At 74.4% G+C, this 56,742-nt stretch carries 49 protein-coding genes and 1 pseudogene (1 of these 50 only partly in view); 32 read left to right on the top strand and 18 right to left on the bottom strand.

What is annotated here, in order from left to right; translation table 11 throughout:
* The 6 genes from ACZ514_RS14900 to ACZ514_RS14875 all read left to right on the top strand — a co-directional run.
* Window positions 1-746 carry the 3' portion of an MFS transporter gene (locus ACZ514_RS14900; protein WP_469124871.1) on the top strand. It extends 499 nt beyond the left edge of the window, so only the last 746 of its 1,245 coding nucleotides appear in the window; its start codon lies beyond the left edge, outside the window; its stop codon occupies window positions 744-746.
* Window positions 747-1,263: 517 nt separating this feature from the next.
* Window positions 1,264-2,619, top strand: coding sequence for an MFS transporter (locus ACZ514_RS14895; RefSeq protein WP_469124870.1), 1,356 nt, complete (start codon window positions 1,264-1,266; stop codon window positions 2,617-2,619).
* A 17-nt stretch (window positions 2,620-2,636) separates the two neighbouring features.
* Window positions 2,637-4,538, top strand: coding sequence for a helix-turn-helix domain-containing protein (locus ACZ514_RS14890; RefSeq protein ID WP_468696703.1), 1,902 nt, complete (start codon window positions 2,637-2,639; stop codon window positions 4,536-4,538).
* A gap of 119 nt (window positions 4,539-4,657) precedes the next feature.
* On the top strand, window positions 4,658-5,602 hold the full coding sequence (locus tag ACZ514_RS14885; protein ID WP_469124869.1) for an ABC transporter ATP-binding protein: 945 nt from the start codon (window positions 4,658-4,660) through the stop codon (window positions 5,600-5,602).
* A complete protein-coding gene (locus ACZ514_RS14880) occupies window positions 5,599-6,585 on the top strand; it encodes an ABC transporter permease (RefSeq protein WP_469124868.1) in 987 nt (328 codons plus the stop codon). The genes ACZ514_RS14885 and ACZ514_RS14880 overlap by 4 nt, the downstream gene beginning before the upstream one ends.
* 147 nt (window positions 6,586-6,732) lie before the next feature.
* Window positions 6,733-7,122: a GntR family transcriptional regulator gene (locus tag ACZ514_RS14875; RefSeq protein WP_468696697.1), complete on the top strand. Its 390-nt coding sequence runs from the start codon at window positions 6,733-6,735 to the stop codon at window positions 7,120-7,122.
* Here ACZ514_RS14875 and ACZ514_RS14870 read toward each other — a convergent pair.
* Complete coding sequence (locus ACZ514_RS14870; RefSeq protein ID WP_468168088.1) at window positions 7,104-8,198, bottom strand: MFS transporter; 1,095 nt, start codon at window positions 8,196-8,198, stop codon at window positions 7,104-7,106. The two genes, ACZ514_RS14875 and ACZ514_RS14870, sit on opposite strands and share 19 nt — an antisense overlap.
* Before the next feature lie 216 nt (window positions 8,199-8,414).
* Between ACZ514_RS14870 and ACZ514_RS14865 the strand changes: the two genes are divergently transcribed.
* Both ACZ514_RS14865 and ACZ514_RS14860 read left to right on the top strand, forming a co-directional pair.
* Entirely contained in the window at window positions 8,415-9,170 is a 756-nt protein-coding gene (locus ACZ514_RS14865; RefSeq protein ID WP_468168086.1) for a DeoR/GlpR family DNA-binding transcription regulator, read from the top strand.
* A gap of 5 nt (window positions 9,171-9,175) precedes the next feature.
* Window positions 9,176-9,808, top strand: a complete 633-nt coding sequence (locus tag ACZ514_RS14860) for an HAD family hydrolase (RefSeq protein WP_469124867.1) — start codon at window positions 9,176-9,178, stop codon at window positions 9,806-9,808.
* Window positions 9,809-9,831: 23 nt separating this feature from the next.
* Here ACZ514_RS14860 and ACZ514_RS14855 read toward each other — a convergent pair whose 3' ends face one another.
* Window positions 9,832-10,569 carry an SOS response-associated peptidase gene (locus tag ACZ514_RS14855; RefSeq protein WP_468696691.1) on the bottom strand — a complete coding sequence of 246 codons (738 nt, stop codon included), beginning with the start codon at window positions 10,567-10,569 and terminating at the stop codon, window positions 9,832-9,834.
* A 156-nt stretch (window positions 10,570-10,725) separates the two neighbouring features.
* Here ACZ514_RS14855 and ACZ514_RS14850 point away from each other — a divergent pair, with 156 nt between their 5' ends.
* The 3 genes from ACZ514_RS14850 to ACZ514_RS14840 all read left to right on the top strand — a co-directional run bounded on the left by ACZ514_RS14850 (window position 10,726) and on the right by ACZ514_RS14840 (window position 13,908).
* The gene (locus tag ACZ514_RS14850) at window positions 10,726-10,977 is read left to right on the top strand and encodes a hypothetical protein (protein ID WP_468168080.1); all 252 of its coding nucleotides are present in this window, start codon (window positions 10,726-10,728) and stop codon (window positions 10,975-10,977) included.
* Between the two features lie 181 nt (window positions 10,978-11,158).
* A complete protein-coding gene (locus ACZ514_RS14845) occupies window positions 11,159-11,656 on the top strand; it encodes a hypothetical protein (RefSeq protein WP_469124866.1) in 498 nt (165 codons plus the stop codon).
* A 176-nt stretch (window positions 11,657-11,832) separates the two neighbouring features.
* Window positions 11,833-13,908 (top strand): SpoIIE family protein phosphatase, encoded by a 2,076-nt coding sequence (locus ACZ514_RS14840; RefSeq protein ID WP_468696686.1) that lies wholly within the window; start codon window positions 11,833-11,835, stop codon window positions 13,906-13,908.
* A gap of 57 nt (window positions 13,909-13,965) precedes the next feature.
* Here ACZ514_RS14840 and ACZ514_RS14835 read toward each other — a convergent pair whose 3' ends face one another.
* The 3 genes from ACZ514_RS14835 to ACZ514_RS14825 all read right to left on the bottom strand — a co-directional run bounded on the left by ACZ514_RS14835 (window position 13,966) and on the right by ACZ514_RS14825 (window position 17,434).
* Window positions 13,966-16,023, bottom strand: a complete 2,058-nt coding sequence (locus ACZ514_RS14835) for a prolyl oligopeptidase family serine peptidase (protein ID WP_469124865.1) — start codon at window positions 16,021-16,023, stop codon at window positions 13,966-13,968.
* Between the two features lie 49 nt (window positions 16,024-16,072).
* Window positions 16,073-16,990 (bottom strand): aldo/keto reductase, encoded by a 918-nt coding sequence (locus tag ACZ514_RS14830; RefSeq protein WP_469124864.1) that lies wholly within the window; start codon window positions 16,988-16,990, stop codon window positions 16,073-16,075.
* 90 nt (window positions 16,991-17,080) lie between these two features.
* Window positions 17,081-17,434 carry a PRC-barrel domain-containing protein gene (locus ACZ514_RS14825; RefSeq protein WP_468168066.1) on the bottom strand — a complete coding sequence of 118 codons (354 nt, stop codon included), beginning with the start codon at window positions 17,432-17,434 and terminating at the stop codon, window positions 17,081-17,083.
* A 111-nt stretch (window positions 17,435-17,545) separates the two neighbouring features.
* Here ACZ514_RS14825 and ACZ514_RS14820 point away from each other — a divergent pair, with 111 nt between their 5' ends.
* Entirely contained in the window at window positions 17,546-18,169 is a 624-nt protein-coding gene (locus ACZ514_RS14820) for a TetR/AcrR family transcriptional regulator (RefSeq protein ID WP_468168063.1), read from the top strand.
* On the top strand, window positions 18,166-19,518 hold the full coding sequence (locus ACZ514_RS14815) for an MFS transporter (RefSeq protein ID WP_469124863.1): 1,353 nt from the start codon (window positions 18,166-18,168) through the stop codon (window positions 19,516-19,518). Before ACZ514_RS14820 ends, ACZ514_RS14815 begins: the two co-directional genes overlap by 4 nt.
* Before the next feature lie 46 nt (window positions 19,519-19,564).
* On the opposite strand, the gene ACZ514_RS14810 is transcribed toward ACZ514_RS14815, so the two are convergent.
* From ACZ514_RS14810 to ACZ514_RS14795, 4 genes are all read right to left on the bottom strand, one after another.
* Window positions 19,565-22,789, bottom strand: coding sequence for a TIM-barrel domain-containing protein (locus tag ACZ514_RS14810; protein ID WP_469124862.1), 3,225 nt, complete (start codon window positions 22,787-22,789; stop codon window positions 19,565-19,567).
* 294 nt (window positions 22,790-23,083) lie between these two features.
* Window positions 23,084-24,037 carry a transporter gene (locus tag ACZ514_RS14805; protein WP_469124861.1) on the bottom strand — a complete coding sequence of 318 codons (954 nt, stop codon included), beginning with the start codon at window positions 24,035-24,037 and terminating at the stop codon, window positions 23,084-23,086.
* Window positions 24,034-24,966, bottom strand: a complete 933-nt coding sequence (locus ACZ514_RS14800) for an ABC transporter ATP-binding protein (RefSeq protein ID WP_469124860.1) — start codon at window positions 24,964-24,966, stop codon at window positions 24,034-24,036. Before ACZ514_RS14800 ends, ACZ514_RS14805 begins: the two co-directional genes overlap by 4 nt.
* The gene (locus tag ACZ514_RS14795; RefSeq protein ID WP_468168049.1) at window positions 24,963-25,385 is read right to left on the bottom strand and encodes a GntR family transcriptional regulator; all 423 of its coding nucleotides are present in this window, start codon (window positions 25,383-25,385) and stop codon (window positions 24,963-24,965) included. Before ACZ514_RS14795 ends, ACZ514_RS14800 begins: the two co-directional genes overlap by 4 nt.
* 215 nt (window positions 25,386-25,600) lie before the next feature.
* On the opposite strand from ACZ514_RS14795, the gene ACZ514_RS14790 reads away from it, so the two are divergent.
* Together ACZ514_RS14790 and ACZ514_RS14785 are read left to right on the top strand one after the other, a co-directional pair.
* A complete protein-coding gene (locus ACZ514_RS14790) occupies window positions 25,601-28,246 on the top strand; it encodes a D-alanyl-D-alanine carboxypeptidase (protein ID WP_469124859.1) in 2,646 nt (881 codons plus the stop codon).
* A 29-nt stretch (window positions 28,247-28,275) separates the two neighbouring features.
* On the top strand, window positions 28,276-28,779 hold the full coding sequence (locus tag ACZ514_RS14785; RefSeq protein WP_469124858.1) for a GNAT family N-acetyltransferase: 504 nt from the start codon (window positions 28,276-28,278) through the stop codon (window positions 28,777-28,779).
* 5 nt (window positions 28,780-28,784) lie between these two features.
* Here ACZ514_RS14785 and ACZ514_RS14780 read toward each other — a convergent pair whose 3' ends face one another.
* Window positions 28,785-29,357 (bottom strand): helix-turn-helix domain-containing protein, encoded by a 573-nt coding sequence (locus tag ACZ514_RS14780; protein ID WP_468168040.1) that lies wholly within the window; start codon window positions 29,355-29,357, stop codon window positions 28,785-28,787.
* A 191-nt stretch (window positions 29,358-29,548) separates the two neighbouring features.
* Between ACZ514_RS14780 and ACZ514_RS14775 the strand changes: the two genes are divergently transcribed.
* The 5 genes from ACZ514_RS14775 (at window position 29,549) to ACZ514_RS14755 (ending at window position 35,189) form a co-directional block, all read left to right on the top strand.
* Complete coding sequence (locus ACZ514_RS14775; protein WP_468168037.1) at window positions 29,549-30,331, top strand: ABC transporter permease; 783 nt, start codon at window positions 29,549-29,551, stop codon at window positions 30,329-30,331.
* Window positions 30,328-31,044, top strand: coding sequence for an ABC transporter ATP-binding protein (locus ACZ514_RS14770; protein ID WP_469124857.1), 717 nt, complete (start codon window positions 30,328-30,330; stop codon window positions 31,042-31,044). The genes ACZ514_RS14775 and ACZ514_RS14770 overlap by 4 nt, the downstream gene beginning before the upstream one ends.
* Window positions 31,045-31,205: 161 nt before the next feature.
* Window positions 31,206-32,204 carry an ABC transporter substrate-binding protein gene (locus tag ACZ514_RS14765; RefSeq protein WP_468168031.1) on the top strand — a complete coding sequence of 333 codons (999 nt, stop codon included), beginning with the start codon at window positions 31,206-31,208 and terminating at the stop codon, window positions 32,202-32,204.
* Window positions 32,205-32,257: 53 nt separating this feature from the next.
* A complete protein-coding gene (locus tag ACZ514_RS14760; protein ID WP_468168028.1) occupies window positions 32,258-33,367 on the top strand; it encodes an aryl-sulfate sulfotransferase in 1,110 nt (369 codons plus the stop codon).
* A gap of 235 nt (window positions 33,368-33,602) precedes the next feature.
* Window positions 33,603-35,189, top strand: coding sequence for a phospholipase D-like domain-containing protein (locus tag ACZ514_RS14755; protein WP_469124856.1), 1,587 nt, complete (start codon window positions 33,603-33,605; stop codon window positions 35,187-35,189).
* Between the two features lie 37 nt (window positions 35,190-35,226).
* On the opposite strand, the gene ACZ514_RS14750 is transcribed toward ACZ514_RS14755, so the two are convergent.
* The 6 genes from ACZ514_RS14750 to ACZ514_RS14725 all read right to left on the bottom strand — a co-directional run bounded on the left by ACZ514_RS14750 (window position 35,227) and on the right by ACZ514_RS14725 (window position 42,811).
* Window positions 35,227-35,616: a hypothetical protein gene (locus ACZ514_RS14750; RefSeq protein ID WP_468168683.1), complete on the bottom strand. Its 390-nt coding sequence runs from the start codon at window positions 35,614-35,616 to the stop codon at window positions 35,227-35,229.
* A 388-nt stretch (window positions 35,617-36,004) separates the two neighbouring features.
* Window positions 36,005-36,922, bottom strand: a complete 918-nt coding sequence (locus ACZ514_RS14745) for a MurR/RpiR family transcriptional regulator (RefSeq protein ID WP_468168022.1) — start codon at window positions 36,920-36,922, stop codon at window positions 36,005-36,007.
* A 109-nt stretch (window positions 36,923-37,031) separates the two neighbouring features.
* A complete protein-coding gene (locus ACZ514_RS14740) occupies window positions 37,032-37,844 on the bottom strand; it encodes a hypothetical protein (RefSeq protein WP_468168019.1) in 813 nt (270 codons plus the stop codon).
* Entirely contained in the window at window positions 37,844-39,118 is a 1,275-nt protein-coding gene (locus ACZ514_RS14735; protein ID WP_468168017.1) for a VWA domain-containing protein, read from the bottom strand. The genes ACZ514_RS14740 and ACZ514_RS14735 overlap by 1 nt, the downstream gene beginning before the upstream one ends.
* A gap of 111 nt (window positions 39,119-39,229) precedes the next feature.
* The gene (locus ACZ514_RS14730; protein ID WP_468168014.1) at window positions 39,230-40,423 is read right to left on the bottom strand and encodes a cytochrome P450 family protein; all 1,194 of its coding nucleotides are present in this window, start codon (window positions 40,421-40,423) and stop codon (window positions 39,230-39,232) included.
* A 126-nt stretch (window positions 40,424-40,549) separates the two neighbouring features.
* Complete coding sequence (locus ACZ514_RS14725) at window positions 40,550-42,811, bottom strand: HelD family protein (protein WP_469124855.1); 2,262 nt, start codon at window positions 42,809-42,811, stop codon at window positions 40,550-40,552.
* A gap of 364 nt (window positions 42,812-43,175) precedes the next feature.
* Here ACZ514_RS14725 and ACZ514_RS14720 point away from each other — a divergent pair, with 364 nt between their 5' ends.
* Both ACZ514_RS14720 and ACZ514_RS14715 read left to right on the top strand, forming a co-directional pair.
* Window positions 43,176-44,999 carry a galactose oxidase-like domain-containing protein gene (locus ACZ514_RS14720; protein ID WP_469124854.1) on the top strand — a complete coding sequence of 608 codons (1,824 nt, stop codon included), beginning with the start codon at window positions 43,176-43,178 and terminating at the stop codon, window positions 44,997-44,999.
* 175 nt (window positions 45,000-45,174) lie between these two features.
* Complete coding sequence (locus ACZ514_RS14715; protein ID WP_468168005.1) at window positions 45,175-45,408, top strand: acyl-CoA carboxylase subunit epsilon; 234 nt, start codon at window positions 45,175-45,177, stop codon at window positions 45,406-45,408.
* A 14-nt stretch (window positions 45,409-45,422) separates the two neighbouring features.
* Here the strand turns inward: ACZ514_RS14715 and ACZ514_RS14710 are convergent, their stop codons facing one another.
* Window positions 45,423-47,054, bottom strand: coding sequence for an FAD-dependent oxidoreductase (locus tag ACZ514_RS14710; protein WP_468168002.1), 1,632 nt, complete (start codon window positions 47,052-47,054; stop codon window positions 45,423-45,425).
* 280 nt (window positions 47,055-47,334) lie between these two features.
* On the opposite strand from ACZ514_RS14710, the gene ACZ514_RS14705 reads away from it, so the two are divergent.
* From ACZ514_RS14705 to ACZ514_RS14660, 10 genes are all read left to right on the top strand, one after another.
* Complete coding sequence (locus ACZ514_RS14705) at window positions 47,335-48,432, top strand: SchA/CurD-like domain-containing protein (protein WP_468167999.1); 1,098 nt, start codon at window positions 47,335-47,337, stop codon at window positions 48,430-48,432.
* A gap of 116 nt (window positions 48,433-48,548) precedes the next feature.
* Window positions 48,549-48,995 (top strand): cupin domain-containing protein, encoded by a 447-nt coding sequence (locus ACZ514_RS14700; RefSeq protein ID WP_388937544.1) that lies wholly within the window; start codon window positions 48,549-48,551, stop codon window positions 48,993-48,995.
* The gene (locus tag ACZ514_RS14695; RefSeq protein WP_468167996.1) at window positions 48,992-50,263 is read left to right on the top strand and encodes a beta-ketoacyl-[acyl-carrier-protein] synthase family protein; all 1,272 of its coding nucleotides are present in this window, start codon (window positions 48,992-48,994) and stop codon (window positions 50,261-50,263) included. Before ACZ514_RS14700 ends, ACZ514_RS14695 begins: the two co-directional genes overlap by 4 nt.
* On the top strand, window positions 50,260-51,513 hold the full coding sequence (locus tag ACZ514_RS14690) for a beta-ketoacyl synthase N-terminal-like domain-containing protein (RefSeq protein ID WP_468167993.1): 1,254 nt from the start codon (window positions 50,260-50,262) through the stop codon (window positions 51,511-51,513). The genes ACZ514_RS14695 and ACZ514_RS14690 overlap by 4 nt, the downstream gene beginning before the upstream one ends.
* A gap of 76 nt (window positions 51,514-51,589) precedes the next feature.
* Window positions 51,590-51,844, top strand: a complete 255-nt coding sequence (locus ACZ514_RS14685; RefSeq protein WP_468167991.1) for an acyl carrier protein — start codon at window positions 51,590-51,592, stop codon at window positions 51,842-51,844.
* Window position 51,845: 1 nt separating this feature from the next.
* Window positions 51,846-52,325: an SRPBCC family protein gene (locus tag ACZ514_RS14680; RefSeq protein ID WP_468167988.1), complete on the top strand. Its 480-nt coding sequence runs from the start codon at window positions 51,846-51,848 to the stop codon at window positions 52,323-52,325.
* Between the two features lie 68 nt (window positions 52,326-52,393).
* Entirely contained in the window at window positions 52,394-52,726 is a 333-nt protein-coding gene (locus tag ACZ514_RS14675; RefSeq protein WP_388937537.1) for a TcmI family type II polyketide cyclase, read from the top strand.
* 382 nt (window positions 52,727-53,108) lie between these two features.
* Entirely contained in the window at window positions 53,109-55,175 is a 2,067-nt protein-coding gene (locus ACZ514_RS14670; RefSeq protein ID WP_468167985.1) for an RICIN domain-containing protein, read from the top strand.
* 169 nt (window positions 55,176-55,344) lie between these two features.
* Window positions 55,345-55,989, top strand: coding sequence for a hypothetical protein (locus ACZ514_RS14665; protein WP_468167982.1), 645 nt, complete (start codon window positions 55,345-55,347; stop codon window positions 55,987-55,989).
* A gap of 96 nt (window positions 55,990-56,085) precedes the next feature.
* The gene (locus tag ACZ514_RS14660) at window positions 56,086-56,601 is read left to right on the top strand and encodes a mycothiol transferase (protein WP_468168680.1); all 516 of its coding nucleotides are present in this window, start codon (window positions 56,086-56,088) and stop codon (window positions 56,599-56,601) included.
* Between the two features lie 15 nt (window positions 56,602-56,616).
* On the opposite strand, the pseudogene ACZ514_RS14655 reads toward ACZ514_RS14660, so the two are convergent.
* A pseudogene (locus tag ACZ514_RS14655) lies at window positions 56,617-56,742 on the bottom strand (IS5/IS1182 family transposase); the annotation flags it as partial.

Here is a 56,742-nt window from a genome sequence, read left to right as displayed (position 1 = left end):
GTGCCCCGCTGATCGCCGGCGCCGCGATCGTACTGTTCGGCTGGCTGGGCGGTGTGACGGCGATGGCCGGCGGCTGCGCCGTACTGGCCCTCCTGCTGGCCTTCTCCCGTACAGCGGCACGCCCTGCCCCGAAGAACCCGCCCGAGGGTGACCAGGGCGGGGACGAGGCATCCGAGAAGCAGCGCGAACCGCTGTGGAACCTGGGATTCATCGCCTGGGTGGCGGTGGGCGTCGCGTTCAGCCACACCCTTGGCGCCATCGAAACGGCGGCTCTTCCGCTGGCTCAGAGCCTGGGATCCGGTACCTTCGGCGGCGGAGCGATCATCACGGTCCTCGCCGGCAGCAGCGCCCTCGCGGGCATCGCCTACACCGTGATGACGGACCGGCTGCCCGGCGGCCCAGGGGCGCAGGCGGGAGCTCTTTTGGCGGTGGTGGCCGTGGCGGCCGTCGGGGTGGGGCAGGCAGGCAGCTGGACCGCCCTGCTCACCGTCGTGATCGTCGCGGGCCTGTGCACCGCTCCCCTGAACGCGATCCGCTCCTACGCGGTCGAGAGCACCATTCCGGAACACCGGCGCTCCGAGGGCTTCGGCTGGCTCTACACCACGGGAGCCTGCGGGTTCGCGGCCAGCGGTCTGGGCCTCACCGTCCTGCCGTTGAACCTCGCCCTCACCGCGCCCGCCGTGAGCTGCCTCGTGGCCGTGGCCCTCCTCACCGCTGCCACGGTGCGGCGCCGCCAGGCGGCCTGACCTGTCGGTACCGCGCACCGGGCGCGCTCCCACGAGGGGAGACCCTCGCGCGCCGGGCCCGGCCCGCGCCCCCTCCACCCCACCCGTTACACCCGATCGATTCGCCAGAAGGGTTCCCCCAGCATGTCGACGTCCTTGGCCATCGCCGTCAGCGTGCCTCATGGGCGCGCATGCCGGCGCAGTCGGAACACCTCCCCTGGCGCACCTGTCGGTTGCCTTCAAGCTGCAAGGCTGGGACCCGATCCGCGCCAAATGTCGGAGTTCGACGCTGCGTAACCAGCACCGAACCAGCGCGGGAGTCAGCACCGCTCCTCTAAAACGTACGGAATTCTGCAAATCCGGCACTATGCGGAGGGGCTTCCTCCGGGGGCGAGAATGAGTCAGCTGCGGTGGTGTGGTGATGCGGCACACAACCGGGCCGCTGATTGTGATGGTCTGCCACATATGACGCTGCCCTGGGGACTTCTACGTTGTGGCCACACCCGACGTCCCCGCAGACACTCTGGAAGTGGTGCACATGGTCTCCCCCGCAGCGAGCAGAACGAGCCCGTCCGGCATACGCAGGATCGTCGCCGCCAGTCTCATCGGGACCACCATCGAGTGGTACGACTTCTTCCTCTACGGCTCCGCCGCCGCCCTCGTGTTCAACACCCTGTTCTTTCCCGCCAGCGATCCCCTGGTCGGCACCCTCCTCGCGTTCCTCACCTATGCCGTCGGCTTCGCCGCGAGGCCGCTCGGCGGGGTGGTGTTCGGGCACTACGGCGACCGGATCGGGCGCAAGCGGCTGCTCGTGGTGAGCCTGTTGCTGATGGGCGGGGCCACCTTCGCCATCGGGCTGCTGCCGACGCACGCCACGGTGGGCGGCGCCGCCCCCGTGCTGCTCACGCTGCTGCGGCTGGTGCAGGGCTTCGCGCTCGGGGGTGAGTGGGGCGGGGCGGTGCTGCTCGTCGCCGAGCACGGGGACGACCGGAACCGGGGGTTCTGGGCGTCCTGGCCGCAGGCCGGCGCGCCCGGCGGGAACCTGCTCGCCACGGGGGTGCTGGCGCTGCTGGCCGCCGTCCAGTCGGACGAGGCGTTCCTCGCCTGGGGGTGGCGGGTCCCGTTCCTGCTGTCGGGGGTGCTGGTGCTCGTCGGGCTGTGGATACGGGTCTCGGTGTCGGAGTCGCCGGCGTTCCTGGAGGCGCGGGCCAGGGCCGAGGCCGAGGAGGCGGCGGGGGCCCGGCACGCGGCGCCGGTGGTCGAGGTGCTGCGTTCGGGCCGGCGCGGGGTGCTCACGGCGATCGGGGTGCGGCTGGGGGAGAACGTCTCGTACTACGTGCTGACGGCCTTTCTGCTGGTCTACGTCACCGTCCACCTGCACCTCCCCAAGGGCGACGCCCTGAACGCCGTGCTCATCGGCTCGGCGGTGCACTTCGTGGCCATCCCGCTCTGGGGCGCGCTGTCGGACCGGGTCGGCCGCCGCGCCGTGACCCTCGTGGGCTCGGTCGGCATGGCGGGCTGGGCGTTCGCGTTCTTCGCCCTGCTGGACTCCCGGTCCTTCCCGGTGATCGCCGTCGCGGTCACCGCCGGACTGCTGCTGCACGGCGCGATGTACGGGCCGCAGGCGGCGTTCATCTCGGAGATGTTCGACACCCGCGTGCGCTACTCGGGGGCCTCCATGGGCTCCCAGGTGGCCTCGATCATCGGCGGTGCGCTGGCGCCGGTGATCGCCGTGGAGCTCCTCAAGGAGTACGGGTCGTCCGTGCCGGTGTCCCTCTACCTCTGCGCGGCCGCGCTGATCACCACGGTGACCGCGCTCGTCGCCCGCGAGACCCGCGGCCGCAGCCTCGACCGGCCCGCCGGGGCGGTCCCGCCCGTCCCCGTCAAGGGCTGACGGGGACGGGCGCCCGTATGCTCACCACCGTGACGGAAGGCATACGGGAGCTGCTCGGCCTGCTGGCCCAGGGGGCGCCGGCGGAGGAGTTCGCGCGGCCCTCGGCGGCGGCGCGGGCCGCCGGTGCCTCCGAGGCGGAACTGGCCGCCCTCGAGGAGGCGACGGAGGTGGCGCTGGAGGTCCACCGGACCCTCGGCCGGCACCGCACCCGGGAGGCGGAGCTGACCGCGCTGTTCGACACCGCCGGGGACCTGGCCGCGCTGCGCGACCTGGACGCGGTGCTGCGGGCCATCACGCACCGGGCCAAGCAGTTGCTGCACACCGACGTCACGTACCTGTCGCTGATCGACGAGGCGGCGGGCGACACGTTCATGCGGGTGACGGACGGTTCGGTGTCGGCGGCGTTCCAGCAGCTGCGCCTCGGGATGGGCGAGGGGCTCGGCGGTCTCGTCGCCCAGACGGCCCGCCCGTACGCCACCGGGGACTACCAGCGCGACCCCCGTTTCCGGCACACCGGGCCCATCGACGGCGCCGTCGGCGAGGAGGACCTGCACGCCATCCTCGGTGTCCCGCTGCGTCTGGGCCCGACGGTGATCGGGGTGCTCTTCGCCGCCGACCGCAGCCCGCGCGAGTTCGGTCCGCGCGAGGTGGCGCTGCTGTCCTCGCTCGCCGATCACGCCGCCGTCGCCATCGACGGGGCGCGGCTGCTGGAGGAGACGCGCCGGGCCCTGGCCGAGCTGGGCGCCGCGTCCCGCACCATCCAGGAGAACAGCGACGCGCTGCGCCGGGCCGAGCAGGCGCACGACCGGCTCACCGGTCTGGTGCTGCGCGGCGGGGACGTCGCCGAGGTGGCGGCCGCGATCGGTGCGCTGCTGGAGGGCGGCACCCTGGTCCACGCCCCCGACGGTACGGAGCTGGCCCGCGCGGGGACCGGGCCCTGTCCCCCGCCGGCCGGGGCGGTGGCCGCCTCGCGGTCGGGCGGCCGGGCCGTCGCGGAGGGCGGTACCTGGGTGTGTGCCGTGCTGGCGGGTCCCGAACTGCTGGGCAGCATCACCCTGACCGGCCGCCCCGGCCTGGACGAGGCGGGGCGGCGCCTGTTCGAGCGGGCGGCGACGGTCACGGCCCTGCTGCTGCTCCTGAGCCGGTCGGTGGCGCAGACCGAGGACCGGATACGCGGGGAGCTGCTCGGGGACCTGCTGAGCCCCTCGGCCGATCCGGTGGGCCTGGCGGTGCGCGCCCGCCGTCTGGGCGTGGAACTGGCCCGGCCGCACGCCCTGTTCGTGCTGCACAGTGAGAGCGCTCCCCGGCCCCGGCTGCTCGCGGCCGCCGCGCACCACGCGCGGGAGCGCGGGGGCCTGGCCGGGGTGCACCACGACCACGCGGTGCTGCTGGCCCCTTCGGAGGTCACCGGGGCGGACGCCGCCCGGCTCGCCGCGGCCCTGGGCCGGAGCGTGGGGGCGCCCGTCACGGTGGGTGCGGCGCGGGCGGACGGCGGTCCGGCGGGGCTGCCCGCCGCGCACGCGGAGGCGCTGCGCTGTCTGTCGACGCTGCGCGCGCTGGGGCGTGCCGGGGACGGGAGCACGCTGGCCGACCTGGGGTTCCTGGGCGTGCTGCTGGGTGACCGTCCCGACCTGTCGGGCTTCGTACGGACCGTGCTGGGGCCGGTGCTGGAGTACGACGCCCAGCGCGGCAGCGAGCTCGTGCACACGCTGCGGGTCTACTTCGCGTCGGGCATGAGCCAGGCGAGGGCGAAGGAGGTCCTGCACGTCCACGTGAACACCGTGGTGCAGCGCCTGGACCGGATCGGCCGTCTCCTCGGCCCCGACTGGCAGTCCCCGGACCGCTGTCTGGAGCTGCAGCTGGCCCTGCGCCTGCACCAGGTGTCGGCGCCGACGCCTCCCGGGCCGGCTGCCTCCTGACCGCCGACGCCTCCCGGGCCGGCTGCCTCCTGATCGCCGTGGCCTCCGTTTGACAGGGTCCCACCCCCACTCCATGATTCCATTACTCATCTAGTGGATTCATTGACAAGGGGGAGCCCGTGCGGAGCACGACCACTTCCGGCGCGGTCGGCGGCCGATGGGCCCTGGAGGCGCGCGGGCTGGGCAAGAAGTACCGGCGGGGCTGGGCGCTGCGGGACTGCTCCTTCCGGATACCAGCGGGCCGCGTCACGGCCCTGGTGGGCCCCAACGGCGCGGGCAAGAGCACCCTGCTGAGCCTGGCGGCCGGCCTGGCGCAGCCGTCGGCCGGTGACCTGAGGATCTTCGGAAGGCCGGCGGGCTCCCCCGCGTCCATGCCCCTGTGGGCCTATCTCGCGCAGGACAAGCCGCTGTTCAAACGGTTCACGGTGGCACAGACCCTGCGGCTGGGCCAGGAGCTCAATCCGGCCTGGGACCAGGCGCTGGCCGAGCGCATCGTCCGCGCGGGAATGGTCCCGCCGGACGCCCGGGTGGGGGACCTGTCGGGCGGCCAGCGCACCCGGGTCGCCTTCGCGCTCGCCTTCGGGAAGCGGCCCGAAATCCTGCTGCTCGACGAGCCGATGGCCGATCTGGATCCGGTGGCCCGGGACGAGATGGCCGCCCTGCTGCTGTCGGAGGCGGCCGAGCACGGGACCACCGTACTGATGTCGTCCCACCTGCTGAGCGAGATCGAGCCGATGTGCGACTACGTCCTCGTACTCGCCGAGGGCCGCGTCCGGATGGCCGGGGAGACCGACGAACTGGTCCCCATGCACACCCTGGTCACCGGAGTGAGCACGGACGCGGGGCTGCCCGCCTCCCTGAACGACCACACCGTCATCGAAGCACGCACCTCCGGGCGGCACTTCACCGCGCTGGTGCGGCGCGAGGGCCCGCTGGACGACGCGTGGCAGCGGGCGGAGCCCAGCATGGAGGAAGTGCTGCTCGCCTACCTCCGCTCGCCCGGGGCCCCGGCGCTGCTCTCCCCCACGGCCGCCCCCCTGCACCGAGAGGGGTCCGCCGCATGAGCGCTCCCGCCGAGGGCCTCGCCCGCCCGGACACCGCACCCGCCCGCCCCCGCCGGCTGCGCGGGCTCGCCTGGCTCCTGGCGCGCCAGCACCGCACCGCCCTGATCACCTGCGCCGCCCTGACGGTCCTCGGGGCCGCCTGGATCCTGTACCAGCGCGCCGCCATGCTGGACGCCCTGCACGCCACCGGCTGGCCCGTCACGTCCCCCCACGCCCTCGACAGCGCCGTCCAGAACCGGGCCGCGAACGAACTCGACTCCTTCGGCAGCACGCTCGGGTTCCTGCCCGTGCTGTTCGGCGTCCTCCTCGGCGCCCCGCTGATCTCCGCCGACCGGGAGCACGGAACGGCGCGGCTGGTGGCCACCCAGTCCGTGCCGCGCAGCCACTGGCTGGTGTGGAAGCTGTGCGCGGCCCTGGTGCTGGCGGCGGTCCCGACGGGGATCCTGAGCCTCCTCTACGCGTGGTGGTGGCATTCCGCCGGGCCGCTCGCCCCCGAGGACTGGCTGAACGGGCCGGTGTTCGGCGCCACCGGCCCCGTCCTGGTGTCCTCGGCCCTGTTCTGCACCTCGCTCGGCATCACGATCGGGGCGCTGTCCCGCCGGTCCCTGCCGGCCATGGTGGTGACGTTCTTCGCCTCGTCCGTCGCCCTGTTCGCGGCCGGGCTGCTCAGGGAGCGGCTCGCCACGCCGCGGACGCTCGCCTATCCGCTGGGCTCCGCCCAGCCGGCCGCGCTCGACCACGTGGTGCAGGTGGACCAGTGGATCGGCACCGCCTCCGGCAGGCTCTACGGCTGGGGCACCTGCGTGCACGACAGTTCGCCCGAGGGCTGCCGCGCCTCCCTCGGCATCGTCAACTCGGTCTGGGAGTACTTCGGCACCGACCAGATGGCGGGCATGCAGTGGACCGCGGCGGGGATCTTCCTGGGGCTGAGCGCCCTCCTCGTGGGCGCGTTCCTGCGGCAGGCCCGGCACTCGGCGCTCTGACCCCGGCCCGCCACCGCCGGACACCCCCTGGCCGTCCCTTCCGGCTCTTGCCGGACACCGCGGACTCGACCGGCGAGACCCGGAACAGACGACCTAGGCTGGAACGTCACCCGTGAAGGATCGAGAAGCAGCAAGGAGGCGGGCACGGTGGTCGTGTTTCGCATCGAACGCCGCAGCGGCCTGCCCGCCTACCTCCAGATCGTCCAGCAGGTGGAACAGGCCCTGCGGATGGGGGCGCTGAGCGAGGGCGACAAGCTGCCCACGGCCGCCCAGGTGGCGGCCTCCACGAAGGTCAACCCCAACACCACGCTCAAGGCCTACCGCGAGCTGGAGCGGTCCGGCCTGGTCGAGGTGCGCCAGGGCTCCGGCACCTTCATCACCCGCTCGCTGGCCACCCCGCAGACGGCCCCGGAGTCCCCGCTGCGCACCGGTCTCGGGGAGTGGATGCGCGAGGCGCGCGAGCAGGGCATGAGCGCCCGCGACGTGTCGACGCTCTTCGCCGCGGTGCTCGGCGAGCACTACCCGCCCGCCCCCTGACCCTCCGGCCGGAGGGCGCCGGCGGCGAGGGCCGCGAAGGCGCAGCAGGCCACCGGCAGCAGCAGGGCCGGCCCGAGCGGTACGAGCCGGGTCAGCGGACCGATCACCGCGGGGCCGGCGAGCATCCCCAGGTAGCCGAGGCCCGCGACGCGGGAGACGTTGGCCCCGGCCGCCTCCGGGTCGGCGCGGCCCGCGGCGCTGAAGAGCTGTGGGACGCAGCCCGAGAGGCCGGCGCCGAAGAGGGTCCAGCCGGCCAGGGCCGCCGGGACGCCTGGCGCGACGACGGCCAGGGCCAGACCGGCGCCCGCGAGGGCGGCCCCGTGGCGCAGGACCGCGACGGGACCGGCGCGGGCCGTCAGGCGGTCGGCGAGGAACCGCCCGGTGGTCATGGCGGTGGCGAAGGCCCCGTAGGCCAGCGCGGCGGTGGCGGGGGACGCTCCGAGGGAGTCCTCGAGGTGGAGGGCGCTCCAGTCGTTGGCGACGCCCTCGCAGAGCATCAGCAGGAAGGCGAGCACGGCGAGCATGCGCACGCGCGGGGAGGTCCGGCCGGCGGGGCGCGGCCGCGGACGCCCGGCCCGCCCGGAGCCGCGCCCCAGCAGGGCGGGGGCGGCCGGCAGCGCGAGGGCGACACCGAGGAGGGCGGTGGCCCCGAGGGTCGCGGCGGCCGGGACCCCGAGGTCCAGGGCGAGGGCGCCGGCCAGGGCGGCGAGGGCTCCGCCGACGGAGAAGACCGCGTGGAAGGCCGCCATGACGGGGCGTCCGTAGCCGCGTTCGACCTGGACGGCGTGGGCGTTCATGGCGACGTCGAGGCACCCGTTGCCGAAGCCGAGCAGCAGCAGCGCCGCGCCGAGGGTCCGGGCGTCGCCGGCCAGCGCGGGCGGCACCAGCGCGGCGGCGCACAGGGCCGCGCCGGCGGGGACGACCGTACGGGCGCCGAAGCGGTCGGCGAGCGGCCCGGCCACCCGCATGCCGGCGAAGGCGCCGGCGCCGAGGAGGAGCAGGAGCCAGCCCAGGAGGGCGTGGTCGACGCCGGTGCGCCGCTGCACCACCGGGATGTGCACGATCCACATGCCCATGACGAAGCCGTTGAGGGCGAAGTAGGCGAACGTGACCCGCCGCGCCCTGCGCAGGCGTACGGAAGGGGGCGGCGCGTGGGGTCCTCGGAATCCCCGGAGGGCCGGGAGCCCTCGGAATCCTCGAGACCGTAGGAGTGGCTGCATGTGATCGAACATAACAAACATCATTCATGTGCGGAACTTGCGTTTCGAACACTCATGTTGTTCTATTCGGGTATGAGTGCAGATCGTCTGAGACAGATCACCGACGCCGTCCGCGCGAGCGGCAGCCGCACCGTCACGGAACTCGCGGAGCTCACCGGCGCCTCCGAGATGACCATCCGCCGCGACCTGGAGGTCCTCGCCGGGCAAGGTCTGCTCGAGCGCTACCGGGGCGGGGCGCGGAGCCTGCTGCTGCGCGGGGAGGAGCCCCCGTTCCCGCTGCGCGCCCGGGACGGGCTGGAGGTCAAGCGGCGCATCGCCGCCGAGGTGTCGGCGCTGCTGGCGGACGGGGAGTCGGTCGTCCTGGACAGCGGCACCACCTGCCTGGAGGTGGCCCGCGCCCTGCACCACCGCCGGCTCACCGTCATGCCGCTGTCCCTGCACGCCGCCAACGCCCTCACCGACGCGCCCCGCATGACGCTGCTGCTGCCCGGCGGGGCGCCGCGCAAGGGCGAACTCGCCCTCACCGGGCCGCTGACCGAGGCCTCCCTGGCCGCCCTGCGCTTCGACACCGCGGTCATCGGATGCTGCGGCCTGAGCGCACAGCACGGCCTGACCGCCTACGACCTGGCGGACGCGGCCGTCAAGCGCGCCGCGATCGGCTCCGCGCGCCGCGTGATCGCCGTCACCGAGTCGGCGAAGCTGTCGCGCACCGCGCTCGCGCACGTGCTGCCCGCCTCCGCGCTGCACGCCGTGGTCACCGACCAGGAGGCACCGCGGGACGAGACCGACGCGCTGGCCGCGGCCGGCGTCACCGTACGGAAGGTGTGAGGGCCGTGGACGAGATCCTGCTGTTCGACATGTTCGGCGTCATCGCCCGTCACCAGTCACCGGTGGGCAGGGAACGCCTGGTCGCGACGGCCGGTGTGCCCGGGGACGCGTTCTGGGAGGCCTACTGGGCGCTGCGGCCGCCCTACGACAGCGGAGGGGTGAGCGGACCGCGGTACTGGCACCTGGTGGCCGAAGCCCTCGGCACCCGCTTCGGTCCCGAACGGGTCACCGCGCTCGTGGAGGCCGACGTCGCGAGCTGGAGCGCCGTGGACGCGGAGATGGTGGAGCTGATCGGGGAACTGGCCGCCGCCGGGCGGCGGATCGCGCTCCTGTCGAACATCCCGGAGGAACTGGCCGCCCACTACGAGCGCCGCCACCCCTGGCTCTCCCACTTCGAGGCGCTGGGCCTGTCCTGCCGGATCGGCCACGCCAAGCCGGCGGCCGGCGCGTACGCCTGGTGCCTGCGGGCGCTGGACGCGGCCCCGGACCGGATCCTGTTCGTCGACGACCGGCAGGAGAACGTCGACGCCGCCCTCGCCCTCGGCATGCGGGGCCACCGCTTCACCTCCGCGGCCGCGCTGCGCCGGGCACTCGGGCCGGCCGGGGGCTCCCTCGGCGGACGGGGCGCGGGCGGGTGACCCGCCCCGGGGGCGCCGCCGGTTCAGGAGACCGGGGCGTCCTCGAGGAGTTCGGGGCCGTTGTTGCGCACGTCGTTGACCGCCGTGGACACCGCGCGGACCTCCAGGCGCCCCTCGGCGGGGGTGGCGAGGAGGGCGCGCAGGGCGTCGGGGTCCTCGTGCGCGGGGTCGAGCCAGGCGTCGTAGTCGGCGGGCGCCAGGGCCAGCGGCATCCGGGGGTGGACGCGGCCCGCGGCGTCGGTGGCCTCGGTGGTGATGACGGTGCAGGTCGCCCACCACGCGGCCGGGTCGTCCCGGTCGGTGACGGACGGGTCGCGCCAGAACTCGTACAGACCGGCCATCGCCATCACCGTGCCGTCCTGCGGGCTGATGAAGTACGGCTGTTTGTACGCCTTCGCGGACCCGGCGGCCGGGACGGACCGCCATTCGTAGAAGCCGTCGGCGGGCAGCAGGCAGCGGCGCTTGACGAAGGCCCGGCGGTAGGCCGGCTTCTCGGCGACCGTCTCCACCCGGGCGTTGATCATCTTGGCCGCGCCGCCCGGGTCCTTCGACCAGGACGGCACCAGCCCCCACCGCAGCGCCCTGAGCTGCCGTTCGAGGACCCCGCTCTCCCGGTCGGCGCGCTCCAGCACCGCCCACACCGCATCCGTCGGGGCGACGTTCCAGCTGGGCGGCGCCTCGGGCCCGGCGGGGGGTCCGGGGACGTGGAAGAGGCCCGACAGGTCCTCGGGACCGCGCGTGGAGACGTATCGGCCGCACATGTCCCCCAGCCTGCCACGCGCCGCTCCGGTCCGCGCCGAGGCGTCCGCCCCTACGTGTCCGCACCGGGACGAGACGAGGACGAGCCCGGACGCGCCCCGGATGCGCCCCGGACGCGCCCGGATGCGCCGGCGGCGGTCCGGCTCCAGGGTGGAGGCATGGAGCACGCGCCGATCGTCGTCCACCGGATCTCCCCCTCGGGCGGCCGCCGGGTCACCCTGCGCGTCCAGGGCCGCGACGCGCCCCTCGGCACCGCCCACACCGACGCCGACGTGATCGAGTTCCTGCGCCGCGCGGAGGTCCCGGACCCCGACGAGGTGGTGCTCGGCGGCGCGCCCTCGCTGATCGAGTGGCAGGGGGACGCCCCGCACGTCTACGAGGCCGAGCCGACGGACACGGACGTCCCCTGACGCTCCTCCCTCCCGGGCGCCCGCCCGGCCCTGCCCGCGTCACTCCCCGCCCGGGGCCGCATTCCGGCCAATTGATGAAGTGCACATGACATTTCAGGACCGCTGTGACACATTCCGTGGCGCACTCCGCACCGCCCTCGCACCACACCCCCACAAGGACGTGTCACAGAGGAGCGACATGATGCACCGTGCGAAACTCGCCGTGGCCGCACTGGCCCTCGCGGCCACGGCCGGCAGTGTCACGAGCGCCGCCGCCTTCGGCACCACCGCCGAGCAGAAGGTCGACGGCGTCATCGTCGTCGCGGGCAACACCTGCACCTGGACCAACGCCCGCACCAGCGCCAATCCCCCCAACGCCCTGACCGTCGACCGCACCACCATCAACAGGCCCGGCGGGAACCTGGCCTGCGACGGCGGCATCACCGCCACCCTGAACAACAACCCGGCCTTCACCTTCGACGCCGCCGGGACCACCGCCCGCACCGACCTGATCGACATCACCGGGCAGCAGAGTTTCGTGTCCTGCCGCTACAAGGCCGCGAACATCCTGTGGGGCCTGGACGCGGCGACCGGGAAGTACCTCAACCAGGCCTTCACCGCCACCAAGGTCTCCGGCAGCTTCCTGTGCCCGGGATCCGTGACCACCGCGGCCGGCGGCGCGTCCATGCTCTTCCACTGACCGGAGCCGGACCACCGGCGCGGCCCCGCCGTCCCCACCGGGCGGCGGGACCCCGCCGCGCCCCGGCCCCGCTCGGACGGCGGGGAGACCACCACCGATAGCCCCGACCGGGTCGCCGGGACCGGGACGGGGCATCAGCATGGTGGGGAGTCCGCGCCCGGGTGAGGAGGCCGGCGATGGCCGATGCGCAGCCCGAACCGCCGGCCGGCGGCCCCGGAGCGGGATCTCCGGCGCCGGGCGGTCTGCTCGACGTGCTCGGCGTGGCCGCCGTGGTCCTGGACTCCGAGGGCCGGATCAGCCTGTGGAGCCCGCAGGCCGAGACCCTCTTCGGGTACCCGGCCGAGGAGGCGCTCGGGCAGTACGCCGCCGCGCTGCTGGTGGAGGAACGGCACCGCGACGAGGTCCTGGACCTGTTCGCCCGGGTGATGTCGGGCAAGGGCGCGTGGGCGGGTTCCTTCCCGGTGCGCCACCGGGACGGCCACAGCGTGCTCGTCGAGTTCCGCAACATGCGCCTCCAGGCCTCCAACGGCAGGCTCTACGCACTGGGCCTGGCCTCCGAGCAGGCGACGCTGCGCCGCGTCGAACGGGACCTCGCCCTGTCGCTGCGCATGGTCGACCAGTCCCCCATCGGCCTGGCCGTCCTCGATCCCGCGCTGCGGTACGTCCTGGTGAACCCGGCTCTGGAGCGCATCAACGGGGTGCCCGCCGAGCGACACCTCGGGCAGCGGGTCTCCGACGTCCTGCCCTTCCTGGACGCGGAGGCCGTCGAGGCCCGGATGCGCGAGGTGATGGCGACCGGCGTACCGGTGCTGGACCAGTTCACCACCGGCCGGCTCTCCGGGGAGTCCGGTGAACGGGCCTGGCTGGTGTCGATCTACCGGCTGGAGGACCAGGCGGCCCGGGTGATCGGCGTGGCGGTGTCGGTGGTCGACGTGACCGAACAGCACCGGGCCGCCGTGTCCGCCGCGCACGCCCGCCGGCGGCTGGCCATGATCGCGGACGCCTCGGTGCGCATCGGCACCACCCTCGACCTGGACATCACCGCCCGGGAGCTGGCCGACGTCGCCGTCCCGGAGATCGCCGACATCGCGGCCGTGGACGTCCTCGACACCATCCTGACGGGCCCCCGGCCCGGCGAGACCGCCGCCGACGACGACCGGGGCGTACGGTTCCGCGCGCTCGCGGTGAAGGCGGCCTACCGCACCCCCGCCGAGGCGGCGGCCGACCCCGTCGGCGACGTGGCCTCGTACCGCCCCGAGCGGCTGGTGGCCCGCTGCGCCCGCACCGCCCGGCCCGAACTGCTGCCGCACGTCCGGCCCGAGGACCTGCCCCGCATCGCCCGCGACGGGGACGCCGCGCGGCTGCTGGCCGAGGCGGGGGTCCACTCGTACCTGGCCGTGCCGCTGATCGCCCGCGGCCAGGTCCTCGGGACCCTCGACCTCAAGCGCGCCCGCAACCCCGTGCCGTTCGGCCCCGACGACGTACTGCTCGCCTCGGAACTCGCCGCCCACGCGGCCGTCTCCATCGACAACGCCCGCTGGTACCAGCGCCAGCGCCACGCCGCCCTCGCGCTCCAGCGGCACCTGCTGCCCCAGCACCCGCCGGCGACCCCCGGACTGGGCATCGCCTACCGGTACCAGCCCGCCGGGGCGGCCGACGAGACCGGCGGCGACTGGTTCGACGTCATCCCGCTCACCGGGGACCGGACGGCGCTGGTCGTCGGCGACGTGATGGGCAGCGGCATCAACGCGGCGGCGACCATGGGCCAGCTGCGGGCCACCGCCCGCGCCCTGGGGCGCCTCGGCCTGGACCCGGCGACGGTCCTGACCCACCTCGACGCCGCGACCGGCGACCTCGGCGACGCCATGGCCACCTGTGTCTACGCCGTCTACGACCCGCACAGCCGGCTGTGCCACATCTCCACCGCCGGCCACCTGCCGCCCGTCCACCTGCGCAGCGGCCGGCCGCCCCGGCTGCTGCGGCTGCCGACGGCCGTGCCCCTGGGCGTGGGCGGCGTGCCCTTCGGCAACACGGCCGTGGCGCTCGGGGAGGGCGACGAGCTGGTGCTCTACACCGACGGGCTGGTCGAGACCCGCGACCAGGACATCGACGCCCGCCTGCTGACCCTGACCGACCTCCTGGCCGGCCCCCACCGCCCCCTCGAGGAGACCTGCGACCTGCTGCTCTCGGCGCTGCGCCGGCCCGACACGCACGACGACGTCGCCCTCCTGATCGCCCGCGCCCTCGCCTGAGCCGGGCCGGCCGGACCGGCCGGCCGGCGGAGTGCGCCGGCGGAGTGCGCCGTACCGTCACCTCGGCGGGGTGAGGTGCTCCCAGAGGAAGGTGGCGACGAGCGCCTCGTTGAAGGCCGTCTGCTGGTGGTCGGTGGCGCCGGAGTGGCCGCCGCCGATGTGCTCGTGGAAGAGGACGGGGTGGCCCAGTTCGCGCAGCCGGGCCGCCGCCTTGCGGGCATGGCCGGGGTGGACGCGGTCGTCCCGGGTGGAGGTGAGCAGGAGCAGGGGCGGGTACGCGGGTCCGTCGGCCCGCATCCGGTGGTAGGGGGAGATGCGCTCCAGGTGGGGCCGGTCGGCGGGGTCGTCGGGGTTGCCGTACTCGGCGGTCCAGCTGGCTCCGGCGAGGAGCTTGTGGAAGCGGAGCATGTCCAGCAGCGGGACGTGGGCGACGACGGCGCCGAAGAGCCCGGGGTCGCGGGTGAGCATCGCGCCCATCAGGAGGCCGCCGTTGCTGCCGCCCTCGATGCCGAGCTGGGCGGGGGTGGTGATGCCGCGCGCGGTGAGGTCCCGGGCGACGGCGGCGAAGTCCTCGAAGGCCCGGACGCGGTGGGCGCCGAGGGCCGCCTGGTGCCAGGCGGGCCCGTACTCGCGGCCGCCCCGGATGCCGGCGACGACGTACGTGCCCCCGCGCGCGAGCCAGGTCCGGCCGGTGACCGCGCTGTAGTGGGGGACCATCGAGATCTCGAAGCCGCCGTAGCCGTAGAGCAGGGCGGGGCCCGGGCCGGGCCGGTCCTCGGGCCCGATGACGAAGTAGGGGACCCGGGTGCCGTCGGGGGAGGTGGCGAAGTACTGGCTCACCCGCAGCCCGGAGGTGTCGAAGAGGGCGGGCGCCTGCTTGAGGACCTCCGCGCCCTCGGTTCCGGCCTCGCCGCGGAAGAGGGTGGAGGGCTGGAGGAAGCCGGTGACGTCGAGGAAGTACTCGTCGCTCTCGTCCGGGTCGGTGCACACCACCGAGGCCGTGGACAGCGGCGGTACCGCGTCGAGCGGGGCGCGGCTCCAGCCGTCCGGGCCGGGGGTGAGCAGTTCCAGGCGGGAGGAGACGTCGGCGCGGGTGCGCAGCAGGAGGTGGTTGCGGGTCCAGCTGTAGCCGGCGAGGGCGGTGCGCTCGTCCGGGGTGAACAGGACCGCGGCCTCGCGCCCGCCGGCCCGGAAGTCGTCGAAGACGAAGGCGAGCAGGCTGCCGGCGGGGTGGCCGAGCCACGGGGAGCGCGGCTGGACGACCAGCCACTGGCGGTGGACCCCGGCGACGGCGTCGTCCGGTACGTCGATCTTCTCGGGCGGTCCGGCGGGGTCGTCGGGGAGCAGGAAGAGTTCCCCGTTCCAGAAGTCGATCTGCCGGGACAGGAAGTCGCGTGCGAAGCCGGGGGTGTCGTCGTGCCAGCCGGTGGCGGACAGGTCGTCGGGGCGGCCCTCGTAGACCTTCTCGGCTTCCGCGAGGGGGGTGCCCCGGCGCCAGCGGCGGACCTGGAGGGGGTAGCCGGACGGGGACATGGAGCCGGGGCCGAAGTCGGTGCCGATCCAGAGGTGGTCGGCGTCGATCCAGTCCACCCGGGTCTTGGCCTCCTCGACGGTGAAGCCGTCCTGGACGAACTCCCCCGTCCGCAGGTCGAACTCGCGCACCACGCAGGCGTCGGCGCCGTCGCGGGAGAGCATGACCAGGGCGTGGTGGTGGTCGGGGCCGAGTACGGCGCTGCCGGCCCAGGCCCACTTCTCCCCCTCGGCAGCGGCGAGCGCGTCGAGGTCCAGGAGGGTCTCCCAGGCCGGGTTCCCGGTGCGGTACTCCTCGAGGGTGGTGCGCCGCCAGACGCCGCGGAGCCGGGCGGCGTCCTGCCAGAAGTTGTAGAGGTGGCGGCCGCGCCGGACGACGTAGGGGATGCGCCCGTCGTCGTCGAGGACCTCGCGCACCTCGCGCTCCAGTTCCTTGAACGCGGGCCGGGTCGCCAGCGCGGCGACGGTTTCCGCGTTGCGCTCCCGGACCCAGGAGAGCGCTTCCTCGCCCTCCACGTCCTCCAGCCAGAGGTAGGGGTCCTGGTCGTGCGGGCCGCCGGAGCCGACGGGGGTCTCTTCGCTCATCCGCCGATTGTGCCGGACGCGGCGGGGGCGGCGGGGGCCAGCCGGCCGGCTACGGCGCCGCCGTGCGGTGGAGGCCGTCGAGCAGGGCGAGGTCCTCCCCGGTGAGGCGCAGGGCGCCGGCGGCCACGTTCTCGGCCAGGTGGTCGGGGTTGCCGGTGCCGGGGATGGCCAGGACGTGGGGTCCCTGCCGGAGGGTCCAGGCGATGCGGACCTGGGCGGGGGTCGCGCCGTGGGCGCGGGCGACGGACCGCAGTTCCTCGCTCTCGGTGCCGGCGGCGCCGCTCGGGCCGCCGGCGGCGGCTATCGCGTAGAAGGGCACGAAGGCGATGCCCTGCTCCCCGCAGGAGCGTACGAAGTCGTCGTACTCGGGGCGTACGCCGATGCCGTACATGTTCTGCACGCAGACGACCGGTGCGATGGTCTGCGCCTGGGCGAGCTGTTCGGGGGTGACGTTGGAGACGCCGAGGTGGCGGATGAGCCCGGCCTCGCGCAGCTCCGCGAGGGCTGCGAAGCGTTCGGCGAAGTGGGGCTGGGCGGGCAGGACGCGGAGGTTGACCACGTCGAGGTGGTCGCGGCCCAGCTGGCGCAGGTTCTCCTCGACCTGGCCGCGCAGCTGTCCCGGGCCGGCGTGGTCGGCCCACTCCCCTGAGGCGTCGCGGGCGGGGCCGACCTTGGTGGCGATGACGAGGTCGTCGGGGTAGGACCCGCCGAAGGCGCTGTTGATCAGTTCGTTGGCGGAGCGGAGCGGGGAGAAGTAGAAGGCGGCGGTGTCGATGTGGTTCACGCCGAGTTCCACCGCGCGGCGCAGGACGGCGATCGCCCGGGCGCGGTCGCCGGAGGCGGCGTCGGCCCGGAGAGCGGGGCCGTTCTGCGGCAGGCGCATGGTGCCGAAGCCGATGCGGTTGACCCGGAGGTCGCCGAGGGTCCAGGTGCCCGAGGCCGAGGCGGTGATCGTGTCGGTGGTCATCCGGAGATGATCACTTGCGGGGCTGCCGTCCACCAGGGGTTTTCCCCGCGGGCCCGGGGCGTGTCCGGCGGCGGCCGTCCCGGGTCCTCCTCACATGTGGGGGTCGGAGTAGTGGGTCTCGACGAGCCGGACGAAGGCGGGCTCGTCCTCGTGCCGCCCGTTCTTCTCGTAGTCGGGCGAGTCCTTGACCTGGTCGCGGGTGCAGCCGAGGTGGACGGTCCTCTCCCCGGCGTCGACGCGGGAGACGACGCCGGCCGGGATGACGACCTTGCGGCCGAAGATCCAGGGGCCGGTGTCGACGACGAGGTAGGAGCGGCTGACGTCGTCGGTGTGCCGGTCGACCTTGCCGATGGGTCCGTCGGCCGCCTCGACCGTGAAGCCGATGAGGTCCGTGCCGGGCGCGTGGCCCGATCCGCTCGCGTAGCCCCAGATTCCGCTTCCCATGTCGGCCTCCCGGTGTGCGGTCGCTGCTGCCCGGCGCCTACCCGGCGGGTGCGGGGGGAACCTGCGGAACCTGCCAGTAGACACTGTCTACGCCTCGTGTTAGACAGGGGCATGGAATCGGAAGCGCCGCTGCGTGAGCGGCTGATCGACGTCGGGGTGGAGCTGGTCACCAGCGAGGGGACCGGCTCGCTCGGGCTGCGGGAGATCGCCCGCCGCGCCGGGGTGTCGCACGGGGCGCCCCGGCGGTACTTCCCCACGCACCAGTCGCTGCTGTCGGCCATCGCCGGGCGCGGGTTCGCCGATCTCGGCGCCCGGTTCGCCGCGGCCGGCGCCGGGGAACCCGCGCCCCGCGCGCACGTCCGGGCACTGGGACGGGTCTACGTGGGCTACGCGCTCGAGCAGCGCGGGATGTTCGAGCTGATGTTCCGGCACGACCTGCTGGACAGCACCGGCCGGGAACCCTCCGGCGCCCCGCGCCTGCGGGAGCGGACCCTGCCCCTGTTCGCGCTGCTGACCCGGCTCGTCGCCGGGTGCGGGGCGGAGCGGCCCGAGGTGACGGCGGCCGCCCTGTGGGCGGGGCTGCACGGAGCGGCCCAGCTGTGGGGCTACGGCAGTCTGCCGCTGGTGCTGGGCGTCCACCCGGCCGGGGCGGACCCGGCCGGGAACGGCCGCCCGCTCCTGGACGCGGTGGTGGACGCCGTGGTCGACGCGCACCTCGGGGCGGAGGGCACGTGAGGGCCCGGCTCGCGCTCCTGGTCAGCGTGGCCGGGGCGATGCTCGTCGCCCTCGACGGCACGGTGCTCGTCGTGGTGCAGCCGGCCCTGCGCCGCGATCTGGGGGCGGGGGTGGCCGAGGTGCAGTGGACGAGCACCGCCTACCTGCTCGCCGTCGCCGCCTTCCTCGTCCTCGCCGGGCGCCTCGGGGACCGTTACGGGCACTCCCGGCTGCTGCTGACGGGCGTGCTCGGCTTCGCCGCCGCCTCGGCGGGGATCGCCCTTGCGCCCGGCGTCGGCTGGGTGATCGCGCTGCGCGCCGTGCAGGGGGTGTTCGGGGCGCTGCTGCAGCCCGCGACGCTGGCCCTGCTGCGGCTGGCGTACCCGCCGGAGCGGCTGGGCCGGGCGGTCGCGGTACGGACCGGCGCGATCGGGGTGGCCGCGGCGGCGGGACCGCTGCTGGGCGGGGTGCTGGTCGCGCTGCTGGGCTGGCGGGCGGTGTTCCTGGTGAACGTGCCGGCCGCGCTGCTGATCGCCGCCCTCACCCTCGCGCTACGGGTGCCCGCGCCGGAGCGGCGGGAGCCCGGACGGCTGGGGCCCGGCGCTCCGGTGCTGCTCGCGGCCGGCCTGGCGGTGGGGGTGCACGCACTGGCCGGTGTGCCGCGGCACGGGTGGACGGGCGGGCCGACGCTGCTGGGGCTCGGGGCGGCCGCGGCGCTCGGGGCGCTGTTCGTGCGGTGTGAGCGGCGCGCGGAACTGCCGCTGGTGCCGGCCGCGGTCGCACGGTCGCGGCCGGTGGCGGCGTCGATGGCGCTGCTGCTTGCGGTGTCGGCCGGCATGTTCGGGGCGCTGTTCACGGCGACGTTCCTGCTCCAGGACGTACGGGGCCTCAGCCCCCTGGCCACCGGGGTGCGGGTGCTGCCGCTGACCGCGCTGATGGTGGCCGGGGCGCCGGTCGCGGGGGCCGCGCTGCGCCGGTACGGGGCGCGGCGGACGGCGGTCGCGGGAACGGCGCTGACGGTGCTGGGCACCGCCGGGCTGGACGCGGGCGGCGCGGTGGCCTTCGGGGTGCTGGGGGCCGGGTTCGCGGCGGTGATGGTCACCGCCACCGGGACGGTGGTCGGCGACGCCCCCGCCGGGTACGCGGGCGTGGTGGGCGGGCTCAAGCAGACGGCGATGAACGTGGGCCCGAGCCTGGGCATCGCGGTCGCGGCGGGGGCCGGGGCGGGTGCCTCGGGGGCCGGTACGGCGGGCGGGCCGCTGACGGCCCTGGCGGCGCTGGCCGGCCTCGGTCTCGTGGCGGCGTGGCTGCTGCCGGGGCGGGCCCGCCCCCTGGTGGAGGCGGGCGCGGGCGGTGGGGTCACGCGGTAGGCGGGTCCGGCCCGGCGTGGGGGGCCGGGCCGGACCCCGGAGGGGGTCAGGGGGTGAAGGTCCAGCGCTGGGCCGCGCTGCCGGTGCAGGGGGCCCGGGTGAGGCCGGTGCCGTCGGCGGTGCCGGAGCCGGCCGGGGTGAGGCACTGGCCGGCGCTGCGCAGGCTGCCGTCCGGGCCCGGCTGCCAGGTCTGCGCGGGGCCGGCCGCGCAGGTCCGTACGGTGATCCGCGCGGGGTCCGCGGCGTCGAGGCAGATTCCGTCCAGGCCGGTGAGGCGGCCGTCGTCGTGGAGGGTCCAGCGCTGGTTGGGGCCGCCGTGGCAGGAGTAGAGGGTGGGTGCGGTGCCCGGCGTGGTGTCGCTGTGCGGCAGGTCCAGGCAGCGCGCGGAGGCCGCGTTGACGAGGGTGGCGTCGGCGGGGAGCGGTGCGGGGCGGCCGGTGAGGGTGATTTCGGCGGCGCTGGTCCAGGGGCCGCGGCCGCCCGCCTCGGTCAGGGCCCGCAGTCTCAGGTAGCGGCCGGTCCTGGGGGCCGGGGCGACGGACTTGGCCGTCGGGGTGTCGGCGAAGGTTCCCGTGGCGACCGGGGCGCCCCAGTCGCCGGTGGTGTCGGACACGTAGACCTCGTAGCCGCCGATCCGGCCGTTGACCCCGCCGTCCTGGCGCGGCAGGTAACCGAGGCCGTCGACGCGGTAGCGGGCGCCCAGATCGATGCTGATCTCGTGCGGCAGGGCCGCCGCCTTGCCGCTGGACCAGGCGGTGTGCCACAGGGTGGCGGGGTCACCGTCGAAGGCGTTGACGGCGGCGCCGTTCTCGGCGGCGGTCTCCTGGCTGTCGGCGGAGACCAGCTTCCAGGCGGTCTGCGGGACGGGCGGGGAGGTGACGGGGACCGGGTCGGCCGCCGGGACGGAGGTGCCGGCGGCGGTGACGCCGAACGCGCCCTGCTTCGTACCGGTCTTGACCCACAGGACACCGGCGCGGTCGGCCGGGTCGAAGAACCATCCGGTGGCGGCCGCCTCGTACGCGCCCTTGTCGGCGAGGCGGGGCAGCGCCGCGCCGTCCACCGTGAGGGCGGTGGGGGCGGAGGCCACGTGGAGGGTCAGTTCGTAGCCGCGGGCCGTCCGCTGTCCGGCGTAGCTGCCGGTGGGGGCGCCCACGGAGACGGTCACCGTGCCGGAGCCGGCCGCCGGTGCGCTGACGTCCACGCGCTGGCGGGCGAAGGCGCCGCTCTCGTGGGCGCGGGTGCGGCCGTCGTCCTCGTACAGGCTGAAGGAGGAGTTCCCGCGCGGGTGGATGTCGTAGGTGAGGGTGTCGACGGGCTTCTCGCCGGTGTGGTTCATCTGCGGCCACATCGGCACGATCGCCCCGCCCTTGACGAACAGGGGCAGGGTCTCGAGGGGCGCCCGGTAGCCGTTGAGCCAGCCCGGGCCGGCGTACGTCTTCCCGGTCCAGTAGTCCGTCCAGGTCCCGGCGGGCAGGTAGATGCCGTCGCGGACGGAGGTGTCGGAGACGACCGGCGCGACGAGGAAGGAGTCCCCCGCCATGAACTGGCCGCTGGTGAGGTTTCCGCGGGCCACCGGGTCGCCGGGGTACTCCAGGACCATGGCGCGGGTGCTCGGGACGCCGCTCTCGTGGGCGGTGCGGCTCATCGTGTACAGGTAGGGCATCAGCCGCATCTTCAGCTGGAGGTACGTGCGGTTGATGGACAGGTAGGGCTCGGCGAAGCGCCAGGGCTGCTTGTCCTGGTAGCCGGCCGACGGGTTGGTGGCTCCCCAGCCGGACATCGTCATGAAGGCGGGGGTGAAGGCCTTCCACTGGAGGTCGCGGACGTACGTCTTGGGGCTGCCGCCGAAGATGCCGTCGATGTCGCCGGCGGCGTAGTTCAGGGCGGACAGGCCCGCGCCGGCGAGGGCGGGGACGTGCCAGCGCATGTCGTCCCAGGTGCCGTGGGTGTCCCCGGTCCAGACGACGGCGTTGCGCTGGGTGCCGGCCCAGCCGTCGACGGTCCAGACGAAGCGGCGGGCGTCGGAGTTCTTCTCGATGCCGTCGACGGCCTGCTGGACGCCCTGGAAGGCGTACTTGTAGCCGCCTCCGATCCAGGCCACGTCGGTCTTGACGCCGCGGCTGCCGGCGGCGACCTCGTCGGCGATGGAGCCGAGACCGGTGGAGGTCCACAGGCCGGTCTGGAAGCCCTTGGCCTTCAGGGCGTCGACGGTGGACTTCAGGGGCGCGGTGTAGCCGCAGCCGTAGCCGTCGTTGGGCAGGAACCAGCCCGAGGGCATGTCGGCGGCGCGGGCGTCGGTGGCGTAGCCCACCACGTCGGGGGTGGTCTGGTGGCGCGGGCGGTCGTGGTCGCCCTGGTAGTCGGGGTTGGAGGCGTTGAAGCAGTCGGCGTTGCCGAGTTCGAGGCCCCACATCGGCGCCATGAAGGGTTTGCCGCTGACGTCGGTGTAGGCGTCGAGGACGGACTTGAGGGAGTCGCCCGTGAAGTACCAGGCGTCGAAGCGGGTCTCGTCGTGGGTGAGGGTGGTGGGAGCGTTGAAGGCGTACGAGCCCGGGGCCCAGGTGTTGCGCATGACGCCGTAGGCGTTGGTGGACATGTAGAAGGGGGCCGGGCTGGCGTTGTCGTTCTCGCGCCACCTGTTGTCGACGGCGACCGGCACGGTCTTGTCGCGCAGGGCCCATTCGCCGAGGCGCAGGCCGGTGCCGTAGAACTGCTCGTCGGCGCCGCGCGCCAGGTACTGGGTGGTCCTGCCGCCGCCCCAGCTGGTGGGCTGGGTCTCCTGCCAGACGGGGGTGGAGTCGTCGGCGCGGTAGACGGAGAACCGCAGGGGCGATTTGTTGACCCGGATGGAGAGGGCTCCGGTGGTGATCCGGAAGTAGCCGCCCGCGTCGGTGTACCGGGCGTTCACCGGGCCGAAGTCGGTGGTGGGGGCGAGGTCGGAGCCGGCCGGGTCGTTGGTGAAGGCCCCGTCGGGGGAGAGCCAGAGGCGGAAGATGTCGGCGCGGGCGACGACCACGCGGGCCTTGGCCCCGCTGGAGGTGCTCACGGTGAAGGTGGCGCCCGACTGGGAGAGGCCGGTGACCGTCCCCGCCGTGGCGGCCGGGGCGGCGGCCGCCGCGCGGGCGGTGGCCGGGCCGGCCGCGGCGAGGCCGGCGGCCGCGAGCGCGGCGGCGAGCAGGGCCGCGAGGCGGGTCCGGTGGCGGCCGGGGCGGTGGTGCCGGGGTGGGGGGTCGTGCCGGTCGCGCCTCAGGGACAGTCTCGTCGGACTCATGGGGCAGCTCCTCGTGCGGTCCGGATCGCGGACACACCGCCTTGGCATGCACCCGGCAAGATAGCGGACGCGGGCGGCCGATTTGAAGGAACCTGCTCGAAGTAGTCCGGTACCACGCACTTTTGCGCACGAAGAGCCCGGGCGGGAGGCCTGTTCGCAGGCTCCCGCCCGGGCCACATGCCGTCGGGCGACGACGCGCCGGACCGCGCAAGGGCCTGGCCGAGTGCCGCCCGAAGCCCGGCGGGGGCGGGCCGTCGACCGGGCGGAGGTGTGCTCCCCGTGCGGCCGGAGCCGTCAGGCGGTGCGTCGGCGCAGGACGAGGAGGGTCAGGGCCACGAGCGCGGCGGCCGCACCGAGGTACAGGGCGGTGTCGATCCACTGGAAGGTCCAGAAGTCACCGCTGGGGTAGACCTTGTGATAGCGGGCGACGAAACCGTGTTCGGCCATGCACGCCCGCAGTTCCTCGCCGGAGAGCCGGCAGACACCGTCGATGGAGTGCTCGCGGCCGTCGGGCGTGAGGTATCCGAACCGCCCGGTGGACCAGGCACTGCCTATGAGCCGCTTCGGGGTCGTACCGGGCGTGATCCGGGTCTCGGGGGCCGTCCAGGACGTGCGGAAGTACGTCACGCACACCATCACGGTGAAGACCGCGGCCAGCGTCACACCCATGGCGGGCAGGACGCGGCGTACCAGCAGGCCCGCGAGCGTACCGGCGGCGAGGCCGAACAGGGCGCAGGCCACCGGGGCCGGACCGGTCGCGTTGTAGACGGGGGCGTCGTGCCAGTAGGGGCCGTCGAGGGTGTTGGCGATGGGCAGCCACCACCAGGCGACGAGCCCCCCGATGACCGCCGCCACGAGAACGGCGACCAGCGCCGCCAGGCCGAAGCGGGCCGCGAACCAGCGGCGCGGGCCCACCCCCTGGGTGAGGGCCAGCTTGAACGTGCCCGTCTCCAGCTCCCGGCCGATCAGCGGGGCGCCCCAGAACGCGCCGATCAGCGCCGGGACCGCGAGGCCGAGGCCGCCGAGGGCACGGATGCCGGCGGAGTTCCAGTCCATGATCTGGAAGGTGACGGGGCTCTCGCAGCCTCCGTTCCAGCCCGGACAGGGCTTCCATCCGGTGGCCGCGATCAGCTCCGTCATCTCGGAGCGCCAGTAGGCCACGCACGCCGCGCAGACGGCCAGCAGGGCGAGCGCGGACAGGATCATCAGACGCTGCTGGCGCCAGGCCAGCCACAGCACGCCCTTCATGCGGCGGCCTCCTTCTCGGCGGCGCGGCGCGGGGCGCGCAGGTGGGCGAGCAACAGGGACTCCAGGGACGGGGTTTCGGTGATCCAGCGGCCGTCCCCCGTGCCGTCCGGGCACGGAGGGGCGCCGGGCGGCGTACGGACGAGCGCGGTGACCTGACGGCCGCCGACGGCGGAGTGCACGACGCTGCCGCGGTCGAAGGAGCGCGGCAGCCCGTCGCCCTCCACGGGGTCGGCCCGGCCGGTGATCCAGGTGTGCGCCGCGCACAGTTCCCGGACGTCGCCGCAGAGCCGGGCGGTCCCGTCCTCGAGGAGCACGACGTGGTCGCAGACGTCCTCCAGTTCGGCCAGGACGTGCGAGGACATCACGATGGCGGTGCCGCGTTCGGCGGCCTCGGTCATGAGCAGGGCCATGACGTCGTGCCGGGCGACCGGGTCGAGGTCGGCCAGCGGCTCGTCCAGGAGCAGCAGTTCGGCGCGTTTGCCGAGTACGAGGGCCAGCGCGACCCGGGTCCGGTTGCCGCCGGACAGCGATCCGACCCGGGCCCCGCGGCGGATGCCGGAGCCGGTGAGCAGCCGCTCGGCGGCGTCCTGGTCCCAGCGGCCGCGATTGAGCTCGCGGCCCAGGCGCAGGGTGTCGGCGACCGTGAAGCCGGCGTGCAACGGCTTGTCCTGGGCCAGGAATCCGGTGCGCCGGCGGGCCCCGGCGGTGCCGGGGGCCTCCCCGAAGACGCGTATCTCTCCGCTGCTGGGGCGCAGCAGGCCGGCCGCCAGCCGGAGCAGGGTGCTCTTGCCCGCGCCGTTGGGGCCGACGAGGGCCGTGACGCCGCCCGCGGGCAGCTCGGCGTCGCACGCGTGCAGGGCCCGGCGGCCGTGGAACTCCCGCCCGAGCCCGGTGGCCCGTAGTGCCGGCGCGTGGTGCGGATCGCTCACGCCGTTTCCTCTCTCGATCGCCCGGGCCGCCCGGGCCCGGAGGGGTTGAAGCTTTCGTCCACGGCTGCCGCGATGAGCGCCGTGATGTCCTCGCGGTCCAGTCCCGCCGCGCGGGCCTGCGCCATCCAGGCCGCCAGGGCCGGGCGCAGCGGCGAATCGGCGGCCGCGCCGGGGTGCGAGAGGGAGCGGCGGACGAACGTGCCCGCGCCGGGGCGGGGTTCGACGAGCCCCTCGCGCTCGAGCTCCCGGTACGCCTTGAGGACGGTGTTCGGGTTGATGGCGGTGGCCGCCACCACCTCCCGCGCCGTCGGCAACCGGTCGCCGGGCTCGAGCACCCCCAGCCGCAAGGCCTGTTTGACCTGCGTGACGAGCTGCAGATAGGTGGCGACGCCGCTGCGCCGGTCGATCCGGAACTCCATCCCACCCCCTTATTCCACTAACGTGTTAGTGGAATAGTGCAGGTGTGGTGAGGGCCCGTCAAACCGGCGGAGTATGACCGAACCGTCACAGCCCGCCCAGGCGGGAACGCGGAGGCCGGGCCGGGCATCTAGGTGATCGGCGGGCCGGAGACGGCCGCGCCGACGTGACGGCGAGTACCGGCGGAGCCGGGTGGGAACAGCAAGGTGGGGCAGGCATGAAGGCGGAAACGGTGGCGGGCGGCGGAACGGATGCCGGTGCCCTGGCCGGGCGGGAACCAGACGGCGACACCCCTGCCCTGGCCGGGCGGGAACCGGACGGCGACGACGCCACTGCCGAGGCCGATGCCCTGGCCGGGCGGATAGCGACCGGAGCCGACCCGGAACCGGAAACCAACGCCCCTGCCCTGGCCGGGCGGGAACCCGGCAGCGACACCCCGGCCGGGCGGATAGCCGCCGGGCCTGACGCGGAACCGGAAACCAACGCCCCTGCCGTGGCCGGGCGGGAACCCGGCAGCGACACCCCGGCCGGGCCCAGAGCGGCCGGGGCCGACACGGAACCGGAAGTCAACGCCCCCGCCCTCGCCGAGCAGGCGACCGGCGGAGCTGACACCGAACCGGAGACCGACGTGCTCGCCGGCCGGCAGGCCGACGCCAACGCCGCTGCCGGGGGCGCGGGCACCGACGCCGTGCCGGGGGAGGACACTCCCGCCGCCCGCACGGACACCGGCGCCGGAGCCGGAGCCCAGGGTGACGCGGAGCCGGCGAACGAAGCCCAGCCCGCGGAGCGGACCGACCCCGAGATACCCACCGGGAACGCGGACACCGACGCCGGAGCCGAGGGCTCGGAGCCGGCGGACGAAGCGCGACCCGTGCAGCAGACTGAACCCGGCACCACCGAAGGCACCGACGCCGAGGGTGACGCCGAGTCGGCGGAAGGCGCGCCGGACCAGGCGGCTTCCGGCACCGGCGCCACGGCCGGGAACCGGCCCGGCGGCGCCGGTGCCGAGCCGGCGGACGACACCAGCGCCGACGTGGCTGACGAGGCGTCGGCGCGGCGCGTGGCGGACCGGCCCCGCCCCTCCTGGGCCAAGGCCGAGTCCCCCGCGCGGGACCGGGCGGCCAACGCCGCGGCACCCGAGGAGCCCGGCGACGAGGCGGCCCTGCCCGGAACGGCCCGCTCCCGGCCGTCCTGGGCACGGGACGATGACCAGGCCACGCCCGGCAAGGACGCCGCCGCTCCCGGCACGGCGACCCCGGACCCCCGCACGCCCGCGCCCGGCACGCGCAACCAGGCCGCGCCCGGCACGGGCACGGCCGACGCGGAACCGGCACCGCCCGGGAAGGACGCCGCCGCTCCCGGCACGGCGACCCCGGACCCCCGCACGCCCGCGGCCGCGCCCGGCCGGACGCAGGGCGGGGCCGCGGGCGGCGTCTCCGCCCGGCCGACGCGGCCGCACGACCCGGAGCGGACCCGCGAGTTCGCCGCGCTCGAGGCACCCGCGGGCCCCCGGCCCGCTCCCCGGCCCGTGGACGGGCCCGCCCGACAGGCCCCGCTCCCGCCGCCGCTGGAGCTGCTGGCCGAGCTGACCCATACCGCTCCCCCGCCGGAGACGCCGCGCCGCACCCTCGCGCGCCGCGTCAAGGTGTGGGCGCCGGTCGTGCTGCTGCTCGGCACGGCCGTGGCCGGCGGGCAGATGCTCCGCCCGCTCCCCGCCCCGCGGTTCGTGCCGGCCCAGGCCTCGTACACCCTCGACGGTTCGACCCCCGTGCCCTGGCCGGCCAAGGGGCAGGCGGCCGTGCGCGTAGTGGGATCCGGCGACATCGGCACGTTCGGCGAGCAGAAGCCGGTGCCGACGGCCAGCGTGGCGAAGGTGATGACGGCGTACGTGATCCTCAAGGGGCATCCGCTGCGCAAGAACGACCCGGGCCCGAAGATCGAGGTCGACGCCAAGGCGGTGGCCGACGGCACGTCGGAGGACGAGTCCCGGATCGAGGGGCTCACCGCCGGGCAGAAGTTCAGCCAGCTGGACATGATCAAGATGCTGATGATCCCGTCCGGCAACAACGTGGCCCGGCTGCTGGCCCGCTGGGACACCGGCAGTGCCGACGAGGCCGCCTTCGTGGCGAAGATGAACGCGGCGGCCGGGGAACTCGGCATGAACGACACCACGTACACGGATCCCAGCGGCCTGGACGCGGGCACCGTCAGCACCGCCGTCGACCAGTTGAAGCTCGCCGAGGCGGTGATGAAGGACGAGGCGTTCCGCTCGGTCGTGGCGATGCCCAGCGCCGGCATCGACGGGTTGCCCAAGCCGATCAACAACAACAACGACAACCTGCTCCTCGCCCCCGGCCTGAGCATCAAGGGCATCAAGACCGGGTCGAGCACCCCCGCCGGCGGCACCCTGATGTGGGCGGCGTACAAGACGGTCGGCGGTGAGACCCCGCTGATCCTCGGCACGATGATGGACCAGCGCGTGGACGGCCCGGACCCCAACGCCGCGAACAGTCTGAAGCTGGTGAAGGAGAACAGCCGGAAGGTCATCGAGGCGGTCCGCACCGCGCTCGGCCGGGTCACCGTGGTCCGCAAGGGTCAGCTGGTGGGTCACGTGTCCGACGGGCTGGGCGGTTCGACCCCGCTCGTGGCGGCCAAGGACCTCACCGTCATCGGGGTACCGGGTCAGCGGCTGCGGCTCGCCCTCGGCGCGGGTGCCGCCCCGCTGCCGCACGCGGCCAAGGCCGGGACCGAGGTCGGAGTGCTGACGGTGGGCGAGGGCAGCGGCGCGAAGAGCGTGCCGGTCGCGGTGGGGACGGATCTGGTGGAGCCCTCGTTCGGGGCCAGGGTCACCCGTCTGTCCTGAGGCGGGTCGGGCCGTGGTTGCATGACCGGATGGACATCCGACCGCGCGCACCCGGCGACCTCGGCGCGTGCGTGCGCGCGCTCGCCGAGGTCCACCACCGCGACGGCTACCCCGTGGACTGGCCCGAACGGCCGCGCGCATGGCTGTCGCCGCCCGCGCTGCTCGGCGGCTGGGTCGCGGAACGGGACGGCCGGGTGGCCGGCCACATCGCCCTGTGCCGCGGCGGACCGGGCGATGCGGCGCCCGGGCTGTGGAGCCTGCGGACGGGGGTGCCCGCGGAGGGCGCCGCCGTCGTCAGCCGGCTGTTCGTCGCGCCCGGTGCGCGCGGGCACGGGACCGGCGCCCTGCTGATGGCGCGGGCCGTGCAGGAGGCGCGGGATCTCGGGCTGCATCCGGTCCTGGACGTGGTGGCTTCCGACACCGCGGCCGTCGCGCTGTACGAACGTCTCGGCTGGATCCCGCTGGCGGCCGTCGAGCAGTGGTGGGCGCCCGGAAGGGTGGTCACCGTGCGCTGCTACGCGGCGCCCCGGTAGGGGATTTACGGGTTCGCGATGACGAGCAGGGTGCGGGCCGCCGCGTCCTCGCCGGCCAGGACGCAGCGGTGGGGCAGGTCGCCCGGGTGGTGGGCGCTCTGGCCGGCCTTCAGCAGGAGGGGTTCCTCGCCCCGGACTTCGAGGACGACCTCTCCCTCCAGTACGTACAGGAAGTCCTCACCGGGGTGCTCGAACCACCCGCGCTCGCCCAGACCGGGCTCGAAGTGGTGCTCGTAGGCCTCCATCAGGGTGCTGCGCCCGCCGGGGATGAGCACCCGGGCCACCTGCCCGGCGCCCTCGCTGACGCGGATCACCTGCGGGTCGCTCTCGTGGCCGACCGGTCCCGGCCGGCCGGGCGGCCGCAGGAAGGTCCCGGGTGCCACGTCGAGCGCCTCGGCGATCCGGTAGATCGAGCTGAGGCTGGGCGTGGCCAGTCCGCGTTCCAGCTGGCTGAGGAAGGGCTGCGAGAGGCCTGACCGGGCGGCCAGCACGGCCATGGAGACCCGGCGGGCCGTGCGGCAGCCGCGGATCGCCCGGCCGACCTCGATGGCTTCCGGTGTGGGTTCGGGTCGGGGCACGCTCGTGAACGTACCTCATCGGCTTCGGGGGGGCCGGGTGGGCCCGGGAGGTTTCGTACTGCCGCAACACACCGTTCATAAGCCTCGTCAATTATTGACCTCAGTTATGAACGCACGCCAGGCCGGCGGAGGTGCCGACCGCTGCGCGGCTCTACGCAACCCCACGAGATCACAAGACGAGGAGTGCTCACGTGCACCCCACCACCCCCTCCCCGGCGGTCCGGGCCCTCGGCCGGTTCGGGCCGCCGCTCGGCGCGGCCGCCGCCGTGCTCGGACTCTGGGCCCTGCTCGCCCGGTCGGGTGCGGTGGCCCCCGGCCTGCTGCCCTCGCCGGCCGGTACCCTCTCCGCGCTGGCCGACAGTGCCCGCGGCGGCGTCCTGGCCGACGACCTCGCCGCGAGCCTGGCCCGCGCGGGCCAGGGCTTCGCCCTCGGAGCGGCCGGCGGCGGCGCACTCGGCTTCGCGACGGGGTACCTGCCGCGGCTGTCCGCCGCCGTCACCCCGCTGGTCTCCTTCCTGCGGCCCATCCCCGCCATCGCCCTGGTGCCGCTGGCGACGGCCTGGTTCGGCATCGGCGAGGGCGCCAAACGCCTGCTCATCGCGTACGCCGTGCTCCTCGCGGTCTGGCTGTACGTGCACGACGGGGTCTCCCGGGTGCCGGTCTCGCACCTGCGGGCGGCGCGCTCGCTGGGCGCGCCGCTGTACCGGCGGTTCACCGAGGTGCTGCTGCCCGCCGCCGCACCGGCGCTGCTGGCGGCGCTGCGGTACGGGGCCTCGGTGGCGCTGCTGGCCCTGGTGGCCGCCGAACTGGGCGGCGCCGACAGCGGGCTGGCGTACCGGCTCCAGGTGGACGGCCAGTTCCTGCGGGTGGACCGGATGTTCGCGGGGCTGCTCGTCCTCGGGGCGCTGGGCGTGACGGCGGACCTCCTCCTGGCCGCCGCCGGACGCCGCTTCGTGCACTGGGGCGCGTCATGAGCCTCGACGTACGGCTGGAGGGGCTGACGGTGGGCTATGGCGGCGTGCCCGTGCTGGAGCGGACGGACCTGACGTTCCCGGCGGGGTCGTTCACGGCGCTGCTGGGGCCGAGCGGCTGCGGCAAGTCCACGGTGCTGAACGCGGTGGCCGGCTTCGTCCGGCCGGCGGCGGGCCGGGTGACGGCCGGGGCGGTGCCGGTGGAGGGGCCGGGCCCGGACCGGGGCGTGGTCTTCCAGCACTACGCGCTCTTCCCGTGGCGCACGGCCCGGGGCAACGTCGAGTTCGCCCTGAAGCGGCTCGGCCTGCCGCGCCGGGAGCGGCGCGAGCGGGCGATGGCCGCGCTGGCGGAGGTGGGCCTCGCGAATGGGGCGCACAAGTACCCGGCGCAGCTCTCCGGCGGGATGCAGCAGCGCGTGGCGCTGGCCAGGGCGCTGGCGGCGCGGCCGCGAGTGCTGCTGATGGACGAGCCGTTCGGGGCGCTGGACGCGCTGACCCGGGCCCGGATGCAGGACCTGCTGCGGGAGTTGTGGCAGCGCAGCGGGACGACCGTGCTGTTCGTGACGCACGACATCGACGAGGCACTCGCCCTGGCCGGGCGGGTGGTGGTCCTGGGCGCCCCTCCGGGCGGCGTCCTGGCCGACCACCCCGTCCCGCCGGGCCCGCCGGATCCGGACCTGCGCGCCGCCATAGCCCGCCATCTGACCGCCGGCTGACCCCCGGGCCGTACCGGCCTCCCGGCCCGCGGCCGCATCCGTGCGGACCCCGGCGCACGGCCGTTCCCGGCCGCCCGGCCGGCCGGTCCGCCGCGAACGCCTGCCGCCTCCCCGCGCTCCCTCCCCCTCCTTCCTGCCCGACTCCGAAAGGACACCACCCCATGCCGGGAACCGGCCCCCGCGCCGCCGCCGTACTGCTCGCCGCCCTGCTGTCCGTCCTCGCCACCGCCTGCGCGGGCCCGCCCGGGGACCACGGCGGCGGCCGGCGTTCCGTGACCGTGGCCGGGAGCGACCAGCTCGGCGGGGCGCCGGTGTACGTCGCACAGGAGCGGGGGCTCTGGTCCGAGGAGGGCCTCGACGCCACCGTGACCACCCTGCCCACCGGGCGGGACGCGCTGAACGCCGTCCTCGGCGGGCAGGCGCAGTTCGGCGTCGTGGGCGACCTGCCCGCCGTCATGGCCGCCCTCGGCGGGCGTGACGTGCGGATCGTCGCCGACCTGTCGCGGTTCTCCGACTGGCGCCTGCTGACCCGTACCGACCGCGGCGTCACCGGTTTCGCCGCGCTCAAGGGCCGCAGGGTCGGGGTGCCGCAGGGCACCAACGTCGAGTACGCGCTGAGCCGGATGCTCGCCTCGGCGGGCCTGGCCCCGGCCGACGTGACCGTGGTCAACCTGGCCCCGAACCAGGTCGCGCCCGCCCTCGCCCGGGGTGACGTCGACGCCGGGGTCACCTTCCCCAGTTTCTACGACGCCGCCCGCACCGCCCTGGCCGACCGTTACGCCGAGGTCCCCTTCGCCGGCTACACGGCACGCACCCTGCTCGTCTCGGGCCCCTCCGCCGACGAGGCGACGGCCACCGCCGTCCTGCGTACGGTGCTGCGCGCGCAGCGGGCCGCCGAGGCCGATCCGGGCGCCGCCCGGAAGGCCGTCGTCGCCCAGGCCAGGGGCGCGCTCCAGGCCGGCCACGTCGAGACCTTCCACCCCCGTTACGCGTACGGCGCGACCCTGACCCCCGAACTGCTCACCCAGCTGGCCGACGAGGCCGCCTGGGCCGTGAGCACCCTGTCCCCGCCGGGCTCCGCCGACCGGCGGACCCTGCGCGAGCGGCTGCGCCCCGGCCCCCTCAGGGCCGCCGACCCGGCCGCCGTCACCGTCGACTGACCCACCCCGAGAAACCCGGGAAATCCGAGAAAACACGAGAAAGCGGACCCGTCATGACCATCGACCAGAACACCCTGCGCCGCCGCGGCACCGGACTGCGTGCCCACGACCCCGAGCGGAGCTACGGCGGTTACACCCTCTACACCCCGATCACCAGCGAGGGCCGGATCCACCTCGTCGACATCGAGGGCGAGCCCGCCCACACCTGGACCTCCCCCTACCCGCCGGGCCGCCAGGCGCAGCTCCTGCCGAACGGCAACCTGTTCTACGCGGCGAAGGACACCTCGGGCCCGACGCTCTTCCCCATCTGGGACGTCTACCACGGCGGCATCTTCCAGGAGCTGGCTCCCGACTCCACGGTGCTGCGCGAGGTCCGGCACCCCTTCCACCACCACGACGCGTCGGTCCTGCGCAACGGCAACCTGCTCATCAACGCCGTGGAGCCGCTGGCGCCGGCCGACGCCGCCCGGATCCGCGGCGGCATCCCCGGCTCGGAGGCGCCGGGCGGGGTGATCTACGGGGACGTGGTGTACGAACTGGCGTGGGACGGCGAGGTGCTGTGGCGCTGGGCGGCGATCGAGCACCTGGATCCCGAGGAGGTGCCGCTGAACCCGCACTTCGCCCGCGAGCACTGGCCGATGGCCAACACGGTCAACGAGCTCGCCGACGGCGGGATCGTGGTGGGCTTCCGCAGCGCGTCGACGACGGTGGCGGTGGACCGGGCCGACGGCTCCGTCCGCTGGCGGATCGGCCCGGACGTGCTGGCGCAGCAGCACCACCCGCACGAGCTGCCGGGCGGCACCCTTCTGGTCTTCGACAACGGGACCTACCGCGACACCACCTCGGTGCCGTACTCCCGGGTGCTGGAGCTCGATCCGGCCACCGGCGAGGAGGTGTGGTCGTACGAGGACAACCCGCCGCAGAACTTCTTCAGCCCGTACATGTCCAGCGCCCAGCGCCTGCCGAACGGGAACACCTTCGTCGCGGAGGGCTCCTTCGGGCGCCTCTTCGAGGTGACGCCGGAGGGGGACGTGGTGTGGGAGTTCGTCGTCCCGGAGTTCGGGTCGTTCAGCCGGGGCACGGGGCTGGAGTCCTCGCGCGGGGCCCAGAACTCGGTCTTCCGCGCCTACCGCCACGGCGCCCACGAGATCCCCTGGCTCTGACGCCCCGGCGGGCGGACGCCCGACGCCCGCCGGCCGGTTCCGGCCGGGGGCCGTCGGCAGGGGCCGGAAGGCGGCCGGCGCGTCCGCCGGCCGCTTCCGCCCGTGGCCGGAATACGACCACACCCGGACGAACAGGGGCTTACGGACTGGTAACTTGCGCGAGTTGATCAAGGCCGGGCCCCGGTTCCACCGTGCCGCCCGGCCCGAGCCACCCCCCCGGCAACAAGGAACCACATTGGCACGCACCGTCCGCACGGCGGCCCTCTCACTCGCGCTGTCCTGCGCCCTGCTCCCCGCCGCCCCGGCCTTCGCCGACTCGTCCACCCCGCACCTGGACTCCGTGGAGCGGACCCTGCGCCAGGTCTCCCCCGGCCTCGAGGGCTCGGTCTGGGAGCGGACCGCCGGCAACCGCCTCGGCGCTTCCGCCCCCGGCGCGTCCGACTGGCTGCTCCAGACGCCCGGCTGCTGGGGCGACCCCTCCTGCGCCGACCGCGCGGGCTCGCGCCGGCTGCTGGAGAAGACCCGGCAGGACATCGCCCGGGCCCGCGAGAGCGTGGACATATCCACGCTGGCGCCGTTCCCCGACGGCGGGTTCCAGGACGCGATCGTGGCCGGCCTCAAGGAGGCCGTGCAGCAGGGCAACCGGCTCCAGGTCCGTGTCCTGGTGGGCGCCGCTCCGGTCTACCACGCCAACGTGAAGCCGTCCGCGTACCGGGACGAGATGGTGGCCAAGCTGGGGACGACGGCCGCGCACGTGACCCTCAACGTGGCGTCGATGACCACCTCGAGGACCGGATTCTCCTGGAACCACTCCAAGCTGGTGGTGGTGGACGGCGCTTCCGTGATCACGGGCGGCGTCAACAGCTGGAAGGACGACTACCTGGACACCGCGCACCCGGTGAACGACGTCGACCTCGCGCTGTCCGGTCCGGCGGCGGGCTCCGCCGGCCGCTACCTCGACACCCTCTGGGACTGGACCTGCCGCAACAGGACCAGCTGGAGCAGCGTCTGGTTCGCCTCCACCGGCAGCGCCGGCTGCATGCCCACGCTGCCCCGGCCCGCGGCTCCGGCCGGCGACGGCGACGTGCCCGTCCTCGCGGTCGGCGGCCTCGGCGTGGGGGTCCGGCAGAGGGATCCCGCGTCGCCGTTCGAACCGGTCCTGCCGACGGCCCCCGACACCAAGTGCGGCATCGGCGTGCACGACCACACCAACGCCGACCGGGACTACGACACGGTCAACCCGGAGGAGAGCGCCCTGCGCGCGCTGGTCGCCACGGCCACCAGCCACGTCGAGATCTCCCAGCAGGACCTGCACGCGACCTGCCCGCCGCTCCCCCGCTACGACGTCCGGCTCTACGACACGCTCGCCGCGAAGCTGGCGGCCGGGGTCAAGGTCCGCATCGTCGTCAGCGACCCGGCGAACCGCGGGGCGGTCGGGAGCGGCGGCTACTCGCAGATCACGTCGCTGTCCGAGGTGAGCGACGCGCTGCGGGGCCGCCTGACGGCCCTGACCGGCGACGAGCGCCGGTCGAGGGCGGCGATGTGCCAGAACCTCCAGCTGGCGTCCTTCCGGGCATCGGACCGGGCGACGTGGGCGGACGGCAAGCCGTACGCCCAGCACCACAAGCTGGTCTCGGTGGACGACTCGGCCTTCTACGTCGGCTCGAAGAACCTGTACCCGTCCTGGCTCCAGGACTTCGGATACGTGGTCGAGAGCCCGGCCGCCGCGGACCAGCTGAGGGACTCCCTGCTGGCACCGCAGTGGACGTACTCCCGGGCGACCGCGACGTACGACTACGCGCGCGGCGTCTGCGGGGCCTGACGGCCCGCTGCGCCCCGCGCCCCGGCCCGCCCCGGGGTCAGCGCCTGCGCTGGCCCGGGGCGGCCGCCAGCAGGAGCGCCTCCGAAACCAGGCGGGCTCCCCGCGAGAGGCGGCCGAGCTGTTCGAGCTCGATGGCGTACATCCTGATCGTGTTCTCTATGACCGACTCGGCGATGCCCATCGTCGGCAGCTCGGCCCGGCTGGTGTGCAGGGCGACGCGGACCGCGCGCATCTCGTGCTGGAGCTGGAGCTGGACGTGTCGGGAGAGCAGGGCGTGGTGACGGGTCAGCGTCAGGTAGCTGCCGTAGCGGGCCGGGAGGAGGTCGCGCAGCCAGCGGGTGGCACTGCGTTCCCAGTCGTGCGTCCCGGGGGCCTTGACCTGGAGGGGCCAGTCCGGGCTGCGCGTGAGGGTGGCCGTCTGGGGCATTCTCGTCACTTCCGAGTGGTGTCGAACTCTGATCGAGACACTGCTGGTGGGCGGCCTCGGCCCAGGGGTTGACCGAGGCCGCCGGGGGCGCTCCTCCGGGGGATCCACAAGCCTTGACGCGGCGTCCGGTCCCGCCGTGAGGAGGTTCGGCGTACCGGGGCCGTTCGAGACGGACGAGGGGAGCGTCCGCCTTTGGCGTCTGAGGGATCCGGAGCGCCGCCGTCAGTAAACATATATACCGTCGAGTAATCAAGGGTATGAAAAATTTCATGCATGCCGGGTGCTGAATATCCCCGGACGGCGCTCCGGGTGAACGGCGGGCGTACGGCCCGTGTGCGGCCGGCGTACGGCCGGTGGACCGGGGGGTTACCGCAGGCGGAATCCGCCCCTACAGGAAGAAACCGTGCTGGTCGGCGACCTGCTCGTACTGTTCGAGCCGCGCCTGGGTCCGCTCGGGGTCCGCGTCGGCCATCGCCTGGAGCAGCGCGGCGGAGAGCATCCCGGGGGCCGCGTACGAATCGAACACCAGCCGCGAACCGGTGGCGGCGGTCAGCACCACGTCGGCCGCCTCCACCAGCGGCCCGACGGTCGGGTCCGTGATCAGGACGACCTTCAGCCCCGTGCTGCGGGCCGCGCGCAGCGCGGCGAGGGTCTCGTTGGCGTGCCGGGGCATGGCGAAGGCCAGCACCCAGCTGCCGCCCGCGGCCCGGCACTGGAGCAGGGCGTCGTAGGCCACGCTGCCGCCCCGGGTCACCAGGCGGACGTCGGGGTGGATGCGGCGGGCCGCGTAGGCGAAGTACTCCGCCAGGGAGGCCGAGATCCGCAGGCCCACCACGGTCAGCGGGACGGAGCGGGCCAGCTCGCGGCCGATGTCCAGCACCTGGTTGGTGTCGGCGAGGAGACGGCGCACGTTCTCCAGGTTCTCGATCTCCGCGTCCACGGCGGCCTGGAGTTCGTTCCGGCGGATCTGTTCGCGGCTGTCGGGGGTCGCGGCCACCGCCGACAGCGCGATGGGCTGGAGCACGTCGCGCAGGGCGGGGTAGCCGCTGAAGCCGAGGGAGGAAGCGAACCGGGTCACGGACGGCTGGCTGACACCGACGCGCTCCGCGAGCTCGGTGATGGACAGGAAGGCCGCCTCGGTGAGGTGATCGATCAGGTACTGGGCGATCCGCCGCTGGCCCGGGGAGAGGCGGTGGCCGTCGAAGAGCGCGAGGAGCCGCTCGGCCGGCGGTTTCTCCTGCCCGGGCGGGGTCGCGCCGGGCGTGATCGCGGCCGCCTGCGCGCGTGCCTGCTGCCCCGATGACACCGGCGGCCTCCTTCTCACGTCACTCTCCCCCCAACATAGCCCACGCTCCGTGGCCGGATGATCCTCCGGAACGGGAGCCGCCGTACCCCGCGGGGACGGCGGCGCCCGGTCAGGCCCGGGGCCGGGAGGGGCGGCCGGAGCCGCGGGTGAGGGAGTACCCGTAGACCCCCGCGAGGGCAGCGAGCACGCCGCCCGCGGCCGTCCACAGCCAGCGGTCGGACCACCGCCCGCCGGACCAGCCGCCCTCAGGGGCGCGGGCCTCCCGCTGCCGCTCCGAGGCGCCCGCCGTCCCCGGGACCAGGGGTTCGGCCAGGACCGCGTCCACCGCCAGGGCCCCGCCCGTCTCCTTCACCTCGGCCTCGACCTGTGCCTTCACGGGCAGTCCGAGGTCCTCCTCGTGCGCCCCGACGACCGTCAGGCGGACGTAGTAGCTGCCCGGGAGCGGGTCGTTGGACCAGGCCTCGGCCCCGGAACGGACGGTGCGCAGAGTACAGGAGAGTTCCACGGAGGCGGCCGCCCTGTCCGCCGCCGCGCTCTGGTGCCCGTACGCGCAGGGCTGCCGGCGGCGCAGGCCGTCGTACACGTCGAGCCGCCACGTCTGCGCGCCGTGCCGGGCGGCCGGTTCGGGCAGCGTCACCGAGGCGCGCACGGTGGCCCGTTGGCCGGTGTCGGCGGGGAACGCCCAGTAGAGGTAGTCACCGGTGGACCCGGTGGCCGTGGCCTTCTGCCCGGGCCGGAAGAGCGCCGCGGTGCGGAAGCCCGTCCCCGCCTCGGTCGGCGCACGGCCGTCCTTGCCGGTGCCCTGGCCGGCGCTCGGGGTGGGACTGGGCGCGGGGCTCGGGGCCGCGGCGGCGGTCGCCGCCGGGGCCAGGAGCGCGGTTCCCGCGAGCAGTGCGGCGGTCAGGGTGCGTACGGTACGCATCAGTTGGTCCTCCAGACGGAGACGCGCCAGCGCGAGATCCAGCCCCAGACCAGACCGGCGAGCAGGCCGGTGAGCGCCAGCAGGCCGAGCAGCCACCAGCCGCGGCCGAGGCCGAAGGAGGCGACGTCGGCACCCTCGTCGGGGCCGTCGACCAGGTCGATGGTCAGCTCGACGGGCATGCCGGGGCTGGTCTTGACGGCCGGACCGGCGGAGAAGGAGTTGCTGACCTGGAGGCAGACCGTCTCCGTGGCCCGGGCGGCGTCCCCGTCGGCTCCGTCACGTTCGGCCTTCGGGTAGCGCAGGCCGGTGGAGATCACGTCGGTACGGCCGTCCCCGGCCTCGGATCCCCGCACGATCTCCCGCCCGTGGACGGTGGTCGCGCGCAGCAGGACGCCGTAGTCGTTGTTGACGGCCCGGTCGGCACCGATGCTGACCGAGGCGCGCAGCTCCTGGCCGGGGCGTACGTCGACCCGGTACCAGCGGTGCTCGCCGAAGGTTTCGCGGTCGCTGTAGAGGCCCGCCTTCAGCAGCGGGGCGTCCTCGCACCGCTTGGCGCCCTCGGTGGCCACCGGAGTGGCCACCGGGTCGGCGGCCCGGTCGACCAACTGCCGTACGCGCCCGGAGAGCTCGGCGGTGTGGGTCACCGCGGTGTACGTGCCGCCGGTGGCCTCCGCGATGCAGGTGAGCTGGGCGCGGGTCTTGGCGTCGGGGACGAGGCCGAGCGTGTCCACGACGAGGTGGATGCCCTTGGCCGCGATCTCGCGGGCCACTTCGCAGGGGTCGAGCGGGGCGCAGGTGTCCTCGCCGTCGGTGATGAGGACGATCCGGCGGGTGGCGTTGCCGCCTTCGAGGTCCTGGGCGGCGGCCTGGAGGGCCGGTCCGATGGGGGTCCAGCCCGTGGGCGCGAGGGTGGCGACGGCGGTCTTCGCCTCCGTGCGGTTCACCGTGCCGACGGGGTAGAGCTGCTTGGTGTCCTTGCAGCCGAGCGCCCTGTCGTCACCGGGGTAGGTGGCGCCCAGGGTCCGTATGCCCAGGCGGACTTCTTCGGGGACCGCGTCGAGTACCTCGTTGAAGGCCTGCTTGGCGGCGGCCATCCGGGACTGGCCGTCGATGTCGGTCGCGCGCATCGAGCCGCTGACGTCGAGCACGAGCTCGACCTTCGGGGGCTCCTTGGCCGGTCCGTCGGCGGCGGCCGCGGCCGGCGGGAGGAGTCCCGCGGTCAAGGCGACGAACAGGCCGCAGGCCCTTGCCGCCAGTCGTTTTCTTATGATCATCGCCGGATCGTATTGAGGATCGGGCCCCAGTCCCAAACCCGTACCGGCGGCCGGTACGCGCCCGCGCCGGGCGGGGTCACCGGTGGTGTGCCGCCCGGCGCGGGCGCCCCGCTACCAGCGCACGGGCAGCCGGCTCGCCCCGTGCATCAGGCTGCCCGGGATCCACTCCAGGGGGCTGCCGGCCGGGTCGGCCTCCAGGCCCGGGAACCGTTCCAGCAGGCTCCGGACCGCGATGCGGCCCTCCATCCGGGCCAGCGGGGCGCCGAGGCAGAAGTGCAGCCCGTGCCCGAAGGCGAGGTGCCCTCCGGGGGCGCGGCGGATGTCGAACACGTCGGGTTCGGTGAAGCGGCCGGGGTCCCGGCCGGCACCGGACAGCGAGGCGAGCACGACCGACCCGGCGGGGATGACCACGCCTCCGAGCTCGACGTCCTTGGCGGCGTAGCGGTAGGTGGAGTTCTGCACGGGGCCGTCGTAGCGCAGCATCTCCTCCACGGCCCCGGCCAGCAGCCCGTCGAAGTCGGCGCGTAGGGCGGCCAGTTGGCCGGGGTGCGCCAGCAGGGCGCGGACGCCGTTGGAGATGAGGGTGACGGTGGTCTCGTGGCCGGCGACGAGGAGCAGGAAGGCCATCCCGATCAGCTCGTCGGGCGAGAGGGAGTCGCCGTCCTCGTCGCGGGTGCGGATCAGCGCGCTGAGCAGGTCGTCGCCGGGGGACTCGGCCTTCTCGGCGACGAGGTCCGTGAGGTAGCGGCTGAGCTGGACGTGCGCGTCGGCGTTCGTGGCTTCCGGGCGGGGCGCGACGATGTCGTGGGACCAGCGGCGGAAGCGTTCCCGGTCCAGGTCCGGGACTCCGAGGAGTTCGCAGATCACCGTCATGGGGAGCGGGAAGGCGAGGGCCTCGACGAGGTCGGCGGAGCGCGCGGGGCGGGCGGCCATCGCGTCCAGCAGTTCGTCGGTGACCTGCTGGACGCGGGGGCGCATCGCCTCCACCCGGCGGGCGGTGAACTCCCTGGCCACCAGGCGGCGCAGCCGGGTGTGGTGGGGCGGGTCGGACTCCAGCATGTTGGAGTTGGAGGCGCTGGGCTCGATGTCCGGATACAGCCCGGAACTGCGCCAGTCCTTCAGCAGGTCCGGGTGGGTGAGGGCCTGGCGGGCCTCCTCGTAGCCGACGACGAGCCAGTACGGGTCCTCGTCGGGCATGACGCCGCGGACCCGGTGCACCGGCCCGGTGGCGCGCAGCGCCGCGTAGAAGGAGTGGGGGTCGGAGTCGAAGTCTGCGGCCGCGGAACTGATGTCAACTACGGGCATCCGGCCACCCTACGACGGCCCAAGCCCCTTGGAGGGGGGCGGATCCGGCCACTCCGCACCCGTCGGGCGGCCGGTCCGTTCCCCCGCAGACCGGCCGGTCCGTTCCCCCGCATGCCGGCCGGTCCGTCAGCCGCGCAGCCCTTCGGGGAGGCGGCCGGTGTGCACCACCCCGAGGTGCTGGGTGGCGCGGGTGAGGGCGACGTAGAGGTCGCTCGGTTCGAGGTCCGCGGGCTCGGCCACGATCACCGTGTCGAACTCCAGCCCCTTGGCCTGGCGCGGGTCCAGCAGGACCACCGGCCGGGTGAGGTCCGGCTCCTCCCCCGCCCGTACGCCGGGCAGCGCCCCGGCCAGGGCCGGGTGCAGGGGGCGGGGGGCGATCACCGCGAGCCGGCCCTCGGCGGGGGCTCCGTCGCGGACGGCCCGGGCGACCGCGCCGGGGAGGTCCCTCGCCGCCCGGACCCAGGGCGGCACGCCGGTGGAGCGCACCGAGCGGGGCGGTGCGAAGCCGGGCCGGTGGGCGCGCATCACTCCGGCGGCGAGCTCCATGATCTCGGCGGGCGTGCGGTAGTTGACGCCGAGCCGGACGTGTTCCCAGCGGTCGCCGACGTACGGGTCGAGGATCTGCTTCCAGGAACCGCAGCCCGCCTCGTCGCCGGTCTGCGCCGGGTCGCCGACCAGCGTCATGGAGCGGGTCGGGCAGCGGCGCATCAGCAGCCGCCAGGCCATCTCGGAGAGTTCCTGCGCCTCGTCGACGACGAGGTGCCCGAAGGCCCAGGTGCGGTCGGCGGCGGCGCGTTCGGCGGTGGTGCGGTGGTCCGCCTCCTCCTGCCGTTCGGCCATCCGCTCGGCGTCGATGATGTCGTGGGCGGCGAGGTACTCGTTCTCCATGTCCTCGAACTCGTAGGACTCCGAGCCCTGGGAGAGGTCGAGGACGCCCTGCGCGTAGGCGACGCGCTCCAGCCGGTCGCGTTCGGCGGCTGCCCGCTGGGCGGTGTCGTCGACACCGAGGAGTTCGGCGGCCTCGTCGAGGAGCGGGACGTCGGCCGGGGTCCAGTCGCCCGAGGTCCGGCGGATCAGCTCGGCGTCCTCCGGGGGGAGGTGGGAGGGGTCGGCGAGGAAGTCGGCGACGAGCCGCTCGGGGGTCAGCCGGGGCCAGAGGGTGTCGATGGCGGCGTGCACGCGCGGGCTGGTGGCGATCTCCTTGCCGAGCTGTGCGACGTCGTCCGGGCCGAGCAGGTTCGGGCCGCCGTAGGGGTCGGCGCCGAGCCGGTCGGCGAGCTGTTCGGTGAGGGCGTCGATGACGGCGAACGCGAAGTAGGGGCGGGCCGGGTTGTGGGGAAGGCCGGTGGCGCGGGCGCGGTCGCGGGCGGCGTGGGCCATGGTCCGGTCGAGCAGGAGGGTGCCGTAGTCGTCGTGGTCGATCTCCAGCGCGGGCTCGGGGACCACGGCGCTGTCCTCCCCGCTGCCGGCGGGTACGTCCTCGGGGAGCGTCTGCCGGTCGGCGACGGCCCGGGCGAGGACGTCGGCCATGACGGCGCGGCCCTTGACGGCGGCGGCGCCGGGCCGGTCGGTGCCGGTGGCGCGCACTCCGGGGAACAGGTCGCCGGGGGAGGCCAGGAGCACCCCGGTCTCCCCGAGGGCGGGCAGCACCTCGCCGATGTAGCCGAGGAAGGCGGGGTTGGGTCCGACGATCAGCACGCCGCGCCGGGCGAGCAGCTCGCGGTGGGCGTAGAGGAGGTAGGCGGCCCGGTGCAGGGCGACGGCGGTCTTCCCGGTGCCGGGACCGCCCTCCACGACGAGCACGCCCTGGTGCGGTGAGCGGATGACGCGGTCCTGGTCGGCCTGGATGGTCCGGACGATGTCGTGCATGCGGCCGGTGCGGGCGGTGTCGAGGGCGGCGAGCAGCACGGCGTCCGCGTCGGCGCCCTCGTGGCCGGTGCGCTCGGTGTCGGCGAGGTCGAGGATCTCGTCGTGCAGGGCGGTGACCCGCCGTCCCTTGGTGGTGATGTGGCGACGGCGGCGCAGGCCCATCGGGACGTGCCCGGTGGCGAGGTAGAAGGGGCGGGCGGCCTCGGCGCGCCAGTCGAGGACGAGCGGGGTGCGTTCGGCGTCGTCCTGCCTGATGCCGATACGGCCGATGTGGTGGTCGCGGCCGTCGGAGAACTCGAGCCGGCCGAAACAGAGGCCCTGTTCGGCGGAGTTCAGAGCGGAAAGCAGACCGGACTGCTCGGCGACCAGGACGTCCCTTTCCAGCCGCGCCTGGAATCCGGTACCGCTCTCCCCCAGGGCGCTCTGAACGGCCCGTTCGGCCTGGTCGCGCAGGTCTTCGAGGCGCGCGTAGAGCTCGGTGATGAATTTCTGCTCGCTCTGAAATTCGGTGTTTGACAATTTCGCTCCCAGCGCGATACGATGTCCCCGTAAAGCTTCACCATGCCCCCATTTGAGCGAGGGCGTGAAGTATCGAATATACGCGAAAGCCCGCCCTGGACGTCAATTCGTCCGGGGCGTTTTCTGTATGCGCGGCGGTCCGGCACCACCCCGCGGCCGGGGGTGGTGCTGCCCGGCCCGGGCAGCGAGCCGCTCGCGTGGGGCGCGCTCGGGCCGGTGCCCCGTCCCCGCGGGGGCGGGGGCCGGGCGGCCCCCGGGGACCCACCCGTACGGGGCAGGCGGTTCGCGTCGTATGAGGTGATATCCACCTGATCTTTTAGCATGGCCCTCCTCCCGTCCCGGCGGTCGTCCACGGAGGAGTCGCATGTCCCGACGCACACACCGGTCCGCCGCCGTCGGCGCCGCGCTGACCGCGGTCGTCCTCCTGTCCGGGCCGGCCGGCGCGGCCGCGCCCGCCCACGACCACGCGGACGGCGGCGCCGGGGTCACGGCGGCGGAGGCCGCCCTGATCGGCGAGGAGCACGCGCGGGCCCACGCCGAGCGGCGCCGCGCGGTCCGCGGCACCGACGGCTACCCGCAGGCCACCCGCACCGCGAGCCTGACCACGCTCACCGAGTCGCAGGCGCTGGCCAACCGGGGCATGGACCCGGCGGAGTACGGCCGCTTCGCGGAGTTCTTCCCCTCACCCGACTTCGGGGTGCACCTCGCCCAGCTGCCGACCGGCAAGGTGCTGCTCTTCTCCTTCGAACGGGTCGAGGTCGACCCGACCAAGGAGACCGGCCCCACCGACCGGACCGGCCCCACCAACGCGGGCCGCGCCTTCCTGTGGGACCCGGCCAAGGGCACCGGCGCCCGGGCCTTCAAGGAGGTCCGGCCGCCGACGGTGCTGATGCCCGACGGTACGTACGCCCCGCGCCCCGCCCCGTTCTTCTGCGCCGGGCACGCGTTCCTGCCCAACGGGATGCTCGCGGTCTTCGGCGGCAACACCGGCGGCAAGGGCGGCAGCGGTGCGAAGCTCTCCTTCGTCTTCGACCCGTGGACCGAGCACTGGTACCGCAACCGTGACATGGCGGTGGGCCGCTGGTACCCATCGGCCGTCACCGGGGCCGACGGCCGCCAGATCATCGTGTCCGGGCAGTCCGAGCGCGGTACGGGCACCCCGACCCCGGTGGTGGAGCGCTTCCCGGCGAAGGGGCTGCCGGTGCCCTGGCGCCCGTTCGACATCCCCCTGGACGTCGCGGCCGACCGGTTCCGGGCGGACGCGCCCTTCCGCAACGACTACCCGCACCTGTTCTCACTGCGGGACGGCATGATCTACGGGCTCGGCCGGGACGCCGACCAGCAGTGGCTGTTCGACCCGGTCAGGGAGACCCGCCGCGACCTGCCCCGGCGCCCCGCGGACTTCCGCGGCTACGGATCCGCGGTGCCCCTCCCGGCCGGACTGCGCGGCCCGGACGCCGTTCTGGTCCTCGGCGGGGACCCGCACGACCCCAACACCTACCGGCTCGCGGGCGGCCGGTGGACCACGGAGCAGCCCCGGGCCTTCGGCCGCACCCAGGACGACACCCTGATCCTGCCGGACGCGACCCTGCTGACCGTCAACGGGGCCCTGAGCACCCGCGACTACGGCAACGGCCCCTTCAACCCGAAGGCCGACCTCAAGTACCGGCGGACCGAGCTGCGCGACGCCGCCGGTCACTGGCGGCTCGGACCGGCCCAGCGGCTCCCCCGGGGCTACCACTCCAACGCCCTGGTGATGCCCGACGGCCGGGTGATGGTGACCGGGGACGAGCTCCAGCAGATCGCCAACGACCCCGATATCCGGGACGCGATGGACGGCAGCATCGAGATCTACGAGCCCGCCTACCTCCACCGGGGCGGCCCCCGGCCGGCCCTGGACCGGGTCCCCCGGGGCACACTCGCCCACGGCGCCGCCTTCGAGGTGCGCAGCTCCACCGCGGCCGCCGTCCGGCGGGCCGTGCTCCTGGCGCCGACCACCGTCACCCACGCGGTGAACACCAGCCAGCGGCACCTGGAACTGCCCCTCACCGCGGTGCGCGGCGACGGCATCACCCTGCGGACCCCGCCGACGCCGGCGGACGCCCCGCCCGGCTACTACATGCTGTTCCTGCTCGACGCGCGGGGGGTGCCCAGTGCCGCCAAGTGGGTGAAGCTGGGCCTGCGGTAGGGCGGCGGCGGGGCCCCTCCCGCGCCGCTCGGGGGCGTGTCCCCCGGATGGGTGCGCACCGGGCTCCCCCGCACGACACGCCGCCGGGGGACTCGTAGCGTCGTCAGCACCGGGTCCGCCGGCCCGCGAGGGCCCGGACCGGGTCAGGGGGGTCTCCCGACGAGAGGCCGTACCGATGGGAAGCGACGTCTCCATATCCAGCCTGCTCCGGATCCACCGGGGCACCGCCCGGCCCGAGGAACTCGCCGCCCTCACGGTGGTGTTCGCCTGCCTCGCGGGGCAAGCCGGCGGCGGCGCCCAAGGCCGGACCGCACGGCCCGGGGCCCGGCCGGCGCGGGCCGCGCACCACCGCCCGCCACCGCGGCCCGGGGGCCACGGGTGCTGGGCGGGGTGCTGGGCCTGCCGCTGAGCGGGCCCCGCGCTTCAGGAGCGGCGCAGCAGCCGGGTCATGGCGTCGGCGAGCTCCGCGCGCGGGTCCGCCGGGGTCCCCTCGCAGCGCCAGGCCACGAAGCCGTCGGGGCGTACGAGGACGGCGCCGTCGGCGGGCAGTTCGTGGAGCCGCGCCCAGTCGGTGCCCTCCGCCTCGACCAGGTCGGCGTCCGGCCCGGAGCCGACCGTGTAGGCGTCCAGGTGCGCGCCCAGTTCCCGGGCGACCTGCCCGGCGGCCTCCTGCCAGGGCGTGCCCGGGCTGCTCAGCAGCACGAACGACGTCTCGTACAGGTCCAGCGCGGAGATCCGCTCGCCGGCCCGGGTGAGCCACATGTGCGGGGCACGGGTGCCGACGTCGCCCTTGAGGCGCATCTCCTCGGGGATGACCGGCCGCGCCGGGTCGCCGCCGATGACGGCGCCGCTCGGGTAGCAGTAGCCCATGGCCGTGGTGAGGACCCCGCTGCCGGGGCCGCCGCCCATGGTGGGCGGCGGCACGTACCCGGGGTGGCTGTGTTCGGCCGAACGGGCGGAGGCCCGCTCGCTGGTGGCCCGGGCGACGGGCAGCCGCTCCTCCTCGTAGCTGTCGAGGAGGCGGGGGCCGGCCGAGCCGTTCAGCACCGCCGCGATCTTCCAGGCGAGGTTGTGCGCGTCCTGGATGCCGGTGTTGGAGCCGAACGCCCCGGTCGGGGACATCTCGTGGGCGGCGTCGCCCACGACGAAGACCCGGCCGACCGAGTACCGCTCGGCGACCCGCTCGGCGGCGTGCCACGGCGCCTTGCCGCCGATCTCCACGTCCAGGTCGGGCAGGCCGATGGCCTCGCGGATCTGCGCGACGCAGCGTTCCTCGGTGAAGTCCTCCAGGGTTTCGCCCGTCTCCGGGTGCCAGGGGGCGTGGAAGACCCACTGGGTCTCGTTGTCGACGGGCAGCAGCGCCCCGTCCGCGCCCGGCCGCATCAGGTAGCAGACGATGAAGCGCAGGTCTCCCAGGGCCTCGGCGAGGCGCTCCGAGCGGAAGACGATGCTCACGTTGTGGAAGAGTTCGCCGTTGCCGCTCTGGCGGATGCCGAGCGCCTCCCGGACGGGGCTGCGCGGGCCGTCCGCCGCGATCAGGAAGTCGGCGCGGACGGTGAGGTGCTCACCGGTCTCCCGGTTCTTGACCAGGGCGTTCACCCCGGTGGCGTCCTGGTCGAAGCTCATCAGTTCGGTGGCGAAGCGCACGTCGGCGCCCTGGGCGCGGCTCTGCGCGGCCAGGACCGGCTCGATGTTGTTCTGGCTGCACAGGCACCAGCCGGTCGGGCTGAAACGGGCCAGGGCGCCGGAGGGGTCGACCGCCTTGATGAGCCACTTGTGCTCGCCGCCGATGAGGGCCTGCGTCTGCAGGATGCCCTGGTTGGCCTCGAGCGCGGAGGCCTCCTTGCGGATGGCGGGCTCGACGCCCGCCGTCCGGAACAGTTCCATCGTCCGGGCGTTGATGCCCCGTCCGCGCGGGTGGACGGAGGTCCCGGCGTGCTTCTCGACCACCATGTGCCTGATGCCGTGGCGGCTCAGGAACAGCGAGGTGGAGAGGCCTACGAGGGAACCGCCCACGACGAGGACCGGTACGCGGACATCGGCATGTTCTTCCATCGGCTGCGGACTCCTGTTTCGTGTGGGGGCAGTGGACGCCTTATGCCCGCGATCAGGCTTCTTGCCTTGGCGAGTCGCGTCTTGTCACCCGCTTGATCCGGAGATGTCGCGATCCGTACCCGGCCGGATGACGATGAGCGACAGCGGCGGACCCACTTGGGCCACACCGTCCGCCGTCCCCGGCCGCACGGTCCCCGGGACCCGCGCCCCCGGCGTTCGCCGCCGGCGAAGCACCGAGCCGCGTACGCGCCGGTCCAGGCCCTCACGAAGGAGTGAGCAGATGACAACCACCCTGTCCGAACGGGTGTCGCAGTCCGCTTTCGACGGCTCCATGCTGCGGGTCGTCCTGCTGATGGACCTCCACGAGGGTGCCCAGCAGCGGTTCTTCGACGCCTACGAGCAGTTGCGGCACGACATCGCGTCGGTGCCGGGCCACCTCGGCGACCAGCTCTGCCAGTCCTTCGCGAACCCCTCCCAGTGGCTGATCACCAGCGAGTGGGAGAGCGCCCCGCAGTACCTCGCATGGGTGAACAGCGACGAGCACGCCGAGCAGGTCCGGCCGCTGGGCGCCTGCGCCCGCTCGATGCGGCCGCTGACCTTCACCGTGCTGCGCGAGACGGGCAAGCGGTACGAGGCCCCCGAGCGCCTCGCCGGCGGCCGGCTCCAGGGCGCGCCCCGGCTGGGCGAGGGCATCGTCCGGCACGCGCTGACCTTCACGGTGAAGCCGGGCAGCGAGGCGAAGGTCGCCGAGATCCTCTCCTCCTACTCCTCCCCGGCCGCCCGGGTCGACGACCACACCCGGCTCTGCCGGACCTCGCTGTTCATGCACGGCAACCGGGTGGTGCGTGCCGTGGAGGTGCAGGGCGACCTCACCGCGGCGCTTCGGCACGTGTCGGAGCAGCCCGAGGTGCGGGCCGTCGAGCAGGCCATCAACCCGTACCTGGAGCAGCACCGGGACCTGTCCGATCCCGAGTCGGCGCGGATGTTCTTCATGCGCGCGGCCCTGCCGGCCGTCCACCACGTGGCCGCGCACGGACCGCAGCCGGACCGGGTGACGCGGCACGCGCTGTTCTACCCGGCGAAGGCGGGCTGCGGCCCCCTCGTCGCCCGCTTCCTGGCCCGCCAGGACGAGACGGCGGCGAGGATCCCCACCTCGCCCGTGCTGAGCAGCAGCATCTTCCAGCGCGACGACGTGGTGGTGCGCCTCCTCGACGTCAAGGGCCCGGCCGACGCCCGCTTCGCGGCCGGCTTCGGCCTCGAGGGACCCCGCAAGGCGGCGGTGCTGGACCGTCTGCTGACCGGCTCGCCCGGTACCGCTCCGGCCGGCCCCCACCCCATGGAACTGATCACCGACCGCCGGGCTCCGGCGCGGTCCTGATCCGTACGGGGCAGCCCCGGGCCACGGCCCGGACCCGGCCCCCCGCTCCCGCTCCCCGTCACGACCCGGCAGCCCGCGCGCACGCCAAGGCTCCGATCCGCCAGGAGGAAGTCCGCATGACCAGACATCAGCCGCGCATCGTCGACCTCAGCGAGACCCAGCCCAACCGCAGGCGCGGAGGGGATCTGCGCGCCGTGCTCACCCCGACCTCGGTGGGCTCGACCAGCGGCTTCATGGGCCTGGCCGTGATGGCCCCCGGTGAGTCGATCGCCGAGCACTACCACCCGTACTCGGAGGAGTTCGTGTACGTGGTCGCCGGGACGCTCGAGGTCGACCTCGACGGCGAGACCCACCCGCTGCGCACCGACCAGGGACTGCTGGTCCCGCTGAACGTGCGCCACCGGTTCCGCAACGTCGGCGGTACGGAGGCCCGGATGGTCTTCCACCTCGGCCCCCTCGCCCCGCGCCCGGAGCTCGGGCACGTGGACACCGAGGAGGCCCCGAACCCGGACGCCACCGCCTGGGCCGAGCGTCCGCCGGAGCGCTCCGGGGTGGTCTCGTGACGCGCCGGCGGGTGGCCGTCACCGGGGTGGGCGTGGTGGCCCCGGGCGGCATCGGGACCGCCGCCTTCTGGGACCTGCTGTCCAACGGCCGTACGGCGACGCGGGGGATCAGCCTCTTCGACCCGTCCGGGTTCCGCTCGCGGATAGCCGCCGAGGTCGACTTCGACCCCCGTGAGCACGGCCTCACCGAGGACGAGGCGGCCCGGGCCGACCGCTACATCCAGTTCGCCCTGGTCGCCGCCCGCGAGGCGATGGCCGACGCCGGGCTGGAGCTCGACGGCGAGCGCGCCTGGCGCACGGGCGTCTCCCTGGGGACGGCGGTCGGCGGTACCACCCGGCTGGAGCACGACTACGTCGCGGTGAGCCAGCAGGGGGCGTGGTGGGACGTGGACCACCGTCTCGCCTCGCCCTTCCTGCACCGCGCGTTCACCCCGGCCACCCTCGCCTCGGCGGTGGCGGAGCAGACGGGGGCGCGGGGTCCCGTACAGACGGTGTCGACCGGCTGCACGTCCGGGCTCGACGCCGTCGGGTACGCCGTGCACTCCATCCAGGAGGGCCGGATGGACGTGTGCGTGGCCGGCGCGTCCGACTCCCCCGTCTCCCCCATCACCGTGGCCTGCTTCGACGCCATCAAGGCGACCTCCGCGAACAACGACGACCCGGCGCACGCCTCCCGGCCCTTCGACGCCGACCGGGACGGATTCGTCCTCGGCGAGGGCGGCGCGGTCCTGGTCCTGGAGGAGCTGGAGCACGCCCGGGCCCGCGGGGCCCGCGTCTACTGCGAGATCGGCGGCTACGCCACCTTCGGCAACGCCCACCACATGACCGGGCTGACCACCGAGGGCCTGGAGATGGCCCGGGCGATATCGACCGCCCTGGCGCAGGCCCGGATCGACGCGCGGGACATCGACTACGTCAACGCGCACGGCTCCGGCACCAAGCAGAACGACCGCCACGAGACGGCGGCGGTCAAGCGGGTGCTCGGCGACCACGCCTACGACACGCCGATGACCTCCATCAAGTCCATGGTGGGGCACTCGCTCGGCGCGATCGGGGCGATCGAACTCGCGGCCTGCGTCCTGGCGATGACGCACCAGGTGGTGCCGCCGACCGCGAACTACGAGACGCCGGACCCCGAGTGCGACCTGGACTACGTGCCGCGCACCGCCCGGGAGCACACCATGCGCAGCGTGCTGTCCGTCGGCAGCGGCTTCGGCGGCTTCCAGTCCGCCGTGGTGATGACCCAGCCCAAGGAGGTACGCGCGTGAACAGACCCACCGCCGGCAAGCCGGTGGCCGTCACGGGCGTCGGGGTCGTCGCGCCCAACGGGATCGGCGCCGCCGCGTTCTGGAAGGCGACCCAGGCGGGCGAGAGCGTCCTGGACCGGGTGACCCGGCAGGGCTGCGAGCACCTCCCGGTGCGTGTCGCCGGCGAGGTACGGGGCTTCGAGCCCGGGGCGCTGGTCGAGGACCGCTTCCTCGTCCAGACCGACCGCTTCAGCCACTACGCGCTGGCGGCGGCGGACCTGGCGCTGGAGCACGCCCGGCTGGGCCGGGCGGACTACGAGGACGATCCGTACGCGGTCGGCGTCGTCACCGCGGCCGGCTCGGGCGGCGGCGAGTTCGGGCAGCGCGAGCTCCAGCGGCTGTGGGGGCAGGGCCCCCGCTACGTCGGCCCGTACCAGTCGATCGCCTGGTTCTACGCGGCCAGCACCGGCCAGATCTCCATCCGGCGCGGGTTCAAGGGCCCGTGCGGGGTGGTCGCGAGCGACGAGGCGGGCGGGCTGGACGCCTTCGCGCACGCCGCCCGGGCGATCCGCCAGGGCAGCCGGGCGATGCTGGTGGGCGCGACGGAAGCGCCGCTCGCGCCGTACTCGGTGGTCTGCCAGCTCGGGTACGAGGGGCTCAGCACCGCGGAGGACCCGGAGCGCGCCTACCGGCCCTTCACCGCGAAGGCCTGCGGCTTCGTCCCGGCGGAGGGCGGCGCGATGTTCACCGTCGAGGACGCGGAGGCGGCCGAGCGGCGGGGCGCGCCGGTGCGGGCCCTGCTGGCCGGGCACGCCGCCACCTTCACCGGGCCGGGACGGCCGGACGAGTCGGGAGCGGGTCTGGCCCGTGCCGTCCGCGGCGCGCTGCGGGAAGCGGGGCTGGCCCCCGAGGAGGTGGACGTGGTCTTCGCCGACGCCCTGGGCACGCCCGAGGCGGACGCGGCGGAGGCGCGGGCGATCCGGGAGGCGCTGGGCACGTACGGTGCGAAGGTTCCGGTGACCGCTCCCAAGACCGGTACCGGGCGGGCGTACTGCGCGGCCGGCACCCTGGACGCCGCCGCCGCCGTGCTGGCGCTGGAGCACGGCGTCATCCCGCCCACCCCGAACGTCTTCGACGTCTGCCACGACCTCGACGTGGTCACGGGCAGCGCCCGTGTCGCCCCCCTGCGGACCGCGCTCGTCCTGAGCCGGGGCCGGATGGGGTCGAACGCGGCACTCGTCCTCCGCAAGGGGCCCGGATCCGCGGCGTAGGGACCGGTACCCCGTTCGTCAGGGCCGGGCGCGGTCAAGGGCCCGGTCCCCGGAAGCAGGAAAGAGAGAAGGCACCATGTCCGACCAACTGACCATGGAAGAGCTGGCGGCGCTCATGAAGGGCGCCGGCATCACCGTCGACCCCGCGGAGCTGGCGAGCCGCCCGGAATCCCGGTTCGACGACTACGGCCTGGACTCGCTCGGTCTGCTCGGCATCGTCGGTGAGCTGGAGAACCGGCGGGGCCGCGCGCTGCCCCCGGACGCGGACCGCTGCAAGAGCCCGCGCGAGTTCGTCGACCTCGTCAACAACAGCCTCATGACCGGAGCCTGACATGCCTGGACACACCGACAACGAGATCGTGGTCAAAGCGCCCGTCGACGTCGTGTGGGACGTGACGAACGACCTGCCGAACTGGCCGAAGCTGTTCAGCGAGTACGCCTCGGTCGAGATCCTCGAGAAGGCGGGTGACACCACCCGGTTCCGGCTCGCCATGCACCCGGACGAGAACGGCGTGGTGTGGAGCTGGGTGTCGGAGCGGACGGTGGACCGCGCGGGCCTCACGGTGAAGGCCCGCCGGGTGGAGACCGGTCCGTTCGCGCACATGAACATCCACTGGGAGTACGGCGAGGTGCCGGGCGGTACCCGCATGCGCTGGGTCCAGGACTTCGCGATGAAGCCGGACGCGCCGATCGACGACGTGGGGATGACCGACCGCATCAACCTCAACTCGCGGATCCAGATGGAACTCATCCGGGACAAGATCGAGCAGCGGGTGCGCGGCGGCCGCAAGCCGGTCGCCGGCCGCCGCTGAGGCCTCCCGGCCCTCCCCTCCTCGGCCCACCCCTCCTGGTCCCCTCCAGTCGAAAGGCACACCTCCCGATGCACCAAGCCCTCATCGTGGCGCGCATGGCGCCCGGTTCGGCACCCGACATCGCCGGTCTGTTCGCCGCCTCGGACGCGGGTGAGCTGCCCCACCTGGTCGGGGTCCGCCGCCGCAGTCTGTTCCAGTTCGGGGACGTGTACATGCACCTGATCGAGGCCGACCGGGATCCCGGTCCGGCCATCGCCCAGGTCACCGGGCACCCCGAGTTCCGCGACCTGAGCGAGCGGCTCTCGGCCTTCGTCAGCCCGCACGACCCGAAGACGTGGCGGAGCCCGAAGGACGCGATGGCCCAGCGGTTCTACCTCTGGGAGCGGGACGCCGCCCGGTAGTCGTAGGGGTGCCCAAGCCGGCGCCGCACCCTCCGGGCGGCCTGGGCACCCACGACCCCCGCGCACCGGGAGCGTCCGCTTCACGGCTCGTGACGGGGGGAATTCGGCAAGTAGTTTTTACATGAATAGCTGACTGAATTTCCGTCAACAAGGTTCCGCCTCATATCTCGATTTGATAACAAGAACGCCGAAAAGGCCTGGACCTTTGACCTGCAACGCGCGTAACTACCTTGTCTTCAAAGCGCTTTGACGGTTCATCAAATTCTGCATCCAGGTAACGGATAGATTTCCCGGGCCGTTCTCCCGTTTGTCCGAATTCCACGAGCCGCCCATCTGGCAAGCTTCCGCGCACCCACTCTCCTGACCAGGACTTGAGGTGCGCATGACAGCACGAACCACCGGCCGCCGGCGCAGGCCCGGCCACCGGCGCAAACCCAGGAAGCTGATACTCCTGACCGCCGCCATGGCATCGGCGGCGGTACTCGCGGGAGGCATCGCCTACTACGGCATCGGCGGCGACGCCGAGGCGACCACCAGCGCCCTGGCGGAGGCGCCCGCCGCCGTCGCCGAACCGGCCGCCGCACCGGCCAGGGACGCGGAACCGGCCCCCCTCGCGAAGGCGCCCGCGAACGAGGACGGCCGCGGCATGGTCTACGACGGGCTCGAGACGGCCCCGAAGGGCGACCGCTGCGTCGGCGTCTACCGCACGACCGCCGGCCTGTGCACGCACGGGCCGGACGCTCCCCCCGGGGGCGTCGACATCAAGCGGGACGTGGAGCCCGTGGTCCGCACGAAGGCCCCGGCGGCCGACCCCGCCTCCCCGGCCGCCGCCGACCCGGCCGCCACCGAGAACGGCGGGCGTCCTCAGGACGCGCCCGCCGCCGACGCCCGAGGCGCCGCCGCGAGCGCCAAGGCCCCGGCCCCGCCGGCCTCCGGCGGGCAGGGCGTGGCCGCCGGACCGGCCGGGCAGACCGTCCAGTGCGACGGCGACGGCAGCACCGGCAACCGTGTCCAGGTCGTGTACGTACACGGCCCGGGCCGCGACCGGTACGCCGAGTACGTGGCCTCGTTCCGCAAGTGGGCGGCCGACGCCGACCTCATCTACGCGGCGAGCGCCAAGGAGACCGGCGGCGTCCGGCACATCCGCTACGTGACGGCCGCCGACTGCACCCCCTCGGTGCTCAACATCGAGCTCCCCGACTCCGCGCTCCGGGAGTTCAGCGCCACCAACAACGCGCTGGCCGCCAAGGGCCTGGACCGCCGCGACCGCAAGTACATGATCTTCGCGGACAGCCAGGTCTACTGCGGCATCGGCACCTTCAACGGCGACGAGCGGCCCGGCCAGAACAACCTGAGCAACTTCGGCCCCTCCTACGGGCGTACGGACTCGGGCTGCTGGGGCGGCCACACCGCCGCGCACGAACTCGGCCACAACCTGGGCGCGGTCAACAACAGCGCGCCCAACACCAGCCGGGGCGCGCACTGCACGGACGAGTTCGACGTCATGTGCTACTCCGACACCCCGTACTACCCGAAGATGCGCGACGTGTGCCGGAACCAGGCCGCCGAGAACATCCTGGACTGCAACCACGACGACTACTTCCACACCAGCCCGAAGCCCGGCAGCTACCTGGCCACCCACTGGAACATCGCCGACAACCAGTTCCTGATGCGCTCGGCGGGCGGTGGCGGCACCACCCCGGACCCGAACCCTTCGCCCACCGCGAAGCCGAGCCCGTCGCCCACCAAGAAGCCCTCGGGCGCCCCGGCGGTGACGGCGGGCCAGATCCAGTCCGACTCGGTGGTGCTGAGCTGGCCGAAGGCCGACGGCGCGGTCTGGTACCAGGTCCTGCTGAACGACAAGCACCTGACCTGGGTCCAGTCCACCTCGCTGCGCGTCTACAACCTCAGGCCCGGCACCGCGTACACGGCCGCCGTGTCGGTCCGCGACGGCTCCGGCCGTGACAGCGGCCCCGGCAAGGCCGCGTCGTTCCGTACGGCCGGCGCGGGCGGAGGTGCCACCACCCCGGGCACCCGCTACGTGCTCGGCAACGGCAGCAGCGGCATGGCCGCCGAGCTGTGGGGCGGCCGGACCGCCGACGGAACCGTCCTCGTCGCGAACCGGACCAACGGCTACGCGCAGCAGCAGTGGTACTTCGACGACGCGGGCGGCGGGACGGTGCGCATCCGGTCCGCGGCCTCCGGCAAGTGCCTCCAGCCGGGCGGCGCTCCCGCCGCGGGCATGTGGGTCGCGCAGCAGACCTGCGGGAACTCCGCCGCCCAGCAGTGGCGGCTGACCTCCCGCGACGGCGCGGTGACCGTCACCGACCCGAGCGGCGGCTTCGCCCTCACGGTCAGCGACCGGCCCTACTACGGGACCTGGCTGCTCGACCTCCAGCGCGCGGACGGCCGTCCGGCGCAGGTCTGGGCGGTCCGCAAGGCCGGCTGACCGGCCCCGGGCCGGCGGGCGGCCGTACTCCCCTGCGGCCGCCCGCCACTCCCCGCCTCCCCTCCCGCGGACCCCTCGTCCCGCCTCCCCCGGGAACCCCTCACCCCGCCTCCCGCGCGGGGCCCCCGTCCCCTCGTCCGTCACTCCCCTCACCTGGAGCACCGCGCCGATGCGCCGACACCTCCCGCACCCCGCCGCCGCCCTGGCCTTCGCCGTACTGGCCCTCCCCCTGCTGTACCTCGCGCTGGCCGTGGGCACGGCCGCACCCGCCCGCGCGCACGGCGACACCATGAAGGTGGTCATCACCGGTCAGCGGGACGGCCGTGTCACCTCGGACGTCACCTGGGAGAACGACGGCGACGCCGTCGAGGAGGCCGTGGCCGCCACCGTGAACGCCGTCAGCGCCGACGGGAGCCGTACGGCGGGCCCCTGGCGGCTGGTGCGCGACACGGGCCGGGCCGCGGGGTGGATCACGGCCGAGGCGCTGCCGCCCGGCACGTGGACGGTGACCGTCGACGCGGGCTTCCCGGCGCTCGGGCACGCGCGGCAGGAGGTCGCGGTGCCCGTGGTGGACCCGGCCCCGGCGCCGCCCGCCGTCCCCGCTCCGGCCCCTGCGACCCCCTCGGCCCCTTCAGCCCCGAGTGCCCCGTCCGCTCCCTCCACCACTTCCGCCCCTTCCGCCCCTTCCCCCTCCCCCGCGGAGGTGCCCGCGCCGTCGGCTGGCTCCGGCGGCTGGTGGACCACCGCCGGGGTGGCCGGGATCGCCCTCGCCGGCGCGGCCGCCGGGATCCTGCTGCGCCGCTCGCGCCGCTGACGGAGTGTCGTCGGCCCGGCCGGGCGGCGGGCGAGCATGGTGGTCCCCGAAGCGCTCGACGACGTACACGACGAGAGACACGGCTGGGGACTGCTCATGAAGGCCACGGAGGTACTGGCGGACGGCTTCGGACGCATCCGGGAGGTGGTCCACGAGACGGTCGAGGGGCTCTCGGCCGAGGAGCTGAACGCCCGGCTCGATCCGGAGGCGAACTCGATCGCCTGGCTGGTCTGGCACCTGACCCGGGTCCAGGACGACCACGTGGCCGACGCCGCGGGGCTGGAGCAGGTGTGGCGGTCCGGGGGCTGGGCCGGCCGCTTCGGCCTGCCGCTGCCCGATGACGGCATCGGCTACGGACACACCGCCGCCGAGGCCGGCGCGGTGCGCGTCGACTCCCCCGGCCTGCTGCTGGGCTACTACGACGAGGTGCACGAGCAGAGCCTGCGGTTCGTACGCGGGCTGGCGGCCGCGGATCTCGAGCGGATCGTCGACGAACGCTGGGACCCCCCGGTCAGCCTGGGCGTGCGCCTGGTCAGCGTCCTGACGGACGACCTGCAGCACGCGGGCCAGGCGGCCTACGTCCGGGGCGTGCTCCAGCGGCGTTCGGCCTAGGTGGTGTCCGGCGGATCATTCGCGGAGCCAGAGTCTGATGGCTGCGGTGGTGATGGTGCCGTGGAAAACGTAGGCGCGTTTGTCGTAGCGGGTGGCGACGGCCCGGTGGTGTTTGAGCCGGTTGATTGTCCGCTCGACTTC

Source organism: Streptomyces sp. NPDC034086 (assembly GCF_055575515.1).
Note: the sequence above shows the minus strand (reverse complement) of the source record. Positions and strands in the feature narration are given on the sequence as shown.

Coding starts and splice junctions, on each gene's coding strand:
- ACZ514_RS14895 (WP_469124870.1), top strand. CDS start 1,264: ATGGTCTCCCCCGCAGCGAGCAGAACGAGCCCGTCCGGCATACGCAGG.
- ACZ514_RS14890 (WP_468696703.1), top strand. CDS start 2,637: ATGCTCACCACCGTGACGGAAGGCATACGGGAGCTGCTCGGCCTGCTG.
- ACZ514_RS14880 (WP_469124868.1), top strand. CDS start 5,599: ATGAGCGCTCCCGCCGAGGGCCTCGCCCGCCCGGACACCGCACCCGCC.
- ACZ514_RS14870 (WP_468168088.1), bottom strand. CDS start 8,198: ATGGGCATGTGGATCGTGCACATCCCGGTGGTGCAGCGGCGCACCGGC.
- ACZ514_RS14865 (WP_468168086.1), top strand. CDS start 8,415: ATGAGTGCAGATCGTCTGAGACAGATCACCGACGCCGTCCGCGCGAGC.
- ACZ514_RS14855 (WP_468696691.1), bottom strand. CDS start 10,569: ATGTGCGGCCGATACGTCTCCACGCGCGGTCCCGAGGACCTGTCGGGC.
- ACZ514_RS14850 (WP_468168080.1), top strand. CDS start 10,726: ATGGAGCACGCGCCGATCGTCGTCCACCGGATCTCCCCCTCGGGCGGC.
- ACZ514_RS14845 (WP_469124866.1), top strand. CDS start 11,159: ATGCACCGTGCGAAACTCGCCGTGGCCGCACTGGCCCTCGCGGCCACG.
- ACZ514_RS14840 (WP_468696686.1), top strand. CDS start 11,833: ATGGCCGATGCGCAGCCCGAACCGCCGGCCGGCGGCCCCGGAGCGGGA.
- ACZ514_RS14835 (WP_469124865.1), bottom strand. CDS start 16,023: ATGAGCGAAGAGACCCCCGTCGGCTCCGGCGGCCCGCACGACCAGGAC.
- ACZ514_RS14830 (WP_469124864.1), bottom strand. CDS start 16,990: ATGACCACCGACACGATCACCGCCTCGGCCTCGGGCACCTGGACCCTC.
- ACZ514_RS14825 (WP_468168066.1), bottom strand. CDS start 17,434: ATGGGAAGCGGAATCTGGGGCTACGCGAGCGGATCGGGCCACGCGCCC.
- ACZ514_RS14820 (WP_468168063.1), top strand. CDS start 17,546: ATGGAATCGGAAGCGCCGCTGCGTGAGCGGCTGATCGACGTCGGGGTG.
- ACZ514_RS14810 (WP_469124862.1), bottom strand. CDS start 22,789: ATGAGTCCGACGAGACTGTCCCTGAGGCGCGACCGGCACGACCCCCCA.
- ACZ514_RS14805 (WP_469124861.1), bottom strand. CDS start 24,037: ATGAAGGGCGTGCTGTGGCTGGCCTGGCGCCAGCAGCGTCTGATGATC.
- ACZ514_RS14795 (WP_468168049.1), bottom strand. CDS start 25,385: ATGGAGTTCCGGATCGACCGGCGCAGCGGCGTCGCCACCTATCTGCAG.
- ACZ514_RS14790 (WP_469124859.1), top strand. CDS start 25,601: ATGAAGGCGGAAACGGTGGCGGGCGGCGGAACGGATGCCGGTGCCCTG.
- ACZ514_RS14785 (WP_469124858.1), top strand. CDS start 28,276: ATGGACATCCGACCGCGCGCACCCGGCGACCTCGGCGCGTGCGTGCGC.
- ACZ514_RS14770 (WP_469124857.1), top strand. CDS start 30,328: ATGAGCCTCGACGTACGGCTGGAGGGGCTGACGGTGGGCTATGGCGGC.
- ACZ514_RS14765 (WP_468168031.1), top strand. CDS start 31,206: ATGCCGGGAACCGGCCCCCGCGCCGCCGCCGTACTGCTCGCCGCCCTG.
- ACZ514_RS14760 (WP_468168028.1), top strand. CDS start 32,258: ATGACCATCGACCAGAACACCCTGCGCCGCCGCGGCACCGGACTGCGT.
- ACZ514_RS14750 (WP_468168683.1), bottom strand. CDS start 35,616: ATGCCCCAGACGGCCACCCTCACGCGCAGCCCGGACTGGCCCCTCCAG.
- ACZ514_RS14740 (WP_468168019.1), bottom strand. CDS start 37,844: ATGCGTACCGTACGCACCCTGACCGCCGCACTGCTCGCGGGAACCGCG.
- ACZ514_RS14735 (WP_468168017.1), bottom strand. CDS start 39,118: ATGATCATAAGAAAACGACTGGCGGCAAGGGCCTGCGGCCTGTTCGTC.
- ACZ514_RS14730 (WP_468168014.1), bottom strand. CDS start 40,423: ATGCCCGTAGTTGACATCAGTTCCGCGGCCGCAGACTTCGACTCCGAC.
- ACZ514_RS14720 (WP_469124854.1), top strand. CDS start 43,176: ATGTCCCGACGCACACACCGGTCCGCCGCCGTCGGCGCCGCGCTGACC.
- ACZ514_RS14715 (WP_468168005.1), top strand. CDS start 45,175: ATGGGAAGCGACGTCTCCATATCCAGCCTGCTCCGGATCCACCGGGGC.
- ACZ514_RS14710 (WP_468168002.1), bottom strand. CDS start 47,054: ATGGAAGAACATGCCGATGTCCGCGTACCGGTCCTCGTCGTGGGCGGT.
- ACZ514_RS14705 (WP_468167999.1), top strand. CDS start 47,335: ATGACAACCACCCTGTCCGAACGGGTGTCGCAGTCCGCTTTCGACGGC.
- ACZ514_RS14700 (WP_388937544.1), top strand. CDS start 48,549: ATGACCAGACATCAGCCGCGCATCGTCGACCTCAGCGAGACCCAGCCC.
- ACZ514_RS14685 (WP_468167991.1), top strand. CDS start 51,590: ATGTCCGACCAACTGACCATGGAAGAGCTGGCGGCGCTCATGAAGGGC.
- ACZ514_RS14680 (WP_468167988.1), top strand. CDS start 51,846: ATGCCTGGACACACCGACAACGAGATCGTGGTCAAAGCGCCCGTCGAC.
- ACZ514_RS14675 (WP_388937537.1), top strand. CDS start 52,394: ATGCACCAAGCCCTCATCGTGGCGCGCATGGCGCCCGGTTCGGCACCC.
- ACZ514_RS14670 (WP_468167985.1), top strand. CDS start 53,109: ATGACAGCACGAACCACCGGCCGCCGGCGCAGGCCCGGCCACCGGCGC.
- ACZ514_RS14665 (WP_468167982.1), top strand. CDS start 55,345: ATGCGCCGACACCTCCCGCACCCCGCCGCCGCCCTGGCCTTCGCCGTA.
- ACZ514_RS14660 (WP_468168680.1), top strand. CDS start 56,086: ATGAAGGCCACGGAGGTACTGGCGGACGGCTTCGGACGCATCCGGGAG.